36 protein-coding genes are annotated in these 41,254 nt (G+C 73.6%); 19 read left to right on the forward strand and 17 right to left on the reverse strand.

What is annotated here, in order from left to right; all coding sequences use genetic code 11:
- Positions 1-210: 210 nt before the first annotated feature.
- From ACFVU9_RS36585 to ACFVU9_RS36595, 3 genes are read left to right on the forward strand one after another with little or no spacing between them, the layout of a single operon-like run.
- A complete protein-coding gene (locus tag ACFVU9_RS36585; RefSeq protein ID WP_387601068.1) occupies positions 211-1,884 on the forward strand; it encodes an AMP-binding protein in 1,674 nt (557 codons plus the stop codon).
- A complete protein-coding gene (locus ACFVU9_RS36590) occupies positions 1,881-4,256 on the forward strand; it encodes a bifunctional salicylyl-CoA 5-hydroxylase/oxidoreductase (protein ID WP_387601071.1) in 2,376 nt (791 codons plus the stop codon). The genes ACFVU9_RS36585 and ACFVU9_RS36590 overlap by 4 nt, the downstream gene beginning before the upstream one ends.
- Positions 4,257-4,260: 4 nt before the next feature.
- The gene (locus ACFVU9_RS36595; protein ID WP_387601074.1) at positions 4,261-4,677 is read left to right on the forward strand and encodes an acyl-CoA thioesterase; all 417 of its coding nucleotides are present in this window, start codon (positions 4,261-4,263) and stop codon (positions 4,675-4,677) included.
- On the opposite strand, the gene ACFVU9_RS36600 is transcribed toward ACFVU9_RS36595, so the two are convergent.
- Both ACFVU9_RS36600 and ACFVU9_RS36605 read right to left on the reverse strand, forming a co-directional pair.
- Complete coding sequence (locus tag ACFVU9_RS36600) at positions 4,654-5,718, reverse strand: YncE family protein (protein WP_387601076.1); 1,065 nt, start codon at positions 5,716-5,718, stop codon at positions 4,654-4,656. The two genes, ACFVU9_RS36595 and ACFVU9_RS36600, sit on opposite strands and share 24 nt — an antisense overlap.
- Positions 5,719-5,825: 107 nt before the next feature.
- Positions 5,826-6,563 carry an SDR family oxidoreductase gene (locus tag ACFVU9_RS36605; protein WP_387601079.1) on the reverse strand — a complete coding sequence of 246 codons (738 nt, stop codon included), beginning with the start codon at positions 6,561-6,563 and terminating at the stop codon, positions 5,826-5,828.
- Positions 6,564-6,717: 154 nt separating this feature from the next.
- Between ACFVU9_RS36605 and ACFVU9_RS36610 the strand changes: the two genes are divergently transcribed.
- On the forward strand, positions 6,718-7,290 hold the full coding sequence (locus ACFVU9_RS36610) for a TetR/AcrR family transcriptional regulator (protein ID WP_387601082.1): 573 nt from the start codon (positions 6,718-6,720) through the stop codon (positions 7,288-7,290).
- Positions 7,291-7,306: 16 nt separating this feature from the next.
- Here the strand turns inward: ACFVU9_RS36610 and ACFVU9_RS36615 are convergent, their stop codons facing one another.
- Entirely contained in the window at positions 7,307-7,957 is a 651-nt protein-coding gene (locus tag ACFVU9_RS36615) for a TetR/AcrR family transcriptional regulator (protein ID WP_387601085.1), read from the reverse strand.
- Between the two features lie 108 nt (positions 7,958-8,065).
- Between ACFVU9_RS36615 and ACFVU9_RS36620 the strand changes: the two genes are divergently transcribed.
- Together ACFVU9_RS36620 and ACFVU9_RS36625 are read left to right on the forward strand one after the other, a co-directional pair.
- Positions 8,066-9,079 (forward strand): alcohol dehydrogenase catalytic domain-containing protein, encoded by a 1,014-nt coding sequence (locus ACFVU9_RS36620; protein WP_380491081.1) that lies wholly within the window; start codon positions 8,066-8,068, stop codon positions 9,077-9,079.
- A 20-nt stretch (positions 9,080-9,099) separates the two neighbouring features.
- A complete protein-coding gene (locus tag ACFVU9_RS36625; RefSeq protein ID WP_387601088.1) occupies positions 9,100-11,544 on the forward strand; it encodes an NACHT domain-containing protein in 2,445 nt (814 codons plus the stop codon).
- 27 nt (positions 11,545-11,571) lie between these two features.
- Here the strand turns inward: ACFVU9_RS36625 and ACFVU9_RS36630 are convergent, their stop codons facing one another.
- The 3 genes from ACFVU9_RS36630 to ACFVU9_RS36640 form a co-directional block, all read right to left on the reverse strand.
- Entirely contained in the window at positions 11,572-12,726 is a 1,155-nt protein-coding gene (locus ACFVU9_RS36630) for an oxygenase MpaB family protein (RefSeq protein WP_387601091.1), read from the reverse strand.
- A gap of 196 nt (positions 12,727-12,922) precedes the next feature.
- The gene (locus tag ACFVU9_RS36635; RefSeq protein WP_387601094.1) at positions 12,923-13,267 is read right to left on the reverse strand and encodes a hypothetical protein; all 345 of its coding nucleotides are present in this window, start codon (positions 13,265-13,267) and stop codon (positions 12,923-12,925) included.
- Between the two features lie 160 nt (positions 13,268-13,427).
- Positions 13,428-16,166: a glycosyl hydrolase gene (locus tag ACFVU9_RS36640; protein ID WP_387601096.1), complete on the reverse strand. Its 2,739-nt coding sequence runs from the start codon at positions 16,164-16,166 to the stop codon at positions 13,428-13,430.
- 300 nt (positions 16,167-16,466) lie between these two features.
- Between ACFVU9_RS36640 and ACFVU9_RS36645 the strand changes: the two genes are divergently transcribed.
- The 7 genes from ACFVU9_RS36645 to ACFVU9_RS36675 all read left to right on the forward strand — a co-directional run bounded on the left by ACFVU9_RS36645 (position 16,467) and on the right by ACFVU9_RS36675 (position 24,765).
- Positions 16,467-16,760: a hypothetical protein gene (locus tag ACFVU9_RS36645; RefSeq protein ID WP_380435225.1), complete on the forward strand. Its 294-nt coding sequence runs from the start codon at positions 16,467-16,469 to the stop codon at positions 16,758-16,760.
- Positions 16,761-16,894: 134 nt separating this feature from the next.
- Entirely contained in the window at positions 16,895-17,560 is a 666-nt protein-coding gene (locus tag ACFVU9_RS36650; RefSeq protein WP_380435226.1) for a response regulator transcription factor, read from the forward strand.
- 11 nt (positions 17,561-17,571) lie between these two features.
- Positions 17,572-18,897, forward strand: coding sequence for a sensor histidine kinase (locus ACFVU9_RS36655; protein WP_387601101.1), 1,326 nt, complete (start codon positions 17,572-17,574; stop codon positions 18,895-18,897).
- A 52-nt stretch (positions 18,898-18,949) separates the two neighbouring features.
- On the forward strand, positions 18,950-21,220 hold the full coding sequence (locus ACFVU9_RS36660; protein WP_387601104.1) for an alpha-N-acetylglucosaminidase: 2,271 nt from the start codon (positions 18,950-18,952) through the stop codon (positions 21,218-21,220).
- A gap of 66 nt (positions 21,221-21,286) precedes the next feature.
- Positions 21,287-22,894: an FAD-binding oxidoreductase gene (locus ACFVU9_RS36665; RefSeq protein ID WP_387601107.1), complete on the forward strand. Its 1,608-nt coding sequence runs from the start codon at positions 21,287-21,289 to the stop codon at positions 22,892-22,894.
- A gap of 95 nt (positions 22,895-22,989) precedes the next feature.
- Positions 22,990-23,754: an SDR family oxidoreductase gene (locus ACFVU9_RS36670; protein WP_387601110.1), complete on the forward strand. Its 765-nt coding sequence runs from the start codon at positions 22,990-22,992 to the stop codon at positions 23,752-23,754.
- A gap of 39 nt (positions 23,755-23,793) precedes the next feature.
- Positions 23,794-24,765: a sigma-70 family RNA polymerase sigma factor gene (locus ACFVU9_RS36675; protein ID WP_380435231.1), complete on the forward strand. Its 972-nt coding sequence runs from the start codon at positions 23,794-23,796 to the stop codon at positions 24,763-24,765.
- Positions 24,766-24,886: 121 nt separating this feature from the next.
- Here ACFVU9_RS36675 and ACFVU9_RS36680 read toward each other — a convergent pair whose 3' ends face one another.
- Entirely contained in the window at positions 24,887-26,347 is a 1,461-nt protein-coding gene (locus ACFVU9_RS36680) for an APC family permease (RefSeq protein ID WP_387601114.1), read from the reverse strand.
- Positions 26,348-26,552: 205 nt separating this feature from the next.
- On the opposite strand from ACFVU9_RS36680, the gene ACFVU9_RS36685 reads away from it, so the two are divergent.
- Together ACFVU9_RS36685 and ACFVU9_RS36690 are read left to right on the forward strand one after the other, a co-directional pair.
- Complete coding sequence (locus ACFVU9_RS36685; RefSeq protein ID WP_387601117.1) at positions 26,553-26,906, forward strand: UBP-type zinc finger domain-containing protein; 354 nt, start codon at positions 26,553-26,555, stop codon at positions 26,904-26,906.
- Between the two features lie 29 nt (positions 26,907-26,935).
- Complete coding sequence (locus tag ACFVU9_RS36690; protein ID WP_387601120.1) at positions 26,936-27,124, forward strand: hypothetical protein; 189 nt, start codon at positions 26,936-26,938, stop codon at positions 27,122-27,124.
- 6 nt (positions 27,125-27,130) lie between these two features.
- On the opposite strand, the gene ACFVU9_RS36695 is transcribed toward ACFVU9_RS36690, so the two are convergent.
- Positions 27,131-28,480 (reverse strand): helix-turn-helix domain-containing protein, encoded by a 1,350-nt coding sequence (locus ACFVU9_RS36695; RefSeq protein ID WP_387601123.1) that lies wholly within the window; start codon positions 28,478-28,480, stop codon positions 27,131-27,133.
- Positions 28,481-28,683: 203 nt separating this feature from the next.
- On the opposite strand from ACFVU9_RS36695, the gene ACFVU9_RS36700 reads away from it, so the two are divergent.
- Positions 28,684-29,514: a neprosin family prolyl endopeptidase gene (locus ACFVU9_RS36700; RefSeq protein ID WP_387601126.1), complete on the forward strand. Its 831-nt coding sequence runs from the start codon at positions 28,684-28,686 to the stop codon at positions 29,512-29,514.
- 63 nt (positions 29,515-29,577) lie between these two features.
- Here the strand turns inward: ACFVU9_RS36700 and ACFVU9_RS36705 are convergent, their stop codons facing one another.
- On the reverse strand, positions 29,578-30,822 hold the full coding sequence (locus ACFVU9_RS36705) for an MFS transporter (RefSeq protein ID WP_387601129.1): 1,245 nt from the start codon (positions 30,820-30,822) through the stop codon (positions 29,578-29,580).
- Between the two features lie 205 nt (positions 30,823-31,027).
- On the opposite strand from ACFVU9_RS36705, the gene ACFVU9_RS36710 reads away from it, so the two are divergent.
- On the forward strand, positions 31,028-32,017 hold the full coding sequence (locus tag ACFVU9_RS36710; RefSeq protein ID WP_387601132.1) for a DUF5937 family protein: 990 nt from the start codon (positions 31,028-31,030) through the stop codon (positions 32,015-32,017).
- 168 nt (positions 32,018-32,185) lie between these two features.
- Positions 32,186-32,875 (forward strand): RDD family protein, encoded by a 690-nt coding sequence (locus tag ACFVU9_RS36715; protein WP_387601135.1) that lies wholly within the window; start codon positions 32,186-32,188, stop codon positions 32,873-32,875.
- 101 nt (positions 32,876-32,976) lie between these two features.
- Here the strand turns inward: ACFVU9_RS36715 and ACFVU9_RS36720 are convergent, their stop codons facing one another.
- Positions 32,977-33,885: a CAP domain-containing protein gene (locus tag ACFVU9_RS36720; protein ID WP_380491053.1), complete on the reverse strand. Its 909-nt coding sequence runs from the start codon at positions 33,883-33,885 to the stop codon at positions 32,977-32,979.
- Positions 33,886-34,035: 150 nt separating this feature from the next.
- On the opposite strand from ACFVU9_RS36720, the gene ACFVU9_RS36725 reads away from it, so the two are divergent.
- Positions 34,036-34,740: a hypothetical protein gene (locus tag ACFVU9_RS36725; RefSeq protein WP_387601138.1), complete on the forward strand. Its 705-nt coding sequence runs from the start codon at positions 34,036-34,038 to the stop codon at positions 34,738-34,740.
- On the opposite strand, the gene ACFVU9_RS36730 is transcribed toward ACFVU9_RS36725, so the two are convergent.
- The 7 genes from ACFVU9_RS36730 to hypA are packed head-to-tail and all read right to left on the reverse strand — an operon-like array spanning position 34,721 to position 41,198.
- The gene (locus ACFVU9_RS36730; protein WP_387601141.1) at positions 34,721-35,224 is read right to left on the reverse strand and encodes a GrpB family protein; all 504 of its coding nucleotides are present in this window, start codon (positions 35,222-35,224) and stop codon (positions 34,721-34,723) included. The genes ACFVU9_RS36725 and ACFVU9_RS36730 overlap by 20 nt on opposite strands.
- A gap of 24 nt (positions 35,225-35,248) precedes the next feature.
- Positions 35,249-36,331, reverse strand: coding sequence for a hydrogenase expression/formation protein HypE (gene hypE, locus ACFVU9_RS36735; RefSeq protein WP_380435242.1), 1,083 nt, complete (start codon positions 36,329-36,331; stop codon positions 35,249-35,251).
- Complete coding sequence (gene hypD / locus ACFVU9_RS36740; RefSeq protein WP_387601143.1) at positions 36,324-37,457, reverse strand: hydrogenase formation protein HypD; 1,134 nt, start codon at positions 37,455-37,457, stop codon at positions 36,324-36,326. The genes hypE and hypD overlap by 8 nt, the downstream gene beginning before the upstream one ends.
- Positions 37,454-37,765, reverse strand: a complete 312-nt coding sequence (locus ACFVU9_RS36745) for a HypC/HybG/HupF family hydrogenase formation chaperone (RefSeq protein WP_387601146.1) — start codon at positions 37,763-37,765, stop codon at positions 37,454-37,456. The genes hypD and ACFVU9_RS36745 overlap by 4 nt, the downstream gene beginning before the upstream one ends.
- Before the next feature lie 6 nt (positions 37,766-37,771).
- On the reverse strand, positions 37,772-40,087 hold the full coding sequence (gene hypF, locus ACFVU9_RS36750) for a carbamoyltransferase HypF (RefSeq protein WP_387601149.1): 2,316 nt from the start codon (positions 40,085-40,087) through the stop codon (positions 37,772-37,774).
- Positions 40,084-40,815, reverse strand: a complete 732-nt coding sequence (gene hypB / locus ACFVU9_RS36755) for a hydrogenase nickel incorporation protein HypB (protein ID WP_387601152.1) — start codon at positions 40,813-40,815, stop codon at positions 40,084-40,086. Before hypB ends, hypF begins: the two co-directional genes overlap by 4 nt.
- 5 nt (positions 40,816-40,820) lie before the next feature.
- Positions 40,821-41,198 (reverse strand): hydrogenase maturation nickel metallochaperone HypA, encoded by a 378-nt coding sequence (gene hypA, locus ACFVU9_RS36760; RefSeq protein ID WP_387601154.1) that lies wholly within the window; start codon positions 41,196-41,198, stop codon positions 40,821-40,823.
- Between the last annotated feature and the right edge of the window lie 56 nt (positions 41,199-41,254).

Below are 41,254 nucleotides of genomic sequence, written 5' to 3' on the forward strand. Positions count from 1 at the left end.
GGGCACGCACCTCGCCGCGTTGTCGTCGGTCGCCGATGTCCCCCAGCCTGACGGCCGGGAGGTGCCCCCACCGCATGGAACTCCCTCCTCCGCCTTGCGATGCACGCACCCAGACGCCGCCACGCCCGCCCTCCGGGCGGACGGCGGGGGTTCGAAGACAGGCCCGCGGCGCCCCCACCGCCCGCGAGTTCCCCCGGAAGGACCCGTCCGTTGTCCCTCTCACCCTCGGCCCACCAGGACACCTTCACCCGCGACCACCTCCCGCCGGCGGACCACTGGCCGACGATCGAGTTCACCACGCCGGAACTGCACTACCCGGACCGGCTCAACGCCGCCACCGAGCTGATCGACCGCCCGGTGGCGGAGCACGGCCCCGACCTCCCCGCCCTCCGCACGCCCGACGGCGAGACCTGGTCCTACGGCCTCCTCCGGCGCCGCGCCAACCAGGTCGCCCAGGTGCTCACCGAGGACCTCGGCCTCGTGCCCGGCGGCCGCGTGCTGCTCCGCTCGCCCAACAACCCCTGGGCGGTGGCCGCGTGGCTCGGCGTGCTCAAGGCGGGCGGCGTGGCCGTCACCACGATGGCCGCGCTGCGCGCCCGCGAGCTCGCCCCGGTCGTGGAACGCACCAGGCCCGCCGTCGCACTCGTCGACCACCGCCACACCGAGGAGGTCGAGCGGCTCCAGAACGCCTCCCTCGTGATCGTCACCCACGGCGCGGACACCCCGGACGACCTCCTCGCCCGCACCGCCGCCAAGTCGGGCGAGTTCACCAACGTCCCGACCGCCGCCGACGACGTCGCCCTGCTCGGTCCGACCTCCGGCAGCACCGGCGTCCCCAAGATCACCATGCACTTCCACCGCGACGTGCTCTCCATCGACCACACCTTCGGCCGCCCCCTCCTCGGCCTCGGCCCCGGCGACACCGTCGCGTGCTCCGCGCCGCTCGCCTTCACCTTCGGCCTCGGCATGCTCGTCGTCTTCCCGCTGCGCGCCGGCGCCTGCGTGCTGCTCACCGAGACCGCCACCCCGCTCCAGCTCGCCGAACACGTCGAGCGCCACGGCGTCACCGTCCTCGCGACCGCCCCCACCGCGTACAAGGCGATCCTGCGGGAGGAGCAGGAGCACCGGCTCGCCGGGCTGCGCGTCGCCGTCTCGGCCGGCGAGCACCTCCCGCAGAGCACCTGGGAGCAGCTGCGCGACCGCCTCGGCCTGCGCGTCATCGACGGCATCGGCGCCACCGAGCTGCTGCACATCTTCATCTCCGCCGCCGGCGACGACATCCGCCCCGGCGCCACCGGCCGCCCGCTGCCCGGCTACCGGGCCACCATCCTCGACCTCGACGGCCACGAGCTCGGCCCCGGCGAGCCCGGCCGGCTCGCCGTCATCGGCCCGGTCGGCTGCCGCTACCTGGACGACCCGCGCCAGGACGAGTACGTCGTGGACGGCTGGAACGTCACCGGCGACCTCTTCCACCGCGACGCCGACGGCTACTTCTTCTACCAGGCCCGCAGCGACGCCATGATCGTCTCCTCGGGCTACAACATCGGCGGCCCCGAGGTCGAGGCCGCCATCGACACCCACCCGGACGTCGTCGAGTCCGGCGTCGTCGCCAAGCCCGACCCCGAACGCGGCTCCGTCGTCTGCGCGTTCGTCGTCCTGCGCGACGGCGTCCCGGACGGCGAGGCGGCCGCCGCCAAGGCCAGGGAGATCCAGGACCACGTCAAACAGGTCCTGGCCCCCTACAAGTACCCGCGCGACGTGCGGTTCTGCGACGCCCTGCCCCGCAACACCAGCGGCAAGCTCCAGCGCTTCGTGCTGCGCCGGCTCGTCGCGGACGGCGAGCGCAGCGGCGGCCAGGCCCCTGCCGAGAAAGGAACCCAGTGAAGATCGCGATCGTCGGCGGCGGCCCCGGCGGCCTGTACCTCGCCGCGCTCATGAAGCAGCTCGACCCCGCCCACGAGGTCACCGTGTGGGAGCGCAACGCGCCCGACGTCACCTTCGGCTTCGGCGTGGTCTTCTCCGACGAGACGCTCGGCGGCATCGAGAACGCGGACGCCGAGTTCGCCGCCGCCATGGCCGACCGCTTCGCCCGCTGGACGGACATCGACATCCACGTCGGCGGCCGCACCCACACCGTCGGCGGCCAGGGCTTCGCCGCCATGAGCCGCCGCGAGCTGCTGCACCTGCTCCAGGAGCGCTGCCGCGGCCTCGGCGTCGACCTGCGCTTCGGCACGCCCGCGCCGGACACCGCCGCGCTGCGCGCCGGGCACGACCTGGTCGTGGCCGCCGACGGCGTCAACTCGGCCGTCCGGCAGGCGAGTCCGGACGCCTTCCGGCCCACGCTCGACACCCGCCGCAACAAGTACATGTGGCTCGGCACCGACCTGGTCTTCGAAGCCTTCCAGTTCTTCATCAAGCAGACCGAGTGGGGGACCATGCAGGTCCACGGCTACCCCTACTCCGCCACCGGCTCCACCTTCATCGTCGAGATGCACGAGGACGTGTGGCGCCGGGCCGGCTTCGACACCGGCCCCGACCTCCCGCCCGGCGCCTCCGACGAGCCCGCCGTGGAGCGGATCCGCGCCCTGTTCGCCGACGAGCTCGACGGACACCGGCTGTTCGCCAACAACTCGCGCTGGCTCAACTTCACCACCGTGCGCAACGAGCGCTGGCACGACGGCGGGCTCGTCCTGCTCGGCGACGCCGCGCACACCGCGCACTTCTCGATCGGCTCGGGCACCAAGCTCGCCATGGAGGACGCCCTCGCCCTCGCCGCCTGCCTGCATGAACACCCCACGCTGGACGGGGCGTTGACGGCCTACGAGGCCGAGCGCCGCCCGGTCGTCGAGTCCACCCAGCGCGCCGCCCAGGCCTCCCTGGAGTGGTTCGAGAACATCGGCATGTACACCGGCCAGGAGCCCGTGCAGTTCTGCTTCAACCTGCTCACCCGCTCCCGCCGCATCACCTACGACAATCTCCGCACCCGCGACCCGCGCTTCGCCGACCGCGTCGACGAGGCCTTCGCGAAGGCGCAGGGCGCCGACAGCGTCGTCCCGGCGATGTTCCAGCCCTTCCGGCTCGGGCCGCTGGAGCTCAAGAACCGCGTCATCGTCTCGCCCATGGACATGTACTCCGCCGTCGACGGCCTCCCCGGCGACTTCCACCTCGTCCACCTCGGCTCGAAGGCGATGGGCGGTGCCGGCCTGGTCATGACCGAGATGGTCTGTGTCTCCCCCGAGGGCCGCATCACCCCCGGCTGCACGGGCCTGTGGAACGACGGGCAGCGTGACGCGTGGCAGCGCATCGTCTCCTTCGCGCACGCCAACTCGACCGCCCGGATGGGCCTCCAGCTCGGCCACTCCGGCCGCAAGGGCTCGACCCGGCTCATGTGGGAGGGCATGGACGAACCGCTGGAGCAGGGCAACTGGGACGTCGTCGGACCGTCCGAAGTCCCCTACGGCCCCGCCTCCGCGACGCCGCGCGAGCTTACCCGCGCCGAACTCGACCGGATCACCGCCGAGTTCGTCGCCGCCGCCCGGCGCGGCGCGGAAGCCGGCTTCGACCTCCTCGAACTCCACTGCGCCCACGGCTACTTGCTCTCGTCCTTCCTCTCCCCGCTGGCCAACCACCGCACCGACGAGTACGGCGGCCCGCTGGAGAACCGCCTGCGCTACCCCCTGGAGGTCTTCGACGCCGTCCGCGCGGCCTGGCCCGCCGACCGCCCGGTGATCGTGCGCATCTCCGCCACCGACTGGGCCCCCGACGGCAACACCGAACACGACGCCGTCGAGATCGCCCGCGCCTTCATCGCCCACGGCGCCGACGGCATCGACGTCTCCACCGGCCAGGTCACCAAGGACGAACGCCCCGCCTACGGCCGCTCCTACCAGACCCCGTACGCCGACCGGATCCGGCACGAGGTCGCCGCGGTCACCGGCACCGCCGTCATCGCCGTCGGCGCCATCGCCTCCTACGACGACGTCAACTCCATCCTCATGGCCGGCCGCGCCGACCTCTGCGCCATCGGCCGCACCCACCTCTACGACCCGCAGTGGACGCTGCACGCCGCCGCCGAACAGGACTACCGCGGCCCGGCCGCCGACTGGCCCCTCCCCTACCGCGCCGGCAGCCGCAAACCCCCCACCTCCCGCACCGACGCCATCCGCCCCCGCCTCACCCTGCTGCGCGCCGAGGACCCCGACCGGGCCGTCCACCTCCGCTGGACCCCGCCCCGTGAACCGGCCCCCGTCTCCTGAGCCGGTGGACGGTGCGCGCTTCGCGAGCGCCGTCCACCGCAGCCGCGTCGAGTGGATGGACACCGACGCGGCCGGCCACCACCACAACACCGCGATCGTGCGCTACGTCGAGGCGGCGGAGGCCGAGTTGATGCGCACCCGCGGCATCACCGGCTACTTCGGCGCGGCCCCGCGCGTCCGCTACGAGGCCGACTTCAGCGCGCCGCTGTGGTTCGGCCAGGAGGTGACGACCGAACTCACCGTCGAACGCATCGGCACGACGTCCATCACCCTCCGCTTCGAGATCCGCGCGGAGGACGGCCGACTCGCCGCCTCGGGACGGTACGTGGCGGTTCACGTCCCCCGCGGCGAGCGCACGAGCACCCCGTGGCCCGCCGCGTGGGTCGAGGCCTGGTCGTCAGGGAAGGGGGATCACGTGTAGCCGCGCCTGGTAGCCGCCGTTGGACCCGCCGGCGACGAGGGCGTCCGGCCCGACGGCGAGGCCGCTGAGCTGCTCCTCGGCGACGGTGACGCCCTCCTCCGGGACGGTCTCGCCGGTCGCGGCGTCCACGGAGAGGATCTGCGCCTTGTTCGGGGCGTTGTCCTTCACCGCGTAGAACCGGCTGCCGTCCGCCCCGGCCCGGGCCGTGTTCACGGTCGAGCCCTCGGGGGCGAGCGTGACGTGCCGGCTCACCGTGTCGGTCGCGGGGTCGATGAGGTCGCCCCGGCCGGACGAGCCCCCGTCGACGGCGAAGAGCCGCGTGCCGTCCGGGGAGAAAGCCAGGTCGAACTCGGCGGCCGAGACCGTCCCGGCCACCGTGCCGACGAGGGCCGGGCCGGCCGTCCTCCAGTGCTGGATGCCGCTTGAGGTGCCGATGTACAGGTCCCGCCCGCCCGGCCGCACCACCGGGGCACCCACACCGCTGGAGGGCAGCGGGACGGAGCCGGTGAACACCCGCCGAGCGGTGTCGAAGGTGAGCATCCGACCCGGACCCGGCTTCTGCTTGTAGTGCATCGGCCCGCGCTGCGACACGTACACCGTGCCGCCGTCCGCGCCGACGGCCAGGCCGAGCGCCGGGCCGGCGCTCCAGCGGGCCGGGCGCGGCTGGTCGGGCAGCGCGACGGTCGCGAGCACGGCCCTCCCCGCGGTGTCGACGACGACGAGCCGCTGCCCGTCCGCGACGTACAGCCGCGAACCGTCCGCGCTGAGCGCGGCGTTGACGCCCCACTCCAGCGCGCCCAGCCCCACCCGCCCCCGCGTCGCGCCCGTCCGGACGTCCACCGTCTTGACGCTCACGCTGCGGTCGCTCTCGACGGCGACGACGTACAGCGTGCCGCCGTCCGGGCTGACGAGCGGCACCGGCCGCTCGCCGCTCACCGTCACGACGGTCTCGCCCGCGGGCGCGGCCTGCGCCGCCGCAGTGCTCGTCGGTCCGAGCACGACGACGGCCGTCAGAGCCGCGATGCGCATCCTCCTGGACATGCTTCTCCTCCCCTTGCTGCGTATGCGATCCCCCAACGGGCACGCTAGCGGACGGAGTTGACATCTGTCAGTCAATTCTCCGCTTGCGGAGAAGATGTGATGGACGGTCAGGCCTGCGCGGTGGGCCGGACGACGATCTCGCTGACGTCGACGCCCTCGGGCTGCCCGATCGCGTAGCCGATGGCCGAGGCGATCGCCGACGGCGGCATGGCGATCTCGTCGCGCTGCCGGGTCATCGCGGCGGCCGCCTCGGGGCTGGCACCCTTGCCGACCCCTTCGGTATTGGTGAAGCCGGGCGAGACGAGGGTGACGCGCAGATCGGGCCCGGATTCCTGCCGCAGCCCCTCGGTGAGCACCTTCACCGCCGTCTTGGTCGCCGCATAGACGCCCTGCGGCGACTTGACGACATAAGCGGCGGTGGAGGCGACGTTGACGAACTGGCCGGAGCACTGGCGACGGAAGACCGGCAGGGCCGCCCCGATGCCGTTGAGCAGGCCGGTGATGTGGGTGGCCACCATCGCGTCCCAGTCGTCCTGACGCAGGTCGTCGAACGGCGAGACGGCCATCGTGCCCGCATTGGAGACGAGGACGTCGAGCCGGCCGTACCACTCGACGGCGGTGTCCGTCAGCCGCTGGAGGTCCTCGCGGCGCGTGACGTCGACGATGACACCGACGGCGGTGCCGCCCTTCGCCGTGATGCCGTCCACGACGGCGGCCAGACGGTCCTCGCGCCGGGCCCCGAGCACGAGCCGGGCGCCTTCCTCGGCGAGGTACGTCGCGGTCGCCTCCCCGATGCCGCTGCTGGCTCCCGTGATCGCGATGACCTTGCCCTGGATACCCGACATGATCGGTCCCTTCCCCTGGCTGCGTGCGGGTCGTCACCACGACCCACAGTGAAAGCGGAGACGCCCCCACTTATTCTCACGCTAAGTGGGGATGCCTCCGCTTAGCAAGTCGATAGGCTGCCGCCAGACTTCCGGGAAGGGATGGCGAACACCGATGAGCGACGTAGCGCCGCGACCGCTGCGGGCCGACGCGCAGCGCAACAGGGAGAAGATCCTCACGGCCGCCGTGCGCGTCTTCACGACGGAGGGCCTGGACGCCCACCTGGAGCGCATCGCCAGGGAGGCCGGCGTCGGCAGCGCGACGCTGTACCGCAACTTCCCCACCCGCGAGGCCCTCGTCGAAGCGGTCTACCGCAACGAGGTGGCCCACCTGTGCGAGGCCGCCCCCGCCCTGCTCGCGCAGGAGCCGCCCATGCAGGCCCTGCGGGCGTGGACGCGCCTCTTCCTGGACTACGTCACCGCCAAGTACGGCATGATCGACGCCCTGCGGGCGATCGCCGCGACCGGGAGCAGCCCCTACGGGCACAGCCGGGAGATGATCCAGGCCGCCATCACGTCGCTGATGGACGCCTGCACGGCCGCCGGGGCGATCCGCACCGACATCCGGCCCACCGACGTCTTCGCCGCCCTCGAAGGCATCGCCCTCACCTCGGCGGGCGCCGAACACCGGCCGCAGGCGGAGCGCCTGCTCGACCTCGTGCTGGACGGCCTCACGGTCCGTCCGTAACGCCTCGCGGCCGGACTCAGGCGGCGACCAGTGCCAGCCGGATCCAGCGCTCGGCCTCCGCGGTCGCGGCCGTCACGTCGAACGCGTCCGGGTCGGTGGCGCCCTGGACGACGAGCCCCTTGACCAGGCCCACCATGGCCAGCGCGAACGCCCCGGGGTCCAGCGCCGCCCGCACCTCACCCCCGGCCACGCCGTGCCGGACGACGTCGGCCACCCACGCCCGCGTACGGGCGTCCAATTCCGCGACCGCCGCCGTCAGCTCGGACGCCCCCGCGAGCGCCTCCGCCCCGAGGACGACGAACGCCCGCCCCAGGTCGGTGGGCTTCCGCACCCCCTCCAGGCACCCCCGGGCGAACCCGCACAGCTCGTCCACCGCCCCGGCACCGCTGCGCTCGGGCGCGGCGGCGGCCATCGCCTCCGCCAGCGCCTCCTCCTGCAGCCGGGCCAGCAGGGCGGCCTTCGAGCCGAAGTAGTGCGAGGCCAGCCCCCGGCTGAAGCCCGCCTCCTCCCCCACCCGCGCGAGCGTGACGCCGGCACTGCCGTGCTGGGCGATCAGCCGGGCCGCGGCGGCGATCAGGGCGGCCTCGGCCTGGGCGCGCCGCTCGGCCTGGGTGCGGCGGGACGGGGTGCCCGGAGAAGCGGCGTCCGGACCATCGTGCGTGGGCATGGCACCATGCTAGTGTCGAACTTGCTTGTTGACCAACAAGTAAGTGCGCGGGGCGGGCCCGGAGACGATCCCCCGGCCGCGCCGCCCCCGTCGGAAGGGAAGATCCGGATGACCGCCACGATGCTCGCCGGCCGCCTCGACGTCACGAAGGGCACGTTCGCCGTCGAGGAGGTGCCCGTCCCGGTGCCCGGCCCCGGCGAGGTCCTGATCAAGGTCGAGGCGGCGGGCGTCTGCCTGTCCGACGTCCACCTGATCGACGGCACCCTCAAGCCCTTCTACCTCCCCGGCGACAAGGTGACCCTCGGCCACGAGGTCGCCGGCACCGTCCACACCCTCGGCGAGGGCGTCACCACCGCCGCCGTCGGCGACCGCGTCCTCCTCCAGGCCGGCGAGCACCGGGGCGGCGTCGTCTTCACGCGCGGCGTCGACTACGACGGCGGCTGGGCCGAGTACAGCCTCGCGACCGCCACCACCCTCGTGCCGATCCCCGACGAACTCCCCTTCGAGCAGGCCTGCTTCATCCCCGACGCGGTCTCCACCCCGTGGGCCGCCATCACCGCCACCGGCGCCGTCCGCCCGGCCGAGGCCGTCGGCGTCTGGGGTGTCGGCGGACTCGGCGCCCACGGCGTCCAACTCCTGCGCGCCATCGGCGCCTTCCCCATCGTCGCCGTCGACCCCCTCCCCGCCGCCCGCGAACGCGCCCTCGCCTTCGGCGCCGACGCCGCCCTCGACCCGCTCGACCCCGGGTTCGCCGCCCACCTGCGCGAGGCCACCGGCGGCCGCCCGCTCGCCGCCGCCTTCGACTTCGCCGGCGCGGCCCCCGTGCGCGAGCAGGCGATGGCCGCCCTCGGCGAACGCGGCCGCCTGGTCCTGGTCGGCCTCACCGACCAGCCCCTCACCATCACCAAGGGCACCATGGTCAGCTTCCTGCGCCAGGAGATCCGCGGCCACTACGGTTCCCAGTCCCAGGACGTGATCGACCTCGTCGCCCTCACACGGGGCGGCCGCCTCGACTTCTCCCGCTCGGTCAGCGGCACCTTCCCGCTCGCCGACGCCGCCAAGGCCGTCGAAGCCCTGGAGCAGAAGGCGGGCAACCCGATCCGGCTGATCCTCAAGCCCTGAGGGAATGTCATCATGACGGCGTGACTGACTCGGTACACAACAACCTTGACGGACAGGTCACGGGGAATGTGATCCAGGCGCACACCGTCAACAACTACGCGCCCCCTTCGCCCGCCGAGGACGAACTGGCCAGACACGTGCTCGTCCAATGGGAAGACGAGGCCAACGCCCGCCGGTTGACCGGTTCCGTACGCATGCCGGTTCGCTGGGACGCACGGCAACTCGGCGCCCTCGAAGAGTCGATCGACACTGATGAGGCACTCTCCCGGATCCGGACGCTCGACCCCGCCCGGCTGGTCATCACCGGACCCGCCGGAGCGGGGAAGTCGTCCCTGGCAGTGCTCCTCGTCCTCGACCTGCTGCACCACCGGAAGTCGGGGGATCCCGTTCCCGTCCTGCTGTCGCTCTCGGGCTGGACGCCCAAGAAGAACCTTCAGGACTGGGTCATCGAGCGCATCCAGCAGGACTACCGGGCCGCGGCGCGCCCTGCATGGAATCACGAGGTGCAGTCGTTGGTCACCGGGAAGAGAGTCATCCCCATCCTGGACGGCCTCGATGAGCTCATGTCCCTCTCCGGCCAGGAGGTCGTCCTCGGAATCGACGGCTGGCGCGCGAACACCAAGGTGCCCCTGGTCCTGCTGTCGCGGCCGGAAGCGATCGAGAAGATTCCCCCGGACTCCGAACTCCGGCACATCCCGGTGATCCAGGCCTGTCCGATGTCCCCGGAAGCCGGACGGCACTATCTCACCGGGAAATGCCGTGAGGACCAACTTCCCCAGTGGGAAGAAGTCTTCGAGCAGATCACACGAAGTCCTGACGGACCCGTCGCGGCGGCCTTCTCCTCACCCCTGATGCTCTGGCTCGCGACGAAGGTCTACGCGAGCGGGGCCCGAGATCCTCGCGCACTCCTCGACTCCGCAAGGTTTCCGACACGCGCGGACGTCGAAGGCCACCTCCTCGACGAGTTGATCCCCGCCGTTTACTCGCGGGCCCCGGCATCCGCCTCCAAATCCAAGCCCGTCCGCCGGTGCGGTGTGAAGGACGCCCGGACGTACCACGACTTCCTGGCCCGGCAGTTGATCCGCCGCCGGACACAGGACATCGCGTGGTGGCAGCTGCGCGGCGTGGTCACGCATCCGCTCGCATGGGGCGGCATCGTCCTCACGGCCGTCCTGGCGCTCCTCTCCCTCGACCGGCTCCTGTGGCCCGGCACCACCACCGAAGCGATCGACCTCGTCGCCGAGTTGGCCACCATCTCCACGGTCCTCGGACGCACCACCGCCCGGCACCTGTTCCCCGGCCTCGACGGCCGCCCCCGCCGGCCGGCCGCACCCAGGATCCAGGTCATCATGGCCCTGCTCGCCGCAAGCCTCGTCGGTGCGGCAACGGTCGTTCCGGGCGGCGTCCCCGCGGTCGTGCCCACCGTCGCCCTGCCCACGCTGTCGGGCCTCCTCCTCACGCGGCGGGCCGAGTACGACACGGCCACGAAGCCCAGGATGCTGCTCGCCGACGAACGGCGGATCGCCCTGATCGAGGCGGCGGTCGTCGCACCCGCCATCGCCGGGCTCTCGATGGCGGTCTTCTCGCAGACCCACGACAGTCCCCTCATCCCCACCGTGTCCTTCCTCACCGCCTGGTCCTGCTCGGCCCTGGCCCTCGTCGCGATGAGCCGATGGGGGCGCTGGACCGCCACGCGGGTCGAACTGTGGCTGTTCGGGCGCCTTCCGTGGGACGTGATGGGTTTCCTGGAGGACGCACACGGACTGGGCCTGCTGCGCCAGGTCGGCGGCGTCCACCAGTACCGGCACACCGAACTGCGCCGGCGCCTCGCCGGAGCGGACGCCGACCGGTCCGCGGCCGAGGCGTGGACACCGCGCACCGTCCTCATGCGCAGCAGCGCCCACACCGTCCGCACCGTGTGGTTCCTCGCCCTCGACCTCGCCATGCCGGTCCTCGCGTACCTCGCCGTCGCCTCGCCGCTCACTGCACACGACGGCCCGAGAGCGGACTGGCAGCAGAGCTGGGACCTGTTCCGCAGGCACCAGTTCCAGTTCGTGGGGGTGACGGTCACGCTCGTCCTGATGGCGGTCGCCCTGTGGGCCGTGGCCACGAGGCTCCGGATCGACGCCGAGACGGTCGAGATCAACCGGGGCCGCAAACTTCGAGTGCGGTGGGAGGACGTGACTGCGGTGCGGGTTCACGGGACCGACGGCGACGTCCTGCCGAACCAGTACCACGTCGCCTTGGAGCTCAAAGAGGGCCTGATTGTCCCGAAGGCCCTCACTGACTCGAAAGGCTGGGCCCGCATCTGGGACCTCGGCCCGACCAGCGCCCTCCCCCTCGACCTCGAAGCCGCCCTCGTCTACTTCGCCGGCGACCGCTGGAAGGGCAGCGGTGACGGGTGGGACCACCGACAAGGTCCCTCTGACGCCCTGGAGGAAGCCGGCCGTCGGGCCCGGCCCTGAGCGGGCGGGGCCCGAAGGGCTGGGGCGTCAGCGGTTGTCGTGGAGGTCCTGGTGCATCTGCGGCTGGTCGTCCTGGTCGTGGGTGAGGGCGTACCGCTCGACCTTGCTGAACGCCTCGGACACGGCTCCGAGGATGTCCTTGTACGGGTTGACGCCCGTGACCTGCTTCGCGGCGCCGCCGAGCAGGCCGCCACCGATGCCGCTGACGATGCCGTGGCCGGCGGCCGCGACCTTGCCCGCCTCCGACAGCGGCGTCCGGTCCAGGCCGGCCATGTCGGCGTACTTGTCGGTGAGGGCGACGCGGGAGAGGGCGAGGTAGGCGTCGCTCATTCCCGGCTTGAGGAAGTCCCGGTAGAACCTGACGGCCTGGGCGGTCATGAAGACGCCGTCCTCCGACTTCCGCCATTCCCGGTCGCGTTCCTGGTTCCACAGCCGTTCGAGCTCATCGGCGTCCTTGGGCAGCTGCCACCTCTCCGGGGTGCCGAGGTAGTGGTTGACGTAGTGCCAGGCGCAGACGAAGCCGCGGGCGTCGTCCTTCGACACGTCGATCCCGAGGTTCCGCATGGCCTGCAGGATCTGGGTGCTGAAGACGCAGGCGGCGCCGGTCGTGTACTTCTGCGAGACCGGCTCGCCCCACTTCGCGTAGTCCCACTCCCCGCTCTTCTTGTGCAACTGCCGCACCGAGGCGTGGACCAGGCGCACCTTGGTGACGTTCGCGGCCAGGGTGCCGTTGCGCAGGGCGTCCTTGTCGCCCATGTCGATGAACAGCCGGCTGGACTGCGAGAGCCGTCGGCCGGGCCCTTCCACGCCGCCCAGGCGGCCGGTCGAGCGCAGGGTGAACGCGCCGGTCGGGGAGAGGTAGGTGCCGATGAGGCCGACGGTGCCCTGCAGCATGGACGCCTCGCCGTGGTGGTGGGCGAAGAAGCCCTCGGCGGCCTTGACGTCGGCCTCGCTCCAGTCCGGCGGCGGCGCCGCCGCCTCGCGCAGGAAGTCGGCCAGCCGGTCGGGCAGTCGGGTGAGGTCCTGCCCGGGCTTGAGGGTGCCCACGGTGCGGAAGAGGGCGTTGACCCCGTCGATCTCCCTCTTCTCGATCAGCTCCGAGACCAGGGCGTCGGCCTCCGGGTCGCCGACCGTGCTCGCTGCCTCGAGTTCGGCCGTGACCGTTGCGGCTGTCAGTGCCACCAGCAGTACCTCGTTTCTGGGGTTCGGGTGCGTCCCGCGCCACGAGGCAATCGAGTTCGTGCTCGCATGATGCCCTGGCGGCAGCGGGTGTGCGCGAGCGTACTGTTCATCAGGCATACGGACGATCGCTCGAATGGGGGACCCCGGCGCGCGCCCTGTCCGCAGGGGGCGCACACCTGGGAAGCGCGAACTCGCGCTACCCCGCCGGGACCGGGCGGTGCGGGAGGTCGGTGGGGTTGTCGGGGCCGAGGGAGAAGGTCGGGGCGGGCGTCGGGCGCATGGGCGGCGGGGTGGTCACGGCCGTGCTCGGGGCGGTCGGCATCGTCGTGGGCCGTCCCGTGGCGGTGGGCGTCGGCGCAGCAGGCGAGCTGGACGGGCTCGACGCCGTGGACGGGCTCGGCGCCGTGGACGGCGTGGACGGCGTGCCCGTGACGGCCGGTGTCGGCGACGGAGTCGGCGGCGCGGCCGTGGAGTTGCACGCGGCGGTGGCCAGCGCGAGGAGCAGGGTGCCGGCGGCGATGGTGGCGGCGGGTCGCTTCACGGGGCGGGGTCTCCTGATCGTCGGGGGTCGCCGCTTGGACGGTGCGGCCCCCGAACCGGTTCCGCAACGCCGGTTCCGCAACGCCGGTTCCGCAACACCGGTTCCGCAACGCCGGTGCCCGGCCCGCCGACGTTCGGCGGGCCGGGCCTCAGTGGAACGCTCAGTCCTCCTGGTCCCCGGCCACGTCGCCGACCACGTCCCTGTAGTCGAAGCGCCGCAGGTCGACGGCCCAGATGCCGCGCCCGAAGGTGGCCGCGTACAGCTTGCCGTCCGGGCCGGTCTTCAGCTGCTGCACGGACGTCGTCGGCAGGTTGCGGCCGAGGACCTTCCAGTCCGTGGCGCCCGGCGCCCGGTAGAACGCCGCGAGGTCGGTCCCGAGGGCGAGGCCGCCGTTGGGCAGGATCTTCACCGAGTCCGCGGGCACGTCGGGCAGGTTGGCCGAGATGTCGGTCCAGGTGACGCCGCCGTCCCGGGACTCGAAGACGTGCCCGATGCCGGCGCCGGGCCCCTCGGTCCAGGACCGCGAGAAGCCGTTCATGGCGACGAACACGTGCTGCGCGTCGTTCTCGTCCACGGCGAACGACGAGATGTACCGGTTGGGCAGGGTGCCGTCGACCGGCAGGTTGAGCTGGTGCCAGCCCGTCCCGTCCGTGTTCCCCACCGCGATGCCGCGCGTGAAGCCCTGGTTGTTGCAGGGCCCGCACCACCCCGCGTACACGGTGCCGTTGACGGTCGAGACGGCGGTGGCGAAGTGCCCGGCACCGAGGTCGTAGGCGCTGGTCCACTCGCTGCCGCTGCGGATCGCGTAGCCCTTGTGCTGCACCCAGATGTGCCGGCCGCCGGCGATCCAGGTGTTGACGTCCTTGGGGTCGGCGGCGAGCGGGGCGATGAAGCGGGCGGAGTTGGTGGCCTTGTCGGGCGGGGCGACCTCGTAGGACGTGGCCTTGCTGGGGTCGGAGTTGCCGGAGCCGTCGTTGACGGCGCAGTTCTGGGTGACCCATACGTCCATGTAGACGTATTCCTGGGCGATGTTGCACCCGTTGCCCGGGTCGACCAGCGTGTCGCCGCCGTCGCCGCCGAAGTTGGAGCCCATCACCTTGTCGTGGGCGCGCAGGATCGATTCGCCGTTGTCCTGGAGGCCGCCGCTGACGCTGACGCCCCGCCCGGAGCGGTCCGAGAGGTCCTTGCCCACGCCCACCGAGTAGTACTGCAGGGTGTCGATGGTGCCGTCGGCGAGGGACTTCCAGTCCTTGGCGTGCCCGCCGGAGTCGACGGCGCCGTTGACCGGGCGGGTGTAGATGCCGCCGTCGTTGCCGACGTACACGCTCGCCTTGCCGTGGTAGGTGCCGATGGCGACGGCGTGCTGGTCGGAGTGGGTGGTCGGCGAGCAGTCGCCGGTCTGCTTCGTCGGGTCGATGCTCCAGCAGGGGAACGGGAAGTTCCAGTAGGGGCCGGGGACGATCCAGGAGGCACCGCCGTTCTTGGTCTCCAGCACCTCCTCCAGACCGGCGTAGACGTGGTCGGGGTTGGCCGGGTCGACCTGGAGGAACTGGTTGTACCAGGACTGGATGCCCGGCTGGTAGCCGGCGCCCTGGAGGGCGGAGCCCGAGTTCTTGATCTTGTCCTTGTCCGCGATGAGCGTCCACGGACCGGACGGTGAACCGGACTTGGAGACGTAGATGCCCTTCAGTCCGGAGTCCGGGTTGTGCGCGGTGAGGTCCGGCGACTGGTCGATCGCGTAGTAGCGCGAGCCGTCCGCCGAGCGCGCGAAGGTCACGTTGCCGACGTTCGCCGCGTCCGTCGGCAGGTCGCCCAGTGACGCGACGCGCTGCCAACTCCCGTCCGCGGCCTTGCTGTAGAAGCCGTTGTACGTGTCGCCGCCGCGCCAGCCGACGGCCAGGACCACCTTGGACGGATCCTTGGGGTCGATCGCGATGTCGTTGGCGATGTTCTTGTACGGCGCACTCGGGTCGCCCGCCTTCGAACCCCCGGGCAGGTACTCGGGGTTGGGCACGAACTCCTGCGTCCACGGGCCCGAGAGGTCCGTCGTCGAGTGGCTCCACACACCCCGGCTGGTGGCCGCCCACACCTTGTCGCCCGCGAAGCGCAGCGCGTGGATCGTCGTCGACTCCAACTCCGCCCCGCCGACCCGGTTCCCGGGCTGGAACTGGCCGCGCTTGGGGTCGGCGAGCACGTAGACGCCGGTGCCGACGTAGGAGACCGCGCCCGTGTTCGACTCACCGGTCGCGTACCAGAGCCGCCCGGTGCCGTCCAGGTCCAGCGTGCCGGTGGACAGCGACGGCAGCTTCTCCGAGATCGACTGCCACTGCCCGCCGCCGGTCCGGGAGCGGAACACGCCGCCGTTCGCACCGCCCGCGTACACGTACCCGTCGTCGTCCGCCGCGATGCCGGTGATCCGGCCGGTGACGAAGCCCGCGCCGCCGCTGGAGTTGGAGTTGACGTCGCGGTAGCGCGGGTCGTCCGCGTTGTACGGCTTGCTCGTCACCTGCTCCCAGCGGCCGCCGGCGCTCGGCATCGACTTCAGCTGCGCCCAGGCCGCGCCGTACGCGCCGGGGGCGACGACGCCGGGGGCCGTGCGGGCCTCGGTGTACTGCGCGGTGCCCTCGGCCGCGTTCTCGGCCTCGTCCGCGCCGCCGTCGTCCCCGCCCCGGTCGGCCTTCGCCGAGAACGCGGGCCCGGCCGCGCCGCGGCCCTCCTGGACCTTTCTCGCGTGCTGCTGCCCGATCTCCTGAAGGTGCTGCGCCTGGTGCGGGCGGGGCCTGGGCGGCTCGGAGGCGGCGAGCGCCTGGGTGGTGGTCAGTCCGAGGGCGGTCAGGGTGACGGCCGGAAGCAGCAGCCGTCGACGTTGCCTGTTGGGCACGATGTCGGTCCTCCCCATGCGACGGGCCGCGCGGTCGCGCGGCCCGGTGGCAGTCCGAGCGGAAGCCTCGCGGGTCCGACCGGCCGGTGTGAAGGGAGTGTGCACGAGGGAGAGCCGAAACTACGTCAGATGAGAGAGTCGACGCGCGACGGATGACCCGCCCGGACGCCCGTGGTGCTGCGTGCTGCGTGCTGCGTGCTGCGTGCGACGCACGCCGCACGCCACACCGTCGGTTGCGGCTCCCCGCTTCAGCGAATCCTCAGGTACCCCCCGCAACACTCTGTTCCGTAGTCGGACGGTAGGCGGACGGAGCAGTCGATGTCGGAATCCATACGCGGCTCGGCGCGGGCCGGGGGGCTCCTGCGCCGGGCCGGGTGGTCGGCGGTCGCGCTGGCGGCGGTGGTCGGCGCCGGAACCGCCGCGCGGGAGATCGCGAGCGCGGACGTGCGGCCGCTCCACGTGGTGTGCGAACACGCCGCCTCCGCCGGGCACCACCGGCTCGCGATGCGCTTCTGCCGCGGCGGCATGGACCGCTGGACGACACCGGCGGGACGGCCCGGGCCGACCGGCCACCACCGGGCTCATGAGTTCCTCAGGTTCCCGCTGTCATGATCCTCCGCAGACGGCGCGCCTCCCGGTCCCCCACGGACGCGGAGGCGCGCCGCCCCTCGACCCTCCCCGGAGGCGCGTTCGTGCCCGCAGGACCGCCGACGGCCCCTCCCCGGGCCGTGGATATCCTGGCCGGCATGCGCATATTGGTGGTCGAGGACGACGAGGACCTGCGGTTCGCCGTGGCCGCGGCCCTGCGGGGCGGCGGGCTGGCGGTCGACGAGGCCGGGGACCTCCCGGCCGCCGACGAGGCGCTGTTCGTCACCGGCTACGACTGCGTCGTCCTCGACCGCATGCTGCCCTCCGGCGACTCCGCCGACTACGTGCGCCGGATGCGCGCGGACGGCCGGACCGTCCCGGTGCTGTTCCTCACCGCCCGCGACACCGTCGCCGACCGGGTCGAGGGCTTCGCCACCGGCGGCGACGACTACCTGGTCAAGCCCTTCGCCGTTCCCGAACTGGTCGCCCGGGTGCACAACCTGTGCCGCCGCACCACCGTCGCCCGCCCGCCCGTGGTGCGCCTCGACGGCCTGGAGATCGACACCGCCCGCCGCACCGTGCACCGCGACGGCGTCCGGCTGACCCTCACGATCAAGGAGTTCGCCGTCCTGGAGACGCTCGCCGCCCGCCCGGGCCAGGCGGTGCGCCGCGCCGAGCTCATCGAGCGCTGCTGGGACGAGCTGACCGAACCCAACTCCAACGTCGTCGAGGTGCTCGTCTCCCAGCTGCGCCGCAAGCTCGGCGAACCGGCCCTGATCCACACCGTGCGCGGCGTCGGCTACCGGCTGGAGTCGCACGCGTGAAAGCCGCACGCGTGAAAGCCGCACGCGGGCGGACCACGGGCTGGAAAGCACTCAAGAAGGACGTCCCGCCCACCCCGGCCGGCCGGATCCGCCGCCTGCGCCGCCGCATCGCCCTGCTCTTCGCCCTGGTCAGCGCCCTCGCCCTGGTCGGCATGGCGGTCGTCGCCGTGCACGCGGACGACGACGCCTGGCGCTCCCAGGTCGACTCCGACCTGAAGCTGCGGACCAGCGAGTTCGCCGCCGACCTGCACTACGACGAGCAGGGCGCCCTGGAGTACCCGGACCCCAAGGAGGGCGGCTACGACTGCCCGCCGGTGACGCTCTTCACCGGCACCGCCGAGCAGATGACCGTCGCCGCCCGCCCGCACCGCGCCTGCCTGACCGTCCCCGCGGACGCCTACCAGGCGGCCGCCGACGACGCCGCGCGCGAGGGCGACGTCGTCCGGCTCACCACCACCGCGCCGAACGGCCACCAACTCCGGCTCTCCGCCCAGCCGTTCACCGGCCCGAACCAGGACACCACGGACACCGTGGCCGTCGCCGCCGTCGACATCTCCGGCAACCTGGCCGACCACGACCGCCTCGCCCTGCTCCTCACCGCCGCCTGCGCCGTCCTCGTCGCCCTCTCCGCCCTCGCCGGCCACTGGCTCGCCGGCCGGGCCGTGCGCCCCGCCCTGGACGCGCTCGACCAGCAGGAGGCGTTCCTCGCCGACGCCGCCCACGACCTGCGCACCCCCGTCGCCTCCGTCCGCGTCCTCGCCGAGACCGGCCTGCGCGGCGAGGCCGACACCACCGAGATCCTGCGCCGCACGCTGCGCCAGTCCACCCGGATGAGCGAGCTCGTCGACGACCTGCTGACCCGCGCCCGGCTGATGGCCGGCGCCGTCCCGCTCGACCGGGAACCGCTGCGGCTCGACCAGCTCGTCGACGCCGTCGTCGCCGACACCCCGGCCGACGGGCACCGCGTCGCCGTCCGCGCGGAGCCCGTGATCGTCCTCGCCGACGCCGGGCTGCTGCGCCGTGCCATCGCGAACCTGCTCGGCAACGCGCTCGCCCACGGGCACCGGCCGGGCCAGCCGGCCGACGTCGAGGTCACCGTCACCGCGGACGGCACCGTCGCCGTCGACGACGCGGGCCCGGGCATCCCGCCCGAGCGGGCGGCCTCCCTGTTCGAGCGCTTCCACAGCGGCGGTGGTTCGAGCGGCCTCGGCCTGTCCATCGCCGCCTGGGTGGCCCACGCCCACGGCGGCTCCCTCACCATCGACCCGAGCACCCGCGGCGGCACGCGCTTCCTGCTGCGCGTGCCCGTGCACAAGCCCCCGCGCTCATCCGGGTGAGGGCCCGCGAGCCGGGGGCACCGCGCCGCAGGGAGGTGCGACCGTCGGTCGCATGCCGCTGATCGCACGCTCCGACCGCCGCGCCGTCCCCGTGCTGCTCCCCCTGCTCTGCGTGTGCGCCGCCCTGGTACTCGTCCCGGCACCCGCCGCGCGCGCATCGGCTCCTTCCGACCCTGTGCGCGCATCAGCCCCCTTCGACCCCGCGCCCGCCGTCGCCGCCCTCACCCGGCTGCTGCCGGCCCACGCCGCGCAGATCAGCCTCGTCCCCGAGGCGCAGGCCGCGCCCGGCGTCGACGCGTTCACCGTCTCCGGCGCGCCCGGCGCGATCCGGGTGCGGGGCACCTCGCCCGCCACGCTGCTGACCGGCGTCGGCTGGTACCTGCGCAACGTCGCCCACGCCGACATCGGCCTGCCCGGCGACAGCACCGCGGCGCTCCCGGCCACGCTGCCGCCGGTGCCCACCCCGCACACCGACTCCGCCGTCGTCCCGCACCGCTACGCGCTCAACGACACCGACAACGGCTACTCCGGCCCCTACCGGAGCTTCGCCGACTACCAGCACGAGGTCGACGTCCTCGCGCTGCACGGCTTCAACGAGGTCCTGGTCACCGTCGGCGCCGAGGCGCCGTACCTGCGGGCGCTCCAGGGCTTCGGCTACTCCGCCGACGACCTGCGCGCCTGGATCCCGGCGCCCGCACACCAGCCGTGGTGGCTCCTGCAGAACATGTCCGGCTTCGGCGGCCCGGTCTCCGAGCAGCTGGTCGCCGCCCGCGCCGCCGTCGGCCGCCGGGTCTGCGACCACCTGCGGGCGCTCGGCATGACGCCGGTGCTGCCGGGCTACTTCGGCACCGTCCCGACCGACTTCGCCGAGCGCAACCCCGGCGCCGCCGTCGTGCCGCAGGGCACCTGGACGGCGTTCGCCCGCGACTCCTGGCTCGACCCCACCGGCCCGCTGTTCGCCGAGGTCGCCGCCGCCTACTACGCCGCGCAGCGCGACGCGTTCGGCGACAGCGCGATGTACAAGATGGACCCGCTCCACGAGGGCGGCACCGCGGGCGGCGTCGACGTACCCGCCGCGGCCGGCGCGATCCAGCGCGCCCTGCTCGCCGCGCACCCCGGCGCCGTCTGGGCGGTCCTCGGCTGGGAGCACAACCCCACCACGGCCCTGCTGGCGGGCGTGGACCGCAGCCTGATGCTGATCGTCGACGGCCTCTCGGACCGCTACGACGGCCTGGACCGCGAGTCCGACTGGGGCGGCACGCCGTACGCGTTCGGCACGATCCCCAACTTCGGCGGCAAGACCACCTTCGGTGCCAACACGGGCGTCTGGACCACCCGCTTCCGCCAGTGGCTCACCAGGCCCGGCAGCGCGCTCAAGGGCATCGCCTTCATGCCCGAGGGCACCGGCACCGACCCGGCCGCCCTCGCCCTCTTCGCCGACCTCGCGTGGTCGCCCGCCGGACTCGACCGGGCGGCCTGGTTCACGGCGTACGCGACGGCCCGCTACGGCCGCCCGGACGCCCACGCGGCGGCGGCCTGGGCGCAGCTGCGCGAGGGCCCGTACGGCATGCCGTCCGACGGGTGGAGCGAGCCGCAGGACGGGCTGTTCACGGCCCGGCCGTCGCTGACCGCCTCGACCTCGGCGTCCTGGTCGCCGAAGGCGCTGCGCTACGACCCCGCGACCGTGCGCGGCGCCCTCGCCGAGCTCCTGGCGGTGGCGCCGGAGCTGCGCGCCACCGACGCCTACCGGTACGACCTCGTCAACGTCGCCCGGCAGGCGCTCGCGGACGAGAGCCGCCGGCTGCTCCCGGAGATCGCCGGGGCCTACGGCGCGGGGGACCTCGCCGCGTTCCGGTCGCTGGTGAGCCGCTGGACGGCCGCCGGGGACGACCTCGACCGGCTGGCGGCCACCGACGCCCGCTTCATGGTGGGCACGTGGCTCGCCCAGGTGCCGTCCTGGGGAGCCACCGACGCCGAACGCGACCAACTCCAGTACGACGCGCGCTCGATCCTCACCACGTGGGGCGGCACCCGGGCCGAGGCCGAGGACGGCGGCCTGCACGAGTACGCCGCGCGCGAGTGGTCCGGCCTGGTCGCGGACCTCTACGCCAAGCGCTGGGCGGCGTTCTTCGCCTCGCTGGAGGTCGCGTTGACGCAGCACACCCGCCCGGCGCCCGTCGACTTCTTCGCCCTGGACGACGCGTGGGCGCGCTCGACGTCCGCCTACCCGACCGCGCCGGTCGGTGACCCGGTCGACGTCGCGACCGCCGTCGCGGCCGCTGTTGCGGCGCCGCTGGAGCAGCCGTCAGAGTCTTCGCGTTGACAACCCGCCCACGGTACGGCGACCGACTACCCGGTGCCGTGGGTGGCCTACACCCGAGGAGTGGGCATGAGCCACGACCGTCCGGCAGCGCACCCCCCGCAGCGGCCCGGCCGGAGGCAGGTCCTGCGGCTCGCCGCCGCGCCCCTCGCGGCGGCGGCGCTCGCCGCGTGCGGCGGGCCGAAGCCGGAGCCGTCGCCGGACCCGTCGACCTCCGCGAACAGCCCCACGCCGTCGCCGACCCCCACCCCCGTCGGCCCGCCCGACTGGGCCGCGCTGGCGAAGGACCTCAGTGGGACCGTCATCGGCCCGCAGGACGGCCGCTATGACGACGCGAGCCACCTCTACCAGCCGCAGTTCGACGGCCTGCGCCCCGCCGGGATCGTCTACGCCGCCACCCCCCAGGACGTCGCCACCTGCCTCGCCTTCGCCCGCCGGTACGCCCTCCCGGTCGCGGCGCGCAGCGGCGGGCACAGCTACACGGGCTGGTCGTCGGGCAGCGGGATGGTGCTGGACGTCGGGTCGATGGCGGCGGTCTCCGGTTCCGGCGGCACGGCGACGGTCGGCGCCGGCGCCCGGCTGATCGACGTGTACGCGGGCCTGGCGGCCGACGGCGTGACGGTCCCGGCGGGCTCCTGCCCGAGCGTGGGCGTCGCCGGGCTGACGCTCGGCGGCGGCATCGGCGTCACGTGCCGCGCGTACGGTCTGACCTGCGACAGCCTCACCGGCGCCCAGATCGTGACGGCCGACGGGCGGGTCCGCCAGGTGGACGCTTCGACGGACCCCGACCTCTTCTGGGCGCTGCGCGGCGGTGGCGGCGGCAACTTCGGCGTGGTCACGTCCTTCACCTTCCGCACCCACCCGGCGCCGACCTGCGCGTACGCGTTCCTCTCCTGGCCCTGGTCGTCCGCGGCGCCGGCCGTGGCGGCCTGGCAGACATGGGTGGCGAGCGCGCCGGACCCGCTCTGGGCCAACCTCCACCTCGACACCTGGCCGGACGGCCGTCAGCGCCTCACCAGCACCGTCAACTACCTCGGCCCGAAGTCCGAGCTCGCCGGCCTGATCGACCGGCTGACCGTCGCCCCGGCCACCGCCTCACTCCACACGGCGCCGTTCCTGGACACCATGAAGGAGATGGGCGGCGTGGCCGGCTGGTCGGAGGCCGCCGCCCACCTGCCCGGCAGCCTCCCCGGCCAGAACCCCGACGGCAGGCTGACCCGGGGCTCGTACGCGGCCCGGTCCGACTTCTACACCCGGCCGATCGACCCGACCGGGATCGCGGCGCTCGTGGCCGCCGTCGACCGGTACCCGCAGAGCGTGCCCCAGGGCGGGAGCGCCTCCGTCTCCTTCGACGCCCTCGGCGGCGCCGTGAACCGGGTGGCCCCCGGCGACACCGCCTTCGTCCACCGGAACGCCCTGTTCGGGGCCCAGTACATCACCAACTACCCCGCGCCCGGCGCCGGTTCGGGACCCGCCGTGGACCAGTCCCAGGCCTGGCTGAAGGACGTCTGGACGACCATGCGCCCGTACGCGAGCGGCGAGGCCTACCAGAACTACCCCGACCCTACCCTCGCCGACTGGGCCCAGGCCTACTACGGCAGCAACCTCGCCCGCCTGCGCCAGGTGAAGGACGCCTACGACCCGGACGGACTGTTCCGCTTCCCCCAAGCCGTGTAGTCCGCCAGAAATCTTCCGGACGCGCGACGGTTTTCCGGGGTCCCGCCGGTCTTGATTGGCGACCGTGTCCCACCAGCCCTCCCCGGGAGCCCCCGATGTCCGACACCATCCCCAGCGCCGTCCCCACCACCATCCCCACCGCCGTCGTCACCGGTGCCGGCCGCGGCTTCGGCCGCGCGATCGCCGGGGCGCTCGTCGCCCGCGGCACGCACGTCATCGGCATCGCCCGCACCGGGGCCGACCTGCTCGCCGTCCGCGAGGAGCTCGGCGAGCGCTTCACGCCCCTCACCGGCGACGCCACCGACGAGGCGCTCGCCGCCGAGGTGATCCGCACCCACCGCCCCGGCCTGCTCGTCCTCAACGCCGGGACCGTGCCGCCCATGGCACCCGTCCAGGAGCAGACGTGGGAGAGCTTCGGCCGCGCCTGGGAGGTCGACACCCGGCACGTCTTCACCTGGACCGGCGCCGCCCTGCGCGAGCCGCTGGCCCCGGGCAGCGTCGTCGTCTCCATGTCCAGCGGCGCCGCGCTCTTCGGCTCCCCGCTCAGCGGCGGGTACGCGAGCGCCAAGGCCGCCGTCCGCTACATCCGCTCCTACGCCGCCGGGGAGTCCGAGCGGGCCGGGCTCGGCATCCGGTTCGTCGCGCTGCTGCCGAACATGACCCCGGTCGGCGGGGTCGGCGACGCCGGGGTCACCGGATACGCCGCGCAGGCGGGCCTCGACCGGGAGACTTTCCTCGCAGGGCGCGGGCCGATCGTCACGCTGGAGCTGATCGGGAAGGCGGTGACCGAGGTCGCCGACGACCCCGACGCCGCTGCCGAGTACCGGGTCGAGGGCACCGGGCTCGTCCCGCTCGCCTGAGACCGCACCCGAAAGCCGTTCCGGAAGGACCCCCCCGCGATGCCGTCGAACGCCGAGTTCACCGCCCTGGCCGAACCGTTCCGGCCGGAGCTCCTCGCCCACTGCTACCGGATCCTCGGGTCGGTCCACGACGCCGAGGACCTGGTCCAGGACACCTACCTGCGGGCGTGGCGGGCGTTCGACGGCTTCGAGGGCCGTTCCTCGGTGCGCCGGTGGCTCTACAAGATCGCCACCATGGCCTGCCTCACCGCCCTGGAGACGCGCTCCCGCCGCCCCCTGCCGTCCGGGCTCGGCGCCCCCGCGGACGACCACCGGGTGGCCGTGGCACCCCGCGAACCGTCCGTCCCGTGGCTCCAGCCGGCGCCGGACGCGCTGTTCGGCGCCGGCGACCCGGCGGTGACCGTCGCCGCCCGGACGGGCGTGCGCCTCGCCTTCATCGCCGCCCTCCAGTACCTCTCCGCCCGCCAGCGCGCCGTGCTCACCCTGCGCGACGTCCTCGGCTTCCGCACCGCCGAGGTCGCCGCGATGCTCGACACGACCACCGCCGCCGTCGACAGCGCGCTGCGCCGCGCCCGGGGCCGCCTGGCCGAGGTGGGCCCGGTCGCGGACGACCTGGCCGAGCCGGACGAACGCGTGCGCCGCGGCCTCCTCGACGACTACGTCGACGCCTTCACCCGCGCCGACCCCGACGCCCTCGTCGACCTCCTGCGCGTCGACGTCGAGATGGAGATGCCCCCGACGCCGACCTGGTTCACCGGCCGCGAGGCCGTCCTCGGCTTCCTGTCCGCCCGCATCCTGCGCCCGTCGCTGTGGCGGATGACCCCGACGACGGCCAACGGCCAGCCCGCCTTCGTCGTCCACCGCCACGCCGGCGCCGGCCGCTACGAACCGTACGGCGTCCAGGTGCTGACCCTGGTCGGCGCGCGCGTCGCCCGCATCACCGCCTTCAACGACCCGGCCCTCGTCCCGACCTTCACACCGGCCGGCGTCGGAGGCCTTGCCACGAGTTAGTGCATGTCGCACTCTGGCGCGAACGGGACGGCGGAACAGGGGCCGCGAAGAGGACGACGACGGGGACACCCGGCGGATCGCCGCCTTCCAGAACACCCGCGCGCCACAGGGCTGACACCCCCTAAGCGGCCCGCACCTGCTGCTCGTCCAGGTACCGCTCCTCGATCTCCTTCGGCCCGAACGGCCAGACGCCCTCGACCCGCGACCACCCGAGGTACGCGACGAGGCCGAGACCGACCCACCCGACCGACCACTCGATGGGGTGCAGCCCCGGGTTGGCCTCGTCCGCGTACCCGTAGACGACCAGCCAGCCGACGGCGGCCACGATGCCCGGCAGCGGGTAGAGCAGCATCCGGTACGGGCGGGCGAGGTCCGGCTGGCGCCGCCGCAGCACGGTCACGGCCGCGATCTGCGCGAGCGCCTGGATGATCACCATCACGGTGGTGAGCAGCGTGATCAGGACCGTCAGCGGCGGGTGCGCCGCGGAGTCGCCCGCGTGCCGCGCGGCGAGGAAGGCCCCGGCGGTGATGACGCCCATCGCCACCAGGCCGGCCACCGGGAACCGGTGCTTGGAGTGCAGCCGCGCGAAGGAGCGGAAGAAGAGCCCGTCCCGCGCGGCGTCGTAGGGGACGCGGGACCCGCCGAGCAGACCGGTGAAGACGGAGGCGAACGCGGTGACGAGGACGAGCACGGTGACGACGTCCGCCGCGCGCTTGCCGAGCGTCCGTTCCAGCACGGCCGAAGCCACCGACTGGGACGCCGTGTTCGCGGGGTCGAGCATGTCCTGCCACGGCACGACGCCGAGCACCCCGATCTGGAGGAGCAGGTAGATCCCCATGATCGCGACGACGGAGCGGATGATCGCCCGCGGCATCACCCGGCCCGGGTCCTTGATCTCCGCCCCCATGTAGGCGGCGGTGTTGTACCCGAGGTAGTCGTAGATCCCGATCGTGAGCCCGGACGCGAAGCCGAGCCAGAAGCTGCCGCTGGTCAGTCGCACCGCGTGCGCGGGCCAGGTGAACGCGAGCGAGGGGTGGAAGTGGGTGAAGGCTGCGAGGACGACGGCGGTGACGGCGAGGATCATCACCGCCCACATGGCGACGGTGACCCTCCCGACGTTCTCGACCCGCCGCCACAGCAGCAGGACGACGAGCACGACGACGCCGACCCCCACGAGATCGCCCTGACCGCCCGTGATGTCCGGCCACAGGTAGCCCAGGTACTGGACCAGCCCCTGCACCCCGGTCGACATGATCAGCGGGATGAACAGCATGGCCGTCCACACGAAGAGGAACGGCATCAACCGCCCGGTCCGGTACTGGAACGCCTCCCGCAGGTACACGTACGTCCCGCCCGACCCCGGCAGCGAGGCCCCGAGCTCGGCCCAGACAAGCCCGTCCGCGAGCGCCAGGACGGCCCCGGCGACCCACCCGATGACGGCCTGCGGCCCACCGAAGGCGGCGACCATGAGGGGAATGGTGACGAACGGCCCGATGCCGCACATCTGGCTCATGTTGATGGCGGTGGCCTGGAACAGGCCCACCCGTCTGGACAGTTGAGGAACGGAATCGGTGGTGGCCAACAGGCACCTCCTGGGGGCGAGAGGTCGACCGGCGGAGAAAGTAAAGTTCCTTAACTCACTCGGGGTCAAGGCCCGCGCAGCACCGGACCGCGCCGATTGGCGTGCCGCCCCGCGCGCCGGCCCCCGCGCGTGGCAGGATGCGGGCGACCGCACCGCGCTCGGACAGCACCGCGCTCAGACCGCACCGCACTCTGGAGGGACGCTCATGTCACAGGCCGTCGAGGGTGTCGATCCGGCGGTGCCGCCCAGCGGGACGGGCTGCGTCGAGTGCGAGGCGGTGCAGGGCTGGTGGGTGCACCTGCGGCGCTGCGCCCAGTGCGGGCACGTCGGCTGCTGCGACACGTCTCCGGCGCAGCACGCCACGCGGCACTTCGCCGAGACCGGGCACCCGTTCATCCAGACCTTCGAGCCGGACGAGGACTGGTTCTGGGACTACCGCAGCAACGACTACTTCGAGCAGGGCCCGGAGCTGGCCGCGCCGCACCACCACCCGCGCACGCAGACGGTGCCCGGGCCCCAGGAGCGCGTCCCCGCCGACTGGCAGGACCACATCCACTGAGGGGCACGGCCACCAGGAGGCTCGGGACCGTGGTTTCGGCCCTGCAGAACGTGGCGGTCGACTACGCGGACGCCTACGGGTCGGCCCGCTTCCGGAGCGCGGTGACCGACCGTCCGCTGCACCCCGACGGCTCCGGCCGGGCCGTCCTCGCCGACCCCGAGGGCAACGAATTCTGCGTCCTGCGCGGCGGGTCGGACCGGGCCGCCCCGCCGTCCTGATCCGCGCTACAGCGGCGGGAGCGCAGGTGCAGGGCCCAGCGTGGTGGTGCCCGGGGTGGCGCGGTGGGCGAGCCCGGCGCGGTAGGCGTCCAGCGCCTCCTCCGGGCGGCCGGTGCGGCGCAGGAGATCGCCGAGGAGGCGACACAGGTCCGCCGAGTCGGCCGTGGCTCCGGCGTGTTCGAGGAGGGCGAGGGCGCTCCGGTAGTGGTCCTCGGCGTCGGAGTCCTCGCCCCGGTCCTCCGCGATCAGGCCCAACAGCCGGTGGGCCGCCCCCGCGTGGACCGCTCCGCGGCTCGGGTGCAGGGACCCGAGCAGGTCGGCGAGCAGCGCGGCCGCCTCCGTGCCGCGGCCCGACCGCCGCAGCACGTCGGCGAGTTCCACGTCGATCTGCTGGACGTACAGCACCGCGCGGCGCTCGGTCAGTATGCGGCGGGCGGTGCGGAGTTCGCGCTCGGCGGCGGGAAGATCGCCGTCCTGCGCGCGCAGGTAGCCGCGCATCCAGTGGCAGTGGGCGAGTTCGGTGCGGATGCGGAGCTGCTGGTAGAGCTCCTGGGCGCGGGCGAGGGAGGCGTCGGCCTCGGCGGCGCGGCCCTCGGCGAGGAGGGTGCGGGCCACCGAGCGGTGCAGCCGGGCCACGGCGGCGGGGTCGTCGACCTGCGGGGCCAGGGCGAGGGCGAGTTCGGCGGCCTGGGCGGCGAGATGGTGGGCGCCGAGGTCCAGGTAGGGGGCGGTGATCGCGGAGTAGAGGAGCAGCAGGGCCTGCGGGTCGGGCAGGCCGGCGGCGTTGAGCTGGTCGATCGCGCTCTCCAGGAGGTAGCAGGAGTAGCGCAGGTCGCCGGCGAGGAGGTGGGCGACGGCCCGTCCGCGCAGGGCCGGTATGCGCTGCGGGAGCGGGGCGTCGCGGAGCAGGTCCTCGGCGGCTCTGAAGTGCCCTATGGCCTGGTCGAGTTCGCCCGCTTCCAGGGCGCAGTCACCCGACCCCACCAGGGCTGCGGCGCGTTCGTCGGCGAGGCCGTAGCGGTCGGCTTCGGCGGCCAGCGCGGTGAACTGCGCTGCCACGTCCGCCGGTTCGCCGGTGCACAGGGCTTGCCGGGCGTCGGCGAGCCGGGACCGGAGGTCGGTGGCGAGGTGGGCGGGCCGTCCGGTGGCGAGCTGCTCGGCGCTGACGCCGAGGCGTCCGGCGAGGTAGCGCAGCGCGGTGTCGGAGGGCCGGGCCTTGCCGGACTCCAGCGTCGACACGTACGCCGCCGTGTAGGCGGGTTCGGCCAACGCGCGCTGGGTGAGTCCGCGTTCGGCCCGCAGCTGCTGGATCCGCCGCCCGATCAGCAGTCGGTCGTCCCCGTCGTTGCTCGTCATCGCGCCCCCGCCTTCCCGTCGCCACCACGCCGCCGCCACGCGCCGTCACGTCGTCACCTCGTCGACGCGCACAGGCTATTGCGTGCCGGTGCGGCCGCCGCTAGCTTAACCCCACACGTAAGCGAGCTTAAGTCAGGATTTAACTCCCCTTCCCCCGGCCGGACTTCACTCACGGCCACCACCCCCGCTGAATGGACCCCCACATGCGTATTCGGCGTACCGCCGCCGCCCTCGCGGCCGCACTCGGCATCCTCACCGCCGCCCCCGCGACCGCTTCGACCACCGCAACCCCCGCGGCCACCGCGTTAGCCCCCGTCGTGCCGTCCGCCGCGCCCCTCGCCGACGGCACCGGCCCCATCTGCTGGTTCGGCGCCTGCTACGACTACGTGTCGGGCCGCCAGCAGACCGACGCCACCGGCGCGAGCATCCGGATGCTGCAGTCCTCGCCCACCCTCAAGTCCGGTGACACCGACGCGCATTCGCTCCAGGAGCTGGCCGTCCAGTCCACCGACCGCAAGTCCACCGTCGAGGTCGGCTGGACGGTCGACCTCGGCCTCAACGGCGACCTCCTGCCGCACCTGTTCGTCTACCACTGGGTGGACGGCAAGGAGAGCTGCTACAACGCGTGCGGCTTCGTCCAGGTCTCCCCGGTCTACACGGCCGGCATGGCGCTCCAGCCCGGCGACGCCGCCCGCTACGGGATCCGGAACCTCGCCGGCGACTGGTGGATCTTCTACGACCAGCACGCCGTCGGCTACTTCCCCGGCTCGCTCTGGAACGGCACCTACACCCGCACCCAGGTCATCAGCGCGTTCGGCGAGGTCGCCCACGGCACCGGCAGCACGTGCGAGTCCATGGGCGACGGCCGCTTCGGCAGCGCACCGGGTTCCGGCTGGATCCGCGACTTCCAGCTCTTCGGCTCGGCCGACGACGCCCGCCTGACCGTCACCTCCACCAGCCCTGCCCTCTACGATTCGGGCCGCGTCACCCCGACGTCCTTCCACCTCGGCGGCCCGGGCACCGGCCCCTGCTGACGGACGCCCGCCAGCGGCCGGCCCACCCCCGCGCCCGACCCGCGCCCGGCCCGCGCCTGCGCGTCACACCCCCGGCAGGTCGCGGGCCGTGCGCAGCGGGGAGCAGTAGATCGGCACCCACACCACCATCAGCCCCACCGCCCCCGCCCACAGCGCCGTCCGCACCGACGTCAGCGAGGCGAACGTCCCCGCGAACGCCGCGCCCACGGTGAGGGCACCGGTGAGCAGCACGCGCATCGTGGCGTTCATGCGGCCCAACAGGTGGTCGGGGGTGGCGTGCTGGCGGAAGCTCACCTTGATGACGTTGTCGACCCCGACCTTGACCGTCGTCAGCAGCCACGCCCCCGCCGCACACCACAGCGCCGGGCCGCGATCGGCGAGCGCGACGACGACGCCGAGCGGCGCGATCGCCAGGCCCATCAGCCACAGGACGCGCCCCGCGCCGACCCGGCGGGCGAGCGGACGGGCGAGGAGCGAGCCGCTGAAAACGCCCACGCCTCCGGCGGCGAGGAACAGGCCGGTCACCGCGTCCGGCAGGTGGAGCGTACGGACGAACAGGACGGGCAGCAGCGTCTGGAACACCTGGATCGACAGGTTGGTGCAGGCGCCGGCCAGGGCGATCGGGCGCAGCAGCGGATCGCCGAGGACGAACCGCAGCCCCTCCCGGATCTCCGCCACCAGCCGGCCGCCGCTCCCGGCCGCGACGGGCGCCGGCTCCGGCCGCCGTATGCGACGCAGGAGCAGCGCGGACGCGAGGTAGCTGACGGCATCGACGAGGACGGCCACGGGCGCTGTGAGCAGCCCGACGAGGAAGCCGCCGACGCTGCGGCCCGCGGTCATGGTGACGGCGTCGATGGTGACCAGGTGGGAATTGGCCCGCGTGAGGTGTCCGCGCCCGACGAGCGCGGGCAGGTGGCTGAGCGCGGCGACGTCGGAGAAGAGGGTGGCCGTCCCGGTGAGCAGGGCGACCACGCACAGGTGGGGGAAGGTCAGCCGGCCCAGGGCCCAGGCGGCGGGAACGGACGCGAGCAGGCCGGCGCGGGCGAGGTCGGCGGCGATCATGACGGGCCGCTTGCGCAGCCGGTCGACCCAGGCCCCGGCCGGCAGCCCGAGCAGCAGGAACGCGACGGTGCTCATGGCGGCCAGCAGCCCGACCTGCCACGGCGGGCTGTGCAGCGCGAGGACCGCGGCCAGCGGCAGGGCGAGCGAGCCGACGGCGGTGCCGGTGCGGCTGACGGCGTTGGCGGCGAGGAGCAGGCGGTAGTCGGCGCCGACGGGGTGCGGCGCCCTCGTGATCACGGTGGTCATGGCGGTAGACCCTGGCGGGTGACACCCGGGACGGGCCACGGATTCAGCAGGAGCTGAATCCTCACCAGCCGTGGCCGGCCCGCCTCGCCCCGCCCCGCCCCGCCGGATCCTGCCCGGAACAGTGACGCGCCCCCGGTGAGATCATCGGCACGTCACAGAGAGGAGAGACCAGCGGCGGACCGCCCGCCCCACGGAAGACCACCGCATGCTCGAACTCGAATTCACCACCAGGGACCTGGCCCTCACCCGCTTCGCCCTCTCCCCGCTCTGGGAGGCGGTGGCCGCCGCACGGGTCCTCACCCTGCCCGCGCCCGACCCGCTCCACCGCCCGTGGGCCGAGGCGGCCCGCGCCCGGCTGACCGGCGCCGGGCTGGACTGGGGCCTCCTGGCGGATCTCGTGCCGCCACCACCCCGGACGATCCCCCTGTTCCTCGCCCCGCCGCCCACCACGCCCGTGGCGGACCTCCACCTGGAACTCGACGCCCTGCGCGCGACCCCGCCCGAGGACGTCCGGACCGCCCTCCGCTCCCCCCGGGCACCGCAGTCGCCACGCATCGACGCCCTGCGCGATGACCCGGTCACTCGGCTCGCCCGACTCGCGGTCACCATCGAGGCGTTCTGGGACCTCGCCGTCGCACCGCACTGGCCGAGGATCCGCGCCCTGGTGGAGAGCGACATCATCCACCGCGCCCGCCTCCTCGCCCGAGGCGGCGCCCAGCAGTTCCTCAACGACCTCGCCCCACAGGTCAGCTGGGACTCCGACACGCTCTCCATCGGCCACCACCACACCCGCGGCGGCCACCGCCTCGGCGGCCGCGGCCTGCTCCTCGTGCCGTCCGTCTTCGTGTGGCCGCAGGTCTTCTCGATCAGCGCCCCCGCCTGGCAGCCCACCCTGCGCTACCCGCCGCGCGGGATCGCGACCCTCTGGGAACGCCGCCGCCACGAGCCCTCCCGGGCACTCGCCGCCGTCCTCGGCCGCGGCCGGGCCCTCCTGCTCACCGAACTCGACGAACCCGCCACCACCGCCGAACTCGCCCACCGCACCGGCATGACCCCGGGCGGCGTCTCCCAGCACCTCACCACCCTCCGCACCGCCGGCCTCCTGACCGCCCACCGCACCGGCCGCCACGTCCTCTACGCCCGCACCGAGGCGGCCGAGGCGCTCCTCGGGGCATCGCAATCGCCGCAGGGCTGAGGACCCCGCGGCCGGCGCCGGGCCCCGGTCCGGACCGACCGACCGGACCCATCGTCGAATAGTCGCGAATCATCTTTGTTCACGTAACAGTTGATCCCAAACTCTTCCTAAAGGTTCGGTCGAGCCGCTACACCTTCAGTCCTAAGCCACAACGAGACGAGCGGGACGATGACCAACGAAACCCCTGGCTACGGCTACCCGTCAGAGCCGAACCCCCAGAACCCCTACGGCCAGCAGCCCCCGCAGCAGCCCGGTTACGGCGTCCCGCAGGGCCCGTACGACCCCCAGCCCGGCGGCCCCGGCACCCCGCCGCCCGGCTACGGCTACCCGCCGCCGCCCCAGGGCGGCTACCCGCAGGGCGGCGGCTACCCGACGAGCGGCCCCCAGCTCCCGCCGTGGCTCGGCGCGCCCAACCCGTACGGCCCGACGGCGCCCGGCACCCGCGTCCTGGCCAACCCCGGCGACCGCTTCCTGGCCCGCCTGATCGACGCCCTCGTCCTGCTGATCCCGTTGCTCATCGTCCAGTTCGCCGTCGCGGCGGCGATCGGCGCGATCATGTCCAGCATCGTCAGCGGCATCGTCGTCTTCGGCTACGAGGCCCTGATGATGATGACCCAGGACCAGCAGACCGTCGGCAAGAAGGTCATGAAGCTGCGGGTCGTCTCGGTCGAGCACGGCGGCCGCCCGGTCGACAACGACCTGTGGATCCGCAGCGCCGTCTACGGCCTGCCCCAGGCCGTCTACTGCATCGGCTCGCTGTTCTACCTGGTGAACGTGCTCTCCCACCTCTGGGACAAGCCGCTGCAGCAGTGCTTCCACGACAAGGCGGCGAAGACCCTCGTCATCAAGGAGTCCTGAGCCCGGAGCACCACCCGGACCGGACCGGACGAAGCCCGGTCGCCCCACCCGAGAGGGGGCGACCGGGCTTCGTCGCTGCCGCCGGTCCGACGGCTCCCGGCTCAGCGGGAGCCGAACTCCGCGTTCCACGAGGCGTTGCCCGTCCGGGCCAGCCCGACCTCGGTGTGGTTGGGGTCGAGCATGATGTCGCGGTGGCCGGACGAGTTGATCCACCCGTCGACGGCCGCGTCGATGTCCGTGGGGCCGTAGAACGCGATCTCGCCCCAGCTCCGGAAGTTGTAGCCGAGGCCCCTCAGGATGCCCGGCGAGTCGCAGAAGTGCCCCGAGACACGACGCTGGTTCATCTGGTCGGCGTTGCACCGGGCGGCCTGGGCGAGGGTCTCGTTGTAGCGGAGCGCCGGCCGTCCGTACTGCGCGCGCAGGTCGTTGACCCGCTGGAGGAAGCGCTGCTCGACGGACGTGCCGTTGTTCTGGCCGCCGCTGCCGACGAGGTCGAAGCGCTGGGACGCCGTGCCGTTGCAGTTCTCCACCGTGGCCTCCCGGTCGAGGCCGTTGAAGGTCAGGCAGCGGCTGTCGAGCGCGTTGTGGATGTAGGTGCCGCCCTCGGCGGCGTTCTCCAGGGTCCACTGCTGGTTGGCACCCGCCCACCAGTGGATGAACTGGGTGGTGCGGCTGTCCCTGGTGTCCATCTCGACGACGCGCTCGGTGCCGTTGACGTTGCGGACGAAGTCGACCCGCCCGCCCGGCTTGTTGGAGATCCAGAACGAGGTCGAGGCGTCCCGGTAGTTGCGGGCGACGATCCGCGAGCCCTCGCCGTCGATGGTCGCCAGGGCGTAGCCGTTCTGGTGGTCCTGGATCGTGACCGTCTGTTCGACCACGTCCGACGTGGCGGCGCTCGCGGGCGCCGCGGCGAGCACGGTGAGGCCGGACGCCGATATCGCGGACACGGCGAGCGCCACCGCCGCCAGGCGGGAACGGCGGCGGACGGTGGAAAGGGCGATGTGCGACACGGGACTCTCCTGCCTCGGGGCGGCCCGCGCGCGGCTGCGATCGCGGGGCGGGAGACAGGACACCAAGCGTGCGTAGACAATCGATCAACAACGCGTCAGCGCACGCCCCACCCGGCACACCCCCTGCCTGGCCTGGCAGGATGTCCGACCGTGACACACAGCGAGAGTCCCCGGCCCGCCAGCGGGCAGCGGCGCCGAGGCCGCGGAGGCCACGGGAACGACGTCCCCTGGCCCAGGCGCCCCCTGCTGACGGCGCTGTGGATACCGGCCGCCGCCGTCCTGCTGCCGCTCGGCGGGGCCCTCGGCGCGTTCGGGCTCTGGATGCTGGTGCCCTCGCTGGCGCTGGTCCTCACCGGGATGACCGGCCTGGTCGTCGCGCTCTGGGGCCTCTGCCCGTCCAAGGCCCTGCGGAAGGTCTCCCTCGGCCTGCTCCTCGCCCCGCTCATCGCCGTGCCGCTGCTCAGCATGAACACCGCGCAGGCCACCGTGCTGACGATCCGCGGCACCGAACACCCGGGCACGGTCGCCGACATCCGCGTCATCCACGGCAAGACCACGACCTACGACTGCGACGTCCGCTACGACGACGCCCCGGCCCGCACCCACGCCGTCGACTGCGGTGCCGCCGACACGGCCGGCGAGCGCGTGGCCGTCACCGAGGACCCGGGCGGCCTGGTCTCCCCCGAATTCTCCGGCCAGGCCGCAGGCGGGCGCTTCGACCTGGTCATGGCCGCCTTCTTCGACACGGTCCTCGTCGCCGTCGCCGTCGTCACCGCGACGATCGGTGTCCTCGTCCACCACCACCGCACCCGCAGGGCGCAGTCCGGCGCAGGACCTACCGCGCCGCGCGCATGATGTCGGCCACCGTCGCCGCCTTCAGCTCCGAGTAGGCCAGCAGGCTGCCCGCCGCCAGCGCCGCCTCGCGCTTCACGCGCGCGTACCGTGCGGCCGCCTCCGGGTGTGCCCGCAGGTGGTCGCGGAACGCGAGGTTGGCGGCCCACAACGGCCCGTCCAGCGCCATGACGTGGACGTTCGCCGCCTGGCCGGTGCGCCGCCGCAGGTACGCGCGGCCCGGGACGCCGGCCTCGCCCAGGTGCTCGAACCCGAGCGCCCGCACGCGCGCCACGGCGACGCCGAACTCGCCCGCCACGCACCCGACCTGGACGTCGATCACCGGTTTGGCGTCCAGGCCGGGCACCGCCGTGGAGCCGATGTGCTCGACCTCGCAGACGGTCAGGCCGCGCAGCGCGCCCCGCACGCGCGCGACCAGCGCACTCCCCAGCTCCACCCAGGCCGGGTCGTACGCCACCACGTGAACGGGCTCATCGACGGAAGTCACACCCGGAAGGCTACCGAAGCGGAATCAGCAGATCCGCGGCAGCTGCTCCCCCATCGGCAGGTCGACGACCCGCGTCCCGCCGAAGCCGGTCCGGGCGACGACCATCCCGGGGTGGTCCTCGACGCACTCGCCGATCACCACGGACTCCGCGCCGAGCGGGTGGGCCCGCATGGCGGCGAGGACCGCGTCCGCCTCGTCGCGCGGCACGAAGGCGACGAGCTTGCCCTCGTTGGCGATGTACATCGGGTCCAGGCCCAGGACGGAGCACGCGTTGGCCACCGCCTCCGGCACGGGGACGGCCCGCTCGGTGATCACCACGCCGACCCCGGCCGCCGCGGCGATCTCGTTGAGCGAGGCCGCCAGGCCGCCCCGGGTGGGGTCGCGCAGGACGTGGACGTCACGCGTCACCCTGAGCATGGCCTCGACGAGCCCGCCGAGCGCCGCGCTGTCGCTGCGCACCTCGACGCCGAACTCCAGGCCCTCCCGCACGCTCATGATCGCCACGCCGTGCAGCCCGATCGGCCCGCTGAGGATGACCACGTCACCCGGTTCGGCCCGCTGCGGCCGGATGTCGACGCCGGCCGGGACGAGACCGATGCCGGCGGTGTTGAGGTAGATGCCGTCGCCGTGCCCGGCCTCGACCACCTTGGTGTCCCCGGTGGCGACCTCGACCCCGGCAGCGCGGGCGGCCGCGCCGAGGGCGCGGGCCACGCGGTCGACGACGGCCATCTCCACCCCCTCTTCCAGGATGAAGCCGCAGGAGAGGTAGGCGGCGCGGGCGCCGCTCATGGCGAGGTCGTTGACGGTCCCGTTGACGGCGAGGTCGCCGATGCAGCCGCCGGGGAAGAACAGCGGCCGCACGACGTAGGAGTCCGTCGAGAAGGCGAGCCGGGCGCCGCCGAGGTGGAGGACGGCGGAGTCGCCGAGTCCCTCCAGCGCCTGGCCGCCGAACGCGGGCGCGAAGATGTTCGCCACGAGCTCCGCGGACATCGCCCCGCCGCCCCCGTGCCCCATGACGACCCTCGGGTGATCGCGCAGCGGCAGCGGACAGCTCCAGCCGGAGAAGTCCAACGCGCCGGTGTCCGTGAGCAGTTCGACGTCAGCCAACGCGACTCGCCTCCTGAGCGGAAAGGGGCACGACCGGCACGCTCAGCCGCCGGTAGAGGTAGTACGCCGCACAGGCGCCCTCGCTGGAGACCATGGTGGCGCCGAGCGGGGTGCGCGGGGTGCAGACGGTGCCGAAGGCCTCGCACTGGTGGGGCTTCAGCAGCCCCTGCAGCACCTCGCCGCTGCGGCACGCGGCGGGCTCGCAGGTCGTGATCCCGCCGACGTCGAAGCGGTGCTCGGCGTCGTGGTCGCGGTAGCGCGGCGACAGCCGCCAGCCGCTCAGCGGGATGACGCCGATGCCGCGCCAGGCGCGGTCGGCGACCTCGAAGACGTCCTCCAGCATGGCGCGCGCCGCCGGGTTGCCCTCGGGCCGGACGGCTCGCGGGTAGGCGTTGTCGACGGCGTGTTCGCCGCGCTCCAGCTGGCGGACGGTGCGCCGGATGCCCTCCAGGATGTCCAGGGGCTCGAAGCCGGTGACGACGATCGGCACCCGGTGGCGCTCCGCGAGCGCCGGGTACTCGTCGGTGCCCATGACGCTGCACACGTGCCCGGCGGCGAGGAAGCCCTGGACGCGGCAGTCCGGCGAGTCCATGATCGCCTCGATGGCCGGGGGCACCCGGACGTGCGAGACGAGCATGCTGAAGTTGCGCAGGCCCTGCTTCCTTGCCAGGTGGACGGCCATGGCGTTGGGCGGGGCGGTGGTCTCGAAGCCGATGCCGAAGAAGACGACCTCGCGGTCCGGGTTCTCCCGGGCGATCTTGAGCGCGTCGAGCGGCGAGTACACCACCCGGACGTCGCCGCCCTCGCCGCGGACGCGGAACAGGTCGCGGTCCGTCCCCGGCACCCGCAGCATGTCCCCGAAGGAGCAGAAGATCACCTCGGGCCGGGCGGCGATCGCGAGCGCCCGGTCGATCACCTCCAGCGGGGTGACGCACACCGGGCAGCCCGGACCGTGGATCAACTCGACCTCCTCCGGCAGGAGTTGGTCGATGGCGTGCCGGATGATGCTGTGCGTCTGGCCACCGCAGACCTCCATCAGCGCCCATGGCCGGGTGACCGTCGCCCTGATGTCGGCGAGCAGGCCCTCCGCGAGCTCGGGGTTGCGGAACTCCTCCAGGTACTTCACCGTCCGGCCTCCTCAGCCCCGCGGTCCGTCCCCACTGCCTCCACCGCCCGCGCCGCTTCCCACGGGTCGCCGAACTCCTCCTGCAGCAGCCCGAGTTCCTCGAACAGCTCCAGGGTCCGCCGGGCCGACTCCTCGTCCAGGCGCTGGAGCGCGAAGCCCACGTGGACGATCGCGTACTCCCCCACCGCCAGGTCGGGCAGGTACTCAAGGCACACGTCCTTGACCACTCCGCCGAAGTCCATGACCGCCATCCGGGTCCCGTCGCGTTCCTCGATCTCCGTCACCCTGCCGGGCACCGCCAGGCACATGCGCCCTCACTCCTCCCGGGTGGCCGCCGAGCGGGCGGCCACCATCAGCTGGCCGAGCGCCAGCCCTCCGTCGTTGGGCGGCACCCGGCGGTGCCGCAGCACGGTGAAGCCGTCCTCCCCGAGGCCGCTCGCGCAGGCCGAGGAGAGCAGCGCGTTGGCGAAGACGCCACCGCTCAGCGCCACCGTCGAAATCCCGTACTCCTCCCGGGCGGCCGCGCAGATCCGCCGGACGAGCGAGGCCACCCCGGCGTGGAAGCGCGCGGCGATCAGCCCGGCCGGGGCGCCCGCGGCCAGGTCCGCCAGCACCGCTGCCAGCACCGGCCCCGCTTCGGCGGTCCAGCCGCCCGCCCGCTCCGACAGCCCGAAGGCGTACCCCTCGACCGTCCCGAATCCGTCCGCCCCAGGCCCGACGGCCGCGGCCTCCAGTTCGATGGCCGCCTGGGCCTCGTACCCGGCCCGGTGGCAGACGCCGGCGAGCGAGGACACCGCGTCGAAGAGCCGGCCCATGCTGGAGGTCGGCACGCAGTTCAGTCCGCGGTCCAACTGCCGCTCCAGCAGCCGCAGTTCCTCTTCCGGGCAGGCCTCGACCGGCGGCAGTCCCGCCGCCCACGGCAGCCCGGCGGCGCGCAGGTGCGCGAGCGCCGTCCGGTACGGGCGCTCGACCGCCGCGTCCCCGCCCGGCAGCGGCACGTACGCGAGGTGGGCGAGGCGGCGGTAGCCGTCGTAGTCGGCGAGCAGCACCTCGCCGCCCCAGATCGCGCCGTCGTCGCCGTACCCGGTCCCGTCGAAGGCGACGCCGAGCACCGGCCGGCGGCCGTCCAGGCCGTGTTCGGCCATCACCGCGGCCACGTGCGCGTGGTGGTGCTGCACCCGCCGGACGGGCCGGCCCTCGGCGGTCCGCTCGGCGTGGTGCACCGAGCGGTAGCCGGGGTGGCGGTCGGCGACGAGCAGGTCGGGCCGCACGCCGCTGACGACGCCGAGCTGGTCCACCGCGTGGTCGAAGGCGCGCAGCGTCGCGAGGTCGTCCATGTCCCCGATGTGGCCGGAGAGCCAGGCGTAGCCGTCGCGGGCGAGCGCGAAGGTGTTCTTGAGGTCGCCGCCGACGGCCAGTGCCGGCCGGACGGGCACGGGCAGCGGGAGCGGGAGCGGCGCGTAGCCGCGCGAGCGCCGCAGCGGCAGTTGCTCGCCGTCGACCACGCGCACGACGGAGTCCTCGCAGGGCACGTGGATCGGGCGGTCGTGGGTGAGCCAGCCGTCGACGAGCGGGGCGAGCGCGGCGAGCGCGTGCCGGTCGTCGGTGACGATGGGTTCGCCGGAGAGGTTGGCGCTGGTCATCACCAGGAGGTCGGTCCCGGGCGCGGCGAGCAGCAGGTGGTGCAGCGGCGTGTACGGGAGCATCACGCCGAGGTCGGGGCTGCCCGGGGCCACCGCTTCGAGCCCGGCCGGCGCCGCGCCCCGCAGCAGGACGATCGGCCGCACCGGGCCGGTGAGGAGCTCCCGCTCGACGGGGTGGAGGGGCAGCAGGCCCTCGACGGTGGCGAGGTCACGGGCCATCAGCGCGAACGGCTTGTCGCCGCGCCGCTTGCGCCGCCGCAGCAGTGCGACGGCTCCGGCGTTCCGCGCGTCGCAGGCGAGGTGGTAGCCGCCGATGCCCTTGACGGCGAGGATCGCGCCGCCCGCCAGCAGCCGCCGGGCCTCCGCCAGCGCGTCCTCGCCCGTCCGCCCGGCCCGTCCCGGCACGGCGAGTGCGAGCCACGGCCCGCAGGCGTGGCAGGCGACGGGCTGCGCGTGGAAGCGGCGGTCGGCCGGGTCGGCGTACTCGCGGGCGCAGTCCGGACAGAGGGGGAAGCCGGCCATGGTGGTGTTGGCGCGGTCGTACGGCAGGCCGGTCACGATGGTGTGCCGGGGGCCGCAGTTGGTGCAGCTGATGAACGGGTGGCGGTGGCGGCGGTCGGCGGGGTCGGCGAGTTCGGCCAGGCAGTCGGCACACACGGCGACGTCGGGCGGGATCAGGGTGGCCCGGGGGCCGTCGGCGCGGGACGGGGCGATGGTGAAGCCGGTGGCGCCGGTGGCGGCGAGCGCCGCGTGCTCGACGGAGGCCACCTGGGCGAGCGGTGGGGCGTCGCTGGCGATCCGCCGACAGAAGGCGTCGACGGCCTCGCGGCTGCCCTCGACCTCGGCCAGTACGCCCTCGCCGGTGTTGGTGACGCTGCCGGCCAGCCCGAGCTCGCCGGCGAGCGTGAAGACGAACGGCCGGAAGCCGACGCCCTGCACGAGCCCGCGGACGGCGACCCGCCGCCGCTCGCGGTCGAGCGCGGTCACGGGGTCTCCTGCACCACGTGCACGTGCCCGCCGTGCGAATGCCCCGAAGCCATCACCGGCCGGTGCACCGCCGCCCCGTCCAGCACGCCCAGTGCCCGGTCCAGCAGCGCCCCGACGCCGTCCCCGGTGCGGGCCGAGGTGTGCACGACCTCCACACCCGGGTTGACGCGCTGGACGTTCGCCAGGAACGCGGCCTCGTCGAACTCCGCCGCCGCCGCGAGGTCCGCCTTGGTCACCAGCACGAGGTTGGCGAGGCCGAACGCGGTCGGGTACTTGAGCGGCTTGTCCTCGCCCTCGGTCACCGAGGCGAGCACCACCCGCAGCGACTCGCCGAGGTCGTAGGAGGCGGGGCAGACGAGGTTGCCGACGTTCTCGACGAACAGCAGCCGGCAGTCCGCCGGCAGCCAGCCGTCGAGGTGCCCGGCGAGCATCCGCGCCTCCAGGTGGCAGAGCCCGTCGGTGAGCACCTGCTTGACCGGCGCGCCCGAACGCGCCAGCCGCAGCGCGTCGTTCTCGGTGGCGAGGTCGGCGGTGAGCGCGGCGACGGCGACGCCGCGCTCCTTCGCGAGCCCCAACTCGGCTTCCAGCAGGGCGGTCTTGCCGCTGCCCGGGCTGGAGAGCATGTTCACCACGACCGTGCCGCGCGCGCTCAGCGCCGCGCGCAGCTCGCGGGCGCTGTCGTCGTTGCGGGCGAGGACCGCCTGGCGGAGGTCGACCGTCTGGCACATCGGCGTCAGCCTTTCTGTTCGGCCCGGACGCCGGGGCGCTCGGCCCACTCGACGCCGAGGATCTGGAGCTCGCGCCCGCACAGCAGCTCGACGCCGCCGCCCGAGCAGCTCGGACAGCCGAGGTCCGGCGGCATGCCGACGGCCCACTCGACCTCGCAGGGGGTGCAGCGGGCCCGCGCCGCGACGGCCTCGGTGTCCAGTACCGCGCCCGCCACCAGCGTTCCGGCGCAGGCGAGTTCGAAGCAGAAGTCGAGCGCCTCGGGCACCACGCCGGCCAGCTCGCCCACCTGCAGCCGCACCCGGGCCACCCCGGGGGCGCCGTGTTCGCGCGCGGCCGCGTCCACCTGCTCGACGACGGCGGCGGCGATCGACATCTCGTGCATCGGTCCCTTCCCACGCCCGGCGGCAACGCGCCCCATTACAGGACGCGGTGGCGGCG

Origin of the sequence: Kitasatospora sp. NPDC057936 (assembly GCF_042887525.1) — a bacterium.
GTDB lineage: Bacteria > Actinomycetota > Actinomycetes > Streptomycetales > Streptomycetaceae > Kitasatospora.

What these genes read in the sequence shown, in the direction of transcription:
- ACFVU9_RS36600 (WP_387601076.1), bottom strand. Translation starts at nt 5,718, where the DNA reads ATGTCCAGGAGGATGCGCATCGCGGCTCTGACGGCCGTCGTCGTGCTC.
- ACFVU9_RS36605 (WP_387601079.1), bottom strand. Translation starts at nt 6,563, where the DNA reads ATGTCGGGTATCCAGGGCAAGGTCATCGCGATCACGGGAGCCAGCAGC.
- ACFVU9_RS36610 (WP_387601082.1), top strand. Translation starts at nt 6,718, where the DNA reads ATGAGCGACGTAGCGCCGCGACCGCTGCGGGCCGACGCGCAGCGCAAC.
- ACFVU9_RS36615 (WP_387601085.1), bottom strand. Translation starts at nt 7,957, where the DNA reads ATGCCCACGCACGATGGTCCGGACGCCGCTTCTCCGGGCACCCCGTCC.
- ACFVU9_RS36620 (WP_380491081.1), top strand. Translation starts at nt 8,066, where the DNA reads ATGACCGCCACGATGCTCGCCGGCCGCCTCGACGTCACGAAGGGCACG.
- ACFVU9_RS36640 (WP_387601096.1), bottom strand. Translation starts at nt 16,166, where the DNA reads ATGGGGAGGACCGACATCGTGCCCAACAGGCAACGTCGACGGCTGCTG.
- ACFVU9_RS36645 (WP_380435225.1), top strand. Translation starts at nt 16,467, where the DNA reads ATGTCGGAATCCATACGCGGCTCGGCGCGGGCCGGGGGGCTCCTGCGC.
- ACFVU9_RS36650 (WP_380435226.1), top strand. Translation starts at nt 16,895, where the DNA reads ATGCGCATATTGGTGGTCGAGGACGACGAGGACCTGCGGTTCGCCGTG.
- ACFVU9_RS36660 (WP_387601104.1), top strand. Translation starts at nt 18,950, where the DNA reads ATGCCGCTGATCGCACGCTCCGACCGCCGCGCCGTCCCCGTGCTGCTC.
- ACFVU9_RS36665 (WP_387601107.1), top strand. Translation starts at nt 21,287, where the DNA reads ATGAGCCACGACCGTCCGGCAGCGCACCCCCCGCAGCGGCCCGGCCGG.
- ACFVU9_RS36670 (WP_387601110.1), top strand. Translation starts at nt 22,990, where the DNA reads ATGTCCGACACCATCCCCAGCGCCGTCCCCACCACCATCCCCACCGCC.
- ACFVU9_RS36675 (WP_380435231.1), top strand. Translation starts at nt 23,794, where the DNA reads ATGCCGTCGAACGCCGAGTTCACCGCCCTGGCCGAACCGTTCCGGCCG.
- ACFVU9_RS36685 (WP_387601117.1), top strand. Translation starts at nt 26,553, where the DNA reads ATGTCACAGGCCGTCGAGGGTGTCGATCCGGCGGTGCCGCCCAGCGGG.
- ACFVU9_RS36695 (WP_387601123.1), bottom strand. Translation starts at nt 28,480, where the DNA reads ATGACGAGCAACGACGGGGACGACCGACTGCTGATCGGGCGGCGGATC.
- ACFVU9_RS36700 (WP_387601126.1), top strand. Translation starts at nt 28,684, where the DNA reads ATGCGTATTCGGCGTACCGCCGCCGCCCTCGCGGCCGCACTCGGCATC.
- ACFVU9_RS36705 (WP_387601129.1), bottom strand. Translation starts at nt 30,822, where the DNA reads ATGACCACCGTGATCACGAGGGCGCCGCACCCCGTCGGCGCCGACTAC.
- ACFVU9_RS36710 (WP_387601132.1), top strand. Translation starts at nt 31,028, where the DNA reads ATGCTCGAACTCGAATTCACCACCAGGGACCTGGCCCTCACCCGCTTC.
- ACFVU9_RS36715 (WP_387601135.1), top strand. Translation starts at nt 32,186, where the DNA reads ATGACCAACGAAACCCCTGGCTACGGCTACCCGTCAGAGCCGAACCCC.
- ACFVU9_RS36745 (WP_387601146.1), bottom strand. Translation starts at nt 37,765, where the DNA reads ATGTGCCTGGCGGTGCCCGGCAGGGTGACGGAGATCGAGGAACGCGAC.
- hypB (WP_387601152.1), bottom strand. Translation starts at nt 40,815, where the DNA reads ATGTGCCAGACGGTCGACCTCCGCCAGGCGGTCCTCGCCCGCAACGAC.
- hypA (WP_387601154.1), bottom strand. Translation starts at nt 41,198, where the DNA reads ATGCACGAGATGTCGATCGCCGCCGCCGTCGTCGAGCAGGTGGACGCG.